This window comes from Achromobacter sp. Root83 (assembly GCF_001428845.1).
Classification (GTDB): domain Bacteria; phylum Pseudomonadota; class Gammaproteobacteria; order Burkholderiales; family Burkholderiaceae_B; genus Achromobacter.
The window spans coordinates 55,341-111,396 of the sequence record NZ_LMIU01000025.1 but is presented as its reverse complement, the minus strand read 5'-3'; the positions used below and the strand labels follow the sequence as shown (position 1 = coordinate 111,396).

General features: G+C 66.3%; 52 protein-coding genes, 1 tRNA gene and 4 pseudogenes (2 of these 57 only partly in view). 34 read left to right on the top strand and 23 right to left on the bottom strand.

Annotated features, from left to right (window positions below):
* On the top strand, window positions 1–129 hold the 3' portion of the coding sequence (locus ASE30_RS23675; protein WP_082601711.1) for a hypothetical protein. 138 nt of this gene lie to the left of the window's left edge; only the last 129 of its 267 coding nucleotides appear in the window; its start codon lies off the left edge, out of view; it ends in the stop codon at window positions 127–129.
* A 13-nt stretch (window positions 130–142) separates the two neighbouring features.
* Here the strand turns inward: ASE30_RS23675 and ASE30_RS23670 are convergent, their stop codons facing one another.
* The 3 genes from ASE30_RS23670 to ASE30_RS23660 are packed head-to-tail and all read right to left on the bottom strand — an operon-like array spanning window position 143 to window position 4,051.
* On the bottom strand, window positions 143–1,654 hold the full coding sequence (locus ASE30_RS23670; protein WP_057286728.1) for a fumarate hydratase: 1,512 nt from the start codon (window positions 1,652–1,654) through the stop codon (window positions 143–145).
* 12 nt (window positions 1,655–1,666) lie between these two features.
* Window positions 1,667–2,647, bottom strand: coding sequence for a tripartite tricarboxylate transporter substrate binding protein (locus tag ASE30_RS23665; protein WP_057286727.1), 981 nt, complete (start codon window positions 2,645–2,647; stop codon window positions 1,667–1,669).
* Window positions 2,648–2,695: 48 nt separating this feature from the next.
* Window positions 2,696–4,051 carry an adenylosuccinate lyase family protein gene (locus tag ASE30_RS23660; protein WP_057286726.1) on the bottom strand — a complete coding sequence of 452 codons (1,356 nt, stop codon included), beginning with the start codon at window positions 4,049–4,051 and terminating at the stop codon, window positions 2,696–2,698.
* Between the two features lie 107 nt (window positions 4,052–4,158).
* Here ASE30_RS23660 and ASE30_RS23655 point away from each other — a divergent pair, with 107 nt between their 5' ends.
* The 3 genes from ASE30_RS23655 to ASE30_RS29300 all read left to right on the top strand — a co-directional run bounded on the left by ASE30_RS23655 (window position 4,159) and on the right by ASE30_RS29300 (window position 7,307).
* Complete coding sequence (locus ASE30_RS23655) at window positions 4,159–4,911, top strand: GntR family transcriptional regulator (RefSeq protein WP_235515334.1); 753 nt, start codon at window positions 4,159–4,161, stop codon at window positions 4,909–4,911.
* A 280-nt stretch (window positions 4,912–5,191) separates the two neighbouring features.
* Window positions 5,192–6,298, top strand: coding sequence for a porin (locus tag ASE30_RS23650; protein WP_057286725.1), 1,107 nt, complete (start codon window positions 5,192–5,194; stop codon window positions 6,296–6,298).
* A 268-nt stretch (window positions 6,299–6,566) separates the two neighbouring features.
* The gene (locus ASE30_RS29300) at window positions 6,567–7,307 is read left to right on the top strand and encodes a hypothetical protein (RefSeq protein WP_057286724.1); all 741 of its coding nucleotides are present in this window, start codon (window positions 6,567–6,569) and stop codon (window positions 7,305–7,307) included.
* Window positions 7,308–7,390: 83 nt separating this feature from the next.
* On the opposite strand, the gene ASE30_RS23640 is transcribed toward ASE30_RS29300, so the two are convergent.
* The 5 genes from ASE30_RS23640 to ASE30_RS23620 all read right to left on the bottom strand — a co-directional run bounded on the left by ASE30_RS23640 (window position 7,391) and on the right by ASE30_RS23620 (window position 13,194).
* Window positions 7,391–7,939 (bottom strand): DUF3455 domain-containing protein, encoded by a 549-nt coding sequence (locus ASE30_RS23640; RefSeq protein WP_057286723.1) that lies wholly within the window; start codon window positions 7,937–7,939, stop codon window positions 7,391–7,393.
* An 11-nt stretch (window positions 7,940–7,950) separates the two neighbouring features.
* Window positions 7,951–8,976 (bottom strand): Ldh family oxidoreductase, encoded by a 1,026-nt coding sequence (locus ASE30_RS23635; RefSeq protein WP_057286722.1) that lies wholly within the window; start codon window positions 8,974–8,976, stop codon window positions 7,951–7,953.
* 56 nt (window positions 8,977–9,032) lie between these two features.
* Window positions 9,033–10,367, bottom strand: a complete 1,335-nt coding sequence (locus ASE30_RS23630) for a trypsin-like peptidase domain-containing protein (protein ID WP_057286721.1) — start codon at window positions 10,365–10,367, stop codon at window positions 9,033–9,035.
* A 232-nt stretch (window positions 10,368–10,599) separates the two neighbouring features.
* Window positions 10,600–12,195 carry a gamma-glutamyltransferase gene (ggt, locus tag ASE30_RS23625; RefSeq protein WP_057286720.1) on the bottom strand — a complete coding sequence of 532 codons (1,596 nt, stop codon included), beginning with the start codon at window positions 12,193–12,195 and terminating at the stop codon, window positions 10,600–10,602.
* Between the two features lie 24 nt (window positions 12,196–12,219).
* Window positions 12,220–13,194, bottom strand: a complete 975-nt coding sequence (locus tag ASE30_RS23620; protein ID WP_057286719.1) for a tripartite tricarboxylate transporter substrate binding protein — start codon at window positions 13,192–13,194, stop codon at window positions 12,220–12,222.
* Between the two features lie 212 nt (window positions 13,195–13,406).
* Here ASE30_RS23620 and ASE30_RS23615 point away from each other — a divergent pair, with 212 nt between their 5' ends.
* Both ASE30_RS23615 and ASE30_RS23610 read left to right on the top strand, forming a co-directional pair.
* Entirely contained in the window at window positions 13,407–14,063 is a 657-nt protein-coding gene (locus ASE30_RS23615) for a GntR family transcriptional regulator (protein ID WP_057286718.1), read from the top strand.
* A gap of 281 nt (window positions 14,064–14,344) precedes the next feature.
* A complete protein-coding gene (locus ASE30_RS23610; RefSeq protein WP_057286717.1) occupies window positions 14,345–15,616 on the top strand; it encodes an MFS transporter in 1,272 nt (423 codons plus the stop codon).
* 66 nt (window positions 15,617–15,682) lie between these two features.
* Here ASE30_RS23610 and ASE30_RS23605 read toward each other — a convergent pair whose 3' ends face one another.
* On the bottom strand, window positions 15,683–16,555 hold the full coding sequence (locus ASE30_RS23605) for an NAD(P)-dependent oxidoreductase (protein WP_057286716.1): 873 nt from the start codon (window positions 16,553–16,555) through the stop codon (window positions 15,683–15,685).
* Between the two features lie 221 nt (window positions 16,556–16,776).
* Here ASE30_RS23605 and ASE30_RS23600 point away from each other — a divergent pair, with 221 nt between their 5' ends.
* The 8 genes and pseudogenes from ASE30_RS23600 to ASE30_RS23570 all read left to right on the top strand — a co-directional run bounded on the left by ASE30_RS23600 (window position 16,777) and on the right by ASE30_RS23570 (window position 24,671).
* On the top strand, window positions 16,777–17,169 hold the full coding sequence (locus ASE30_RS23600) for a Zn-ribbon domain-containing OB-fold protein (RefSeq protein WP_057286715.1): 393 nt from the start codon (window positions 16,777–16,779) through the stop codon (window positions 17,167–17,169).
* On the top strand, window positions 17,166–18,326 hold the full coding sequence (locus ASE30_RS23595) for a thiolase (protein WP_057286714.1): 1,161 nt from the start codon (window positions 17,166–17,168) through the stop codon (window positions 18,324–18,326). Before ASE30_RS23600 ends, ASE30_RS23595 begins: the two co-directional genes overlap by 4 nt.
* Window positions 18,327–18,334: 8 nt before the next feature.
* The gene (locus ASE30_RS23590; RefSeq protein WP_057286713.1) at window positions 18,335–19,024 is read left to right on the top strand and encodes a 3-oxoacid CoA-transferase subunit A; all 690 of its coding nucleotides are present in this window, start codon (window positions 18,335–18,337) and stop codon (window positions 19,022–19,024) included.
* Window positions 19,021–19,683, top strand: coding sequence for a 3-oxoacid CoA-transferase subunit B (locus ASE30_RS23585; RefSeq protein WP_057286712.1), 663 nt, complete (start codon window positions 19,021–19,023; stop codon window positions 19,681–19,683). The genes ASE30_RS23590 and ASE30_RS23585 overlap by 4 nt, the downstream gene beginning before the upstream one ends.
* Window positions 19,673–20,863, top strand: a pseudogene (locus ASE30_RS29675) (acyl-CoA dehydrogenase family protein); the annotation flags it as partial. The gene ASE30_RS23585 and the pseudogene ASE30_RS29675, both read left to right, overlap by 11 nt.
* Window positions 20,861–21,973 (top strand): acyl-CoA dehydrogenase family protein, encoded by a 1,113-nt coding sequence (locus tag ASE30_RS29670; protein WP_235515349.1) that lies wholly within the window; start codon window positions 20,861–20,863, stop codon window positions 21,971–21,973. The pseudogene ASE30_RS29675 and the gene ASE30_RS29670, both read left to right, overlap by 3 nt.
* A 24-nt stretch (window positions 21,974–21,997) precedes the next feature.
* Window positions 21,998–24,100, top strand: coding sequence for a 3-hydroxyacyl-CoA dehydrogenase NAD-binding domain-containing protein (locus ASE30_RS23575; protein WP_057286711.1), 2,103 nt, complete (start codon window positions 21,998–22,000; stop codon window positions 24,098–24,100).
* A 142-nt stretch (window positions 24,101–24,242) separates the two neighbouring features.
* Complete coding sequence (locus tag ASE30_RS23570) at window positions 24,243–24,671, top strand: PaaI family thioesterase (protein ID WP_057287043.1); 429 nt, start codon at window positions 24,243–24,245, stop codon at window positions 24,669–24,671.
* Window positions 24,672–24,685: 14 nt separating this feature from the next.
* Here the strand turns inward: ASE30_RS23570 and ASE30_RS23565 are convergent, their stop codons facing one another.
* Window positions 24,686–25,660, bottom strand: a complete 975-nt coding sequence (locus ASE30_RS23565; RefSeq protein ID WP_057286710.1) for a tripartite tricarboxylate transporter substrate binding protein — start codon at window positions 25,658–25,660, stop codon at window positions 24,686–24,688.
* Between the two features lie 259 nt (window positions 25,661–25,919).
* Here ASE30_RS23565 and ASE30_RS23560 point away from each other — a divergent pair, with 259 nt between their 5' ends.
* Genes ASE30_RS23560 through ASE30_RS23550 form a run of 3 tightly spaced genes read left to right on the top strand, consistent with a single transcriptional unit; the run spans window position 25,920 to window position 28,896 of the window.
* On the top strand, window positions 25,920–27,101 hold the full coding sequence (locus ASE30_RS23560) for a CaiB/BaiF CoA-transferase family protein (RefSeq protein WP_057286709.1): 1,182 nt from the start codon (window positions 25,920–25,922) through the stop codon (window positions 27,099–27,101).
* 20 nt (window positions 27,102–27,121) lie between these two features.
* Complete coding sequence (locus ASE30_RS23555) at window positions 27,122–28,093, top strand: tripartite tricarboxylate transporter substrate binding protein (RefSeq protein ID WP_057286708.1); 972 nt, start codon at window positions 27,122–27,124, stop codon at window positions 28,091–28,093.
* An 11-nt stretch (window positions 28,094–28,104) separates the two neighbouring features.
* Window positions 28,105–28,896, top strand: coding sequence for an enoyl-CoA hydratase (locus ASE30_RS23550; protein WP_057286707.1), 792 nt, complete (start codon window positions 28,105–28,107; stop codon window positions 28,894–28,896).
* 22 nt (window positions 28,897–28,918) lie between these two features.
* On the opposite strand, the gene ASE30_RS23545 is transcribed toward ASE30_RS23550, so the two are convergent.
* Together ASE30_RS23545 and ASE30_RS23540 are read right to left on the bottom strand one after the other, a co-directional pair.
* Entirely contained in the window at window positions 28,919–29,833 is a 915-nt protein-coding gene (locus ASE30_RS23545) for a LysR family transcriptional regulator (protein ID WP_057286706.1), read from the bottom strand.
* A 32-nt stretch (window positions 29,834–29,865) separates the two neighbouring features.
* On the bottom strand, window positions 29,866–31,323 hold the full coding sequence (locus ASE30_RS23540) for a phosphatidylserine/phosphatidylglycerophosphate/cardiolipin synthase family protein (protein WP_057286705.1): 1,458 nt from the start codon (window positions 31,321–31,323) through the stop codon (window positions 29,866–29,868).
* Window positions 31,324–31,519: 196 nt separating this feature from the next.
* Here ASE30_RS23540 and ASE30_RS23535 point away from each other — a divergent pair.
* The 11 genes and pseudogenes from ASE30_RS23535 to ASE30_RS23490 all read left to right on the top strand — a co-directional run.
* Window positions 31,520–31,595 (top strand) — tRNA-His (locus ASE30_RS23535).
* 93 nt (window positions 31,596–31,688) lie between these two features.
* Window positions 31,689–32,183 (top strand): hypothetical protein, encoded by a 495-nt coding sequence (locus ASE30_RS23530; RefSeq protein WP_057286704.1) that lies wholly within the window; start codon window positions 31,689–31,691, stop codon window positions 32,181–32,183.
* A complete protein-coding gene (locus ASE30_RS29975; protein WP_369819357.1) occupies window positions 32,108–32,329 on the top strand; it encodes a CrpP-related protein in 222 nt (73 codons plus the stop codon). Before ASE30_RS23530 ends, ASE30_RS29975 begins: the two co-directional genes overlap by 76 nt.
* Window positions 32,330–32,582: 253 nt before the next feature.
* Window positions 32,583–34,103 (top strand): ATPase domain-containing protein, encoded by a 1,521-nt coding sequence (locus ASE30_RS23525; protein ID WP_057286703.1) that lies wholly within the window; start codon window positions 32,583–32,585, stop codon window positions 34,101–34,103.
* A complete protein-coding gene (locus ASE30_RS23520) occupies window positions 34,090–35,775 on the top strand; it encodes an ATP-binding protein (RefSeq protein WP_156407747.1) in 1,686 nt (561 codons plus the stop codon). Before ASE30_RS23525 ends, ASE30_RS23520 begins: the two co-directional genes overlap by 14 nt.
* 398 nt (window positions 35,776–36,173) lie before the next feature.
* Window positions 36,174–37,346 carry a diguanylate cyclase gene (locus tag ASE30_RS23515; protein WP_200964471.1) on the top strand — a complete coding sequence of 391 codons (1,173 nt, stop codon included), beginning with the start codon at window positions 36,174–36,176 and terminating at the stop codon, window positions 37,344–37,346.
* 67 nt (window positions 37,347–37,413) lie between these two features.
* Window positions 37,414–37,806 carry a phage holin family protein gene (locus ASE30_RS23510; RefSeq protein ID WP_057286700.1) on the top strand — a complete coding sequence of 131 codons (393 nt, stop codon included), beginning with the start codon at window positions 37,414–37,416 and terminating at the stop codon, window positions 37,804–37,806.
* Window positions 37,781–38,251 carry a hypothetical protein gene (locus tag ASE30_RS29070; protein ID WP_057286699.1) on the top strand — a complete coding sequence of 157 codons (471 nt, stop codon included), beginning with the start codon at window positions 37,781–37,783 and terminating at the stop codon, window positions 38,249–38,251. Before ASE30_RS23510 ends, ASE30_RS29070 begins: the two co-directional genes overlap by 26 nt.
* A 305-nt stretch (window positions 38,252–38,556) precedes the next feature.
* Complete coding sequence (locus tag ASE30_RS23500; RefSeq protein WP_057286698.1) at window positions 38,557–38,814, top strand: DUF1488 family protein; 258 nt, start codon at window positions 38,557–38,559, stop codon at window positions 38,812–38,814.
* A 161-nt stretch (window positions 38,815–38,975) separates the two neighbouring features.
* Window positions 38,976–39,491 carry a DUF4142 domain-containing protein gene (locus ASE30_RS23495; protein WP_057287042.1) on the top strand — a complete coding sequence of 172 codons (516 nt, stop codon included), beginning with the start codon at window positions 38,976–38,978 and terminating at the stop codon, window positions 39,489–39,491.
* A 73-nt stretch (window positions 39,492–39,564) separates the two neighbouring features.
* Window positions 39,565–39,792 (top strand): annotated as a pseudogene (locus ASE30_RS23490) (ferritin-like domain-containing protein); the annotation flags it as partial.
* 288 nt (window positions 39,793–40,080) lie between these two features.
* Here the strand turns inward: ASE30_RS23490 and ASE30_RS29785 are convergent.
* The 5 genes and pseudogenes from ASE30_RS29785 to ASE30_RS23470 all read right to left on the bottom strand — a co-directional run.
* A pseudogene (locus ASE30_RS29785) lies at window positions 40,081–40,215 on the bottom strand (NAD-dependent epimerase/dehydratase family protein); the annotation flags it as partial.
* A gap of 94 nt (window positions 40,216–40,309) precedes the next feature.
* Window positions 40,310–41,197 (bottom strand): manganese catalase family protein, encoded by an 888-nt coding sequence (locus tag ASE30_RS23485; protein WP_057286697.1) that lies wholly within the window; start codon window positions 41,195–41,197, stop codon window positions 40,310–40,312.
* A 76-nt stretch (window positions 41,198–41,273) separates the two neighbouring features.
* Entirely contained in the window at window positions 41,274–41,438 is a 165-nt protein-coding gene (locus ASE30_RS29665; protein ID WP_235515348.1) for a DUF892 family protein, read from the bottom strand.
* A gap of 207 nt (window positions 41,439–41,645) precedes the next feature.
* Window positions 41,646–42,110 (bottom strand): DUF2269 domain-containing protein, encoded by a 465-nt coding sequence (locus ASE30_RS23475; RefSeq protein ID WP_057286695.1) that lies wholly within the window; start codon window positions 42,108–42,110, stop codon window positions 41,646–41,648.
* Window positions 42,111–43,424, bottom strand: a complete 1,314-nt coding sequence (locus ASE30_RS23470; protein ID WP_057286694.1) for an SDR family oxidoreductase — start codon at window positions 43,422–43,424, stop codon at window positions 42,111–42,113.
* A gap of 85 nt (window positions 43,425–43,509) precedes the next feature.
* On the opposite strand from ASE30_RS23470, the gene ASE30_RS23465 reads away from it, so the two are divergent.
* Both ASE30_RS23465 and ASE30_RS23460 read left to right on the top strand, forming a co-directional pair.
* Window positions 43,510–44,004: a hypothetical protein gene (locus tag ASE30_RS23465; RefSeq protein WP_235515333.1), complete on the top strand. Its 495-nt coding sequence runs from the start codon at window positions 43,510–43,512 to the stop codon at window positions 44,002–44,004.
* Window positions 44,005–44,097: 93 nt separating this feature from the next.
* Window positions 44,098–45,090, top strand: a pseudogene (locus tag ASE30_RS23460) (SDR family oxidoreductase).
* A 28-nt stretch (window positions 45,091–45,118) separates the two neighbouring features.
* Here the strand turns inward: ASE30_RS23460 and ASE30_RS23455 are convergent.
* From ASE30_RS23455 to ASE30_RS29825, 6 genes are all read right to left on the bottom strand, one after another.
* Entirely contained in the window at window positions 45,119–45,934 is an 816-nt protein-coding gene (locus tag ASE30_RS23455) for a DUF2243 domain-containing protein (protein WP_057286692.1), read from the bottom strand.
* 377 nt (window positions 45,935–46,311) lie between these two features.
* Window positions 46,312–47,394: an aromatic acid exporter family protein gene (locus tag ASE30_RS23450; RefSeq protein ID WP_235515332.1), complete on the bottom strand. Its 1,083-nt coding sequence runs from the start codon at window positions 47,392–47,394 to the stop codon at window positions 46,312–46,314.
* Window positions 47,395–47,618: 224 nt separating this feature from the next.
* Window positions 47,619–48,023, bottom strand: coding sequence for a VOC family protein (locus tag ASE30_RS23445; protein WP_235515331.1), 405 nt, complete (start codon window positions 48,021–48,023; stop codon window positions 47,619–47,621).
* A gap of 57 nt (window positions 48,024–48,080) precedes the next feature.
* Window positions 48,081–48,914, bottom strand: coding sequence for a UTP--glucose-1-phosphate uridylyltransferase GalU (galU, locus tag ASE30_RS23440; protein WP_057286691.1), 834 nt, complete (start codon window positions 48,912–48,914; stop codon window positions 48,081–48,083).
* A gap of 268 nt (window positions 48,915–49,182) precedes the next feature.
* Window positions 49,183–49,374 carry a DUF3606 domain-containing protein gene (locus tag ASE30_RS23430; protein ID WP_057286689.1) on the bottom strand — a complete coding sequence of 64 codons (192 nt, stop codon included), beginning with the start codon at window positions 49,372–49,374 and terminating at the stop codon, window positions 49,183–49,185.
* A gap of 127 nt (window positions 49,375–49,501) precedes the next feature.
* Complete coding sequence (locus ASE30_RS29825) at window positions 49,502–49,744, bottom strand: CrpP-related protein (RefSeq protein WP_082601703.1); 243 nt, start codon at window positions 49,742–49,744, stop codon at window positions 49,502–49,504.
* 181 nt (window positions 49,745–49,925) lie between these two features.
* Between ASE30_RS29825 and ASE30_RS23425 the strand changes: the two genes are divergently transcribed.
* The 4 genes from ASE30_RS23425 to ASE30_RS23410 form a co-directional block, all read left to right on the top strand.
* Entirely contained in the window at window positions 49,926–50,135 is a 210-nt protein-coding gene (locus ASE30_RS23425) for a hypothetical protein (RefSeq protein WP_057286688.1), read from the top strand.
* 178 nt (window positions 50,136–50,313) lie between these two features.
* Entirely contained in the window at window positions 50,314–51,864 is a 1,551-nt protein-coding gene (locus ASE30_RS23420) for a PAS domain-containing sensor histidine kinase (protein ID WP_057286687.1), read from the top strand.
* Between the two features lie 750 nt (window positions 51,865–52,614).
* Entirely contained in the window at window positions 52,615–53,772 is a 1,158-nt protein-coding gene (locus ASE30_RS23415) for an efflux RND transporter periplasmic adaptor subunit (protein ID WP_057286686.1), read from the top strand.
* A gap of 11 nt (window positions 53,773–53,783) precedes the next feature.
* Window positions 53,784–56,056 carry the 5' portion of a multidrug efflux RND transporter permease subunit gene (locus tag ASE30_RS23410; RefSeq protein ID WP_057286685.1) on the top strand. 892 nt of this gene lie beyond the right edge of the window, so the window shows 2,273 of its 3,165 coding nt (coding positions 1–2,273); it begins with the start codon at window positions 53,784–53,786; the stop codon falls past the right edge of the window.

The following is a 56,056-nucleotide window of genomic DNA, read 5'->3' as shown; positions in this document are numbered from 1 at the left end:
AAGGCCAATCGCAGCAAATGCCTGTACAAGGGCGCCTACGAGAGCGGCGAACGGGACTATGCCGAACAGGAAGCGAAACGCCTGAATCTGGCCGAACTCGAACGCTTGCGCCGCGCCTTCGGAAAATGACCCGCCATTGCGTTCAGGCCGGCGGCACCGTCCGGACCGGGAACACGGCATGCACGCTGCGGCCACGCGCGTCGACCGCCACCGTTACCGGCATGTCCTGAACTTCGAATTCATAGATGGCCTCCATGCCCAGATCGGCAAAGGCCACCACGCGCGCCGACCGCACCGTGCGGGCCACCAGATAGGCGGCGCCGCCCACCGCGCTGAGATACGCAGCGCCATGTTGCTTGATGGCGTCAATGGCCTGGGGACCGCGTTCGGCCTTGCCGATGGTTGCCAGCAGCCCGGTTTGCGCCAGCAACTGCGGCAGGAACTTGTCCATGCGGGTGGCGGTGGTGGGGCCTGCCGGACCGACGGCTTCGCCGTCCACGGGGTCCACCGGTCCAACGTAATACAGCGTGCGTCCGCGCAGCGGCACCGGCAAGGGCTGACCCCGGTCCAGGAGGTCGGCCATGCGCTTGTGGGCGGCATCGCGTCCGGTCAGCAGCTTGCCGGACAGGAGCAGCGTGTCGCCGGCGGCCCACGCCGAGACCTCGGCTTGGGTGAGGGCGTCCAGGTTCACCCGGATACCCTCCTGCGCGGGCAGGGCGTCCGGGATGCCGTCCCACGTCGCGGGGTCCGGAGGCGGGAGCGCGGCGGGTCCCGCGGCGGGCATGTCGAAGGTTACGAAGCGGGTGGCGGCGCAGTTGGGCACCAGCGCCACGGGCAGCAATGCCGCGTGCGAGGCCGCGGTGGCGACTTTCACATCGAGCACCGTCGTGTCGCCGCCCAGGCCCTGCGCACCGATGCCTAGCGCGTTGACGCGTTGGTAGACGTCGATCCGCAGCCGTTCTTCCGCCGTGACCGCGCCGCGTTCCAGCAGGGCCGGCATATCGATGGGATGGAATAGCGCGCGCTTGGCCAGGGCGACGGCCTGTTCCGGCGAGCCGCCGACGCCCAGGCCGAGTACGCCGGGCGGGCACCATCCCGCGCCCATGCCGGGCAGTTGCGACAAGACCCAGTCCGCCACGGAGTCGCTGGGATTGAGCATGGCGTAGCGCGTTTTGACATCGCCGCCGCCGCCCTTGGCGACGACGGTCAACGTGAGCCCATCGCCTTCGACCATCTCCACTTGCACGATGGCTGGCGTGTTGTCGCCGGTGTTGCGCCGGGCGTCCAGCGGATCCCGGATCATGGACGCGCGCAAGGGGTTCCCAGGACAGCCGTAGGCGCGCGCCACGGCGCGGTTGGCCAGCGTCTGCAAGCTGGGCGTGGGCCCCGGTCCGTCGTGGCGGATGCGCAGATCCATGCCTATCCTGGCGTAGACGTGCACGACGCCGGTATCTTGGCAGACCGGGCGCCGTGCCTGCGCGCTGAGCCGGCTGTTGACCAGCAATTGCAGCAGCGCATGGCGGGCGGGCCCCTTGCTCTCGCGGGCATGCGCCGCTTTCAAGGCCTGCACGAAGTCCGCCGGATGCGTGTGGCTGATGGACTGCAACGCATCGGCGATGCTGGTTTCGATGTCAGCGGCTAGCACGGCGCGCATGATCGTCTGTCCTTATTGAAGGGTGATGCCCGCGTCCTTGATCACCTTCGCCCAGCGTTGCCCTTCATCGGCGGTGAACTGCTGGAACGCGGCGGGCGCGTATTGCGCGGCTGGCAGCATCTGTATGCCTTGCTCGGCCATCTTGCCGGTGAAGGCCTGGTCGGCCAGCGCCTTTTGCCACGCCTGGTACATGGTCTGCACCACCGCGTCCGGCGTGGCCTTGGGGGCATACAGGCCGTACCAGGTAGAGACCTGGAAGCCGGGAATGGCTTTCTCCGCCATCGTGGGCACGCCGGGGAATTGGTCCATCCGGCCAGACGAGGTCAATCCCAGCGCGCGGACTTTGCCTCCCTTGGTCTGGGGCAGGGCGGTATTGGTCTGGTCAAACATGGCGTCCACCTGATTGCCCATCAGATCGTTCAGCGCGGGGCCGGCGCCCTTGTAGGCGACGGGGGTGATGTTCATGCTGGCCTGGCTGGCGAACATGGCAGCCACCAGGTGCGAGGTCGAGCCCACGCCGGCATTGCTGAAGTTCAGCTTGCCGGGGTTCTGCTTGCCGAAGGCGATCAGGTCGGTCACCGATTTGTAGGGGGATGATTCGCCCACCAGCAGCACCAGCGGCGTGTCGGGAAAGCGGAACACGGCCCGGAAGTCCTTGACCGGATCGTACGGCAGGCGCGCATACAGGGAAGGCGCCGCCGCCATGTAGCCGATGTGGCCGACCAGGAATGTGTAGCCGTCGGGCGCGGACTTCGCGGCCTTGGCCGCGCCGATGGTGCCGCCCGCTCCGCCCACGTTCTCGATCAGGATAGTCTGCTTCAGTTCCTGCGCGACGCGGTTGGCGACGTTGCGCGCCATGGCATCCGTCGGGCCGCCCGCGGCGAAGGGGACGATCCAGGTGATGGCCCGAGTGGGGTAGCTGTCTTGCGCGTAAGCGCCCATCGGCAGGGCGCACGCGCCCGCCACGGCCAGTGCCGGCATCCAGTGCTTCATGATTAGTCTCCGTCCTGTATTTTTTGTGAGTCAAGGGTGGGCTGCCGTTCAGGCCGGCCCGGTAAAGGGGCGGGCCCGCATGCGGTCCACCATTGCGGGGGCGGCCCCGAGGTAATTGCCGGGATCGCACAGGCGCTCGATGGCTTCGCCGTCAAGGCGCTGCATTACCCGCGCATCTTCTTTCAGGACGTCCGCCAGGCCGCGGCGCGAGGTGGCCGCCGCGCGGCAGGCGTCGTACACGACGTCGTGCGCGGTCTGCCGGCCGATATGCGGGGCCAGCCCCATCATGACGGCCTCGGCCACGATCAGTCCGCCGGACAGGTCCAGGTTGCGCGCCATGCGCGCGGTATCCACTTCCAGTCCTCCCAGCATGAAGCGGGCCTGGTGCAAGGCGCCCGCCGTCAGCACGAAGGCTTCCGGCACGGCCGACCATTCCACATGCCACGGGCCCGTGGCGCGTTCGAAGTCTTGCAGCATGGCGTCCAGCGCCAGTCCCGCGTGCTGGCGGACGGTCTTGGACGCGCTCCACATCAGCTCGCAAGAAATCGGATTGCGCTTTTGCGGCATGGTGCTGGAGGCGCCGCGGCCCTTCACGAAGGGCTCGAAGGCTTCGCCCAGTTCGTTGGTCATCATCAGCATGATGTCCACGGCGATCTTGCCCAGCGATCCCGCCACCAGCGCCAGGAATTGCACCGTTTCCGCAAGGCCGTCGCGCGCCACGTGCCAGGTGATGGGCGTGGCGCCCAGGTCCAGCTCCTGCATCAAGGCGGCATGGACCGCCAGCCCCTGGTCTCCCAACGATGCCAGGGTGCCGGCGGCGCCGCCGAACTGTCCGATCAGCACGCGCGGGCGCAACTGCGCCAGGCGCTCGCGATGCCGGCGCACCATCAGCAGCCACACGGCGGCCTTGTAGCCAAACGTGATCGGCAAGGCGTGCTGAAGATGCGTCCGGCCTGCCATCGGCGCGTCGCGGTACCGCAGCGCCAGGTTGTCCAGGATGCCGTCCAGCGCGGCCAGGTCGTCCTCGATGATCCGCAGCGCATCGCGCACCTGCAGCACCGTGGCGGTGTCCATGATGTCTTGCGTGGTGGCGCCCCAGTGCAGGTATTCGCCTTCCGCTCCGCACATCCGTGACAGTTGGTGCACCAGCGGCAGAATGGGGTAGCCGACGATTTCGGTTTCGGCGCGCAATTCGTCCATGTCGATGGCGGCCGCGTCGGCGCGGGCCTCGATCGCGCCGGCCGCCGCGGGCGGGATGACGCCCAGCCGGCCCTGCACGCGGGCCAGCGCCACTTCGGTGTCCACATAGCGCCGCACGGTGGCGGCGTCATCGAACACGGCGCGCATGGCGGCGGTGCCGAACATGTCTTTGAACAGGCTGGATTCGAGCACGGAGACTGGCATAGATGTACGCTCTTAAAAAGTTGTACGTACATTTAAGCAGGCAAGAATGGGGACGTCAACGCCGGGGATTACCCGTAGATGGAGCCATCGGGAAGCCAGCAGATAGAATGGAGGGCGTCGCCAACTGTCCCCATGCCATGTCCATCACGCTGTACACCCGCATCTCGGAAGAACTGGCGCGACGGATCGCGAGCGATGTGTATCCCGTGGGTAGCGTGCTGCCCGCCGAGAACGCGCTGGCAGAGGAATTCGACGCCAGCCGCCATACCGTCCGCGCCGCCCTGCGGCAGTTGCAGGACCTGGGCCTTATCGCCCGTCGCCGCGGCAGCGGCACGGTCGTCATGGCGGCCCGGCCCAAGTCGGGCTTCAGCCAATCCCTGCGTTCACTGGAAGACCTGGTCCAGTTGGCGGCGCGTACCCCGCGCAGCATCCGGCAGATCCAGGAAGTGGTGGTGGATGTCGAGCTCGCGGTCCGCCTGGGCGTTGGACCCGGCACGCGTTGGCTGAAGTTTTCGTCCACACGAGGCGCCGAAGGCCAGCCGCCGGTGGTGTGGACGGAGCTGTATGTCGATGCGCATTACAAAGGCGTGCGCAAACTGGCTCGCGACCATCCGGATCGCCTGGTTTCCGAATTGATCGAAGAACACTACGGGCGGCGCATCGCGTCGGTCGAGCAGACGATATCCGCTTGCGCATTGCCCGCCGCCGCGGCGCGCGAACTTGAAGTGGCGCCCGAGTCGCCAGGCTTGTTCATTTTGCGCCATTACAAGGATCAGGCGGGCCAGATCGTCGAAGTCTCGTGCTCGCACCATCCGGCGGGCCGCTACGAATTTTCCACCACGCTCATCCGGGAGCACTGACGCGCCGGGCGCGATTTGACGCGGCGTATTGCGCGCCGGTCTTTCCCCTCCTTGATAGCACAGCAAAATTACGCGCCTTCGGGCGCGTATTTTTTTCCCCGCTTTGTCGGCCACGCGCCACAAATGGCCCCTTATTTCCAGGCGGCGACACGATTTCGCGCCTGGCCCGAAAACTGACATATTGCGTCCCTAGAATCCGTTCCTGCCATGCGCCGCGTGCGCCGCTTGTGATGCGTGCCAAGCCACATGCGCATGTCTGTTCAATCAATGGGAATCTGTAATGAAAAAGACTCTGTTCGTCACCGCTCTCTTCGCCGCGCTGTCTGGCACCGCGCAGGCGGAAACCTCGGTGACGCTGTACGGCCTGATCGATACCGGCTTGGGCTACCAACGCATCAAGGGCGACAACTACCACGAGTCCAAGGTCGGCATGAGCAACGGCGTGTCCAGCGGTTCGCGCTGGGGCCTGCGCGGTGCGGAAGACCTGGGCGATGGCTTGAGCGCCGTCTTCACGCTTGAAAGCGGCTTCAATTCCGCCAACGGCCAGTCGGGCCAGAGCGGCCGCCTGTTCGGTCGCCAGGCCACCGTCGGCCTGAAGAGCAGTTCGTGGGGCCTGCTGGAATTCGGCCGCCAGACCAACATCGCGTCGAAGTACCTGGGCGCGATCGATCCGTTCGGCGCCAGCTACGGCCAGGCGAACGTCGGCGTGGCCTTCAGCGCCGCGAACACCGTCCGCTACGACAACATGGTCCAGTACTCGACCCCGTCCTTCGGCGGCTTCCAGGCTGGCATCGGTTACTCGTTCAACGTTGCCGACACGACCGCCGCCCAGACCGGTTTCGCCACCGCCGACAACACCCGCGCCATCACGGCCGGCGTGCGTTACGTGAATGGCCCGCTGAATGTGGCCCTGACGTACGACCAGTTGAACCCCGCGAACCAGTTGGGCAACGACGCCACGCCGAAGTCCTGGAGCATCGGCGGCGCGTATGACTTTGAAGTGCTGAAGCTGGCGCTGGCCTACGGCCAGACGCGCGACGGCTGGTTCACCGGCCAGAGCATCAACGCTTTCGGCAGCGGCACCGCTACCGCCAAGAGCTTTGGCTCCAACGCGGCTGTCGACGGCTTCAAGGCTGATTCGTACCTGGTCGGCCTGACGGTGCCGCTGGGCGCCAGCAGCATCATGGCCTCGTGGCAGCGCGCCGATCCGGACAGCAACGCGCTGACCGGCGGTGATTCCGCCATGAACGTGTACAGCGTGGGCTACACGTACAACCTGTCCAAGCGCACCAATCTGTACGCTCTGGGTTCGTACGCAACGGACTTCGCGTTCATCGACGGCGTGAAGAGCACCGTCGGCATGGTGGGCGTGCGTCACCGCTTCTAAGCGCCTGATGTGAACGGGCGGCGCGCAGGGTGCGCGCCGCCCGCTCCCCGCACCGCGGTTGCACTGAGCGGATTGGGCGTCTTACCCGGCCACAGACGCGAAAAAATCGGCCACCTCCCTAGCTCCACTCCCAGTCCGCTCACCCGAACTCCGATCATGGCAAACTGAAGGGCCCGCGCAATGCGTTGCGCGGGCCCTGTCCGTTCTGGAGGGCGGCGCCGTCGTGGCGTTGTAGTATTGAATGATCATGCCTATTCATCGGAACCCTATGTACATGCGCAACCAGTTGCTGGCGGGAATGGTACTGACGATGACGCTGGCCGCGAGCCAGCCCGCCGTGGCGCAGGACGCTCCGGCGCAGGAGGCCCCGAAGCAGAACGCTCCGGCGCAGAACGCTCCTGCGCAGAACGCTCCGGCGCAGACCGCTCCCGCGCAGAATGTTCCTGCGCAGAATGCCCCGGCGCAGAGCGCTCCCGCGCCCACCGCTCCCGCGCAGCGCGCCGTGCCCCCGGCCGGTGCCGCCGCCGCGGAACCGGCGCGGCAGACATTGCAGGTGCTGGACGGCAAGCTGCGGGTCGCCATCCCTGCGGGATTCACCGAAACCGAGTTCCCGCCAGATCCCGCCGCGCCGGACATCACCGGCAAGATCTATCTGAACACCGATACCAAGCAGGCAATCATCGTGGTCATCGTTCCCATGGAATCGACGTTCGGCGACGACGACGCGTTCGTGCTCGGCAGCATGGCCGCGGGGTTTCAAGCGCAGCAGCAGGAATCCGTGTCCACGTTCAAGAAGACCGGGCAAAGCACGTTCAAGGTGGGCAGCATGGGGGTTTTGCAGTTGGACGCCACTAGCAAGCTCTCTGACCGGCCCGCCGTATTGACCGCGCTGTTCGCGGCATCCGGTGCGAAGGTGGTCACGTTCTCGGCCTACACCCTGATCCAGGAACAGGCCCGGCACGCGGGGCTGGTCAAGGAACTGACGCAAGGCATGACGGCGGCGCCCTGACGCTTGCGCAAGTCCGGGCCGCCCGTCTGATGGGCGGCGGGGTCAGTCCGCCAGGCGGTGCTTGCCCGGCATTGCCCGGCCATTCAGTTAGGTTTCCAGAACACGTAGTCGGCTTGGTATTTCACCGGCTCCCGCTCGCCTTTGCTGGCGGCAGTGCAGGGGGCTTGCGGGGCGCCGCCGCCCGCCTTGACGATGCGCTGGATGTAGGTGACGCCGGTCAGCACGCCCACGCCCGAGGACGGATTGGCCAGCACGAGCTGGTCATGCAGGCGGTCCGGCCCTGAGTAGGCGCGCACCATTTCCATCCCGGTCAATGTCGATCCATCGGATGCCCGCCAGGTTTCCGGAGGGCTTTTGTAGGTGCCGGTCTGGCCGGATTGGCCCGCGCCCAGCGTGGCTGTGGCGCCGGCGATGACCCAGGCTGGCCTGGCGCCATCCGTCTGCGTCATCCGGCATTCATAGGTGATAACGCCTTCAGCTGGGGCCTGCCAGGCCACGGCGTTGTCGGCGGGCACCTGCATGATCTGCGGGATTTTGTCCTGGGCCGCGGCGCTTGCCACGGTTGCCGCCAGGCATCCCGCCAGCAGCAGGCCGGGTAGGTGCGAACGCAGGTGCATCGAGGTGATTTTCATGCGAGCTCCTTTCAAGATTGCATGCCCAGGTTCTTCACTTCTTCGTACAGCGCGCGATTGACCCAGACGCCTTCCTGTTCGCTCTGGGCGCGGGCCTTGAAGCGGCGCTCGGACGGCAGGCGCGCGCCCTGGCCGCTGATCGCGTCCAGCATGGCTTCCGCGCCGCCCAGGTTCGCGGCCAGCTGGCCGCGCCCGAGGATGGCGGGGTCCAGCGCGATCACGAGCTCGCCGTGCAGCGGGGTGCCGCCCGCGCCCGCGTCGAAGGCCTGCGACTGCAGGCTGGTCCAGTCGCCGATCAGCGGGCCGGCCAGCAATTCGATCATGGTCGACAGCGCCGAGCCCTTGTACGAGCCAAAGGTAAGCATGGCGCCGTCCATCGCGGCCGCCGCGTCGGTGGTGGGCTGGCCGTCGCGGTCGATGGCCCAGCCTTCCGGGATGGACCTGCCCGTGCGCCGGTGCAGCTCGATTTCTCCGCGCGCCACCATGCTGGTGGCGAAGTCGAAGACATAGGGGTAGGCGCCCGGACGGGGCCACGCAAAGGCAAACGGGTTGGTGCCGAACACGGGCCGGGTGCCGCCGGCGGGGGCAACCCAGCTATGGCTGATCGTCATGGCCATGCCGGCCAGGTCGTGGGCGGCGATGGCCTCGACCTCGGGCCACAGCGCCGAGAAGTGGAAACAGTTATTGATGGCCAGCACGGCCACGCCATTGCGCTTGGCCTTTTCCGCCAGATGGGGCAGGCCTTCTTCGAACGCGAGCAGCGAGTAGGCCCGCCCGGCATCGACCTGCACCACGGCGGGCGCGGGGTGCGTCAGCGCCGGCAGCGCGGCGGGGTCCACCAGGCCGGCCTGCATGGTCTGCACGCATGCGATCAGGCGGTACATGCCGTGCGACTGGCAGTCATCGCGTTGCCCGGCGGTGATCGCCTTCGCGATAACGGCCGCGTGCGGCGCTGAAAAGCCGTTCCTGCTCAACACGTCGACGGACAGGTTGTAGACCTGGTCGATCGAAAGATTGATCCTGTCGTTGCTGTTCACATTGCCTCCGGTACTGCGTTGCAGGGTCCCGCCTCAGTGTAGCTGCACGCGCCGCCTCAGTTGACCTGCAAGGTGTAGGCGGCCCGGCCGCGCAACAGGGTCAGCACCAGCGGCTGCGAGGCCGCGCCGGCCAGAAGGTCGCGCAGGTCGGCCAGCTTGCTGACGGGTCGCCGGTTCACGCCGATGACGATGTCGCCGCGCTGCAGGCGTGCGGCCACGGGCCCGCGATCGGGAAAGGTGGCGCTGACGGCCGCGCCGTCGTTGCCCTGCAGGCGCTGCGCGCGCCCGACCTCCGAGAACTCCACGCCCGCCAGGCGCGCATCCAGGGAGCCCGCATGGAAGCGTTCGTTCTGTTCCGGTTCGATGCGCAGCAGGACTTCCGAGGTGGCGCCGGCCCGGCGCAAGGTCAGGCGCACCTGCTGGCCCACCGGCAGCAGGCCTTCGGCATTGCGCAGCTGCGCGCTGGTGCTCAGCGCCTTGCCGTCCATCGACAGGATCTGGTCGCGGGCCTGCACGCCGGCCTTCTGGGCGGGCGAGCCATCCGCCACGCGCGCCACCACGATGCCCGTCGATCCCGGCGCCAGGCCCAATTGGCGCGCATTGCGCGGCGTGATGTCCAGGGTGTCCAGGCCCAGGCCGCCGCGTTGCACCTGTCCGTGCTGCAGCAATTGCCGCATGACCTCGCCGGCAAGGTTGGAGGGAATGGCGAAGCCGATGCCCACGTTGCCACCGGATGGCGTGTAGATCATGGTGTTGATGCCCACCAGCTCGCCGTTCAGGTTCACCAGCGCGCCGCCCGAGTTGCCGGGGTTGATGGAGGCGTCGGTCTGGATGAAGTTCTGATAACCGGCGGCGCGCAGGCTGGAGCGGTCCAGGGCGGACACGATGCCGGACGAGGCGGATTGGCCCAGTCCGTAGGGGTCGCCGATGGCCACGACGAAGTCGCCCACGCGCAGATCGCTGGAATCCGACAGCGACAGCGCTTGCAGGTTCTGGGCCGGAATGCGCAGCACCGCCAGGTCGGTGTCGGGGTCGCTGCCCACGACGGTGGCATTGAAGGCGCGTCCGTCCTGCAGGGACACGCGTATGGCGGTGGCGCCGCGCACCACATGGTGGTTGGTGAGGATATTGCCCTGGCTGGCGTCCACGATGACACCCGAGCCCACGTTCTGCCGGACGGTTTCCGGCGACTGCATCCGGCTCGTGCCCGGCGCCTGCCGCGGGTCCGCCTGCGACGAGATGTTGACGACGGCCGGCGTAACGCGTTCGAGCATGGGCGCAAGCGATGGCAGGGGCTGGCCGTCGACGGCCAGGGGCAGGGCGGCGTCGGCGGACAGGGGCGCCAGGGCCAGCACCAGGGCGCAGGCGGCGGCGCTCAGGGCGGCGTGCATGCGCCGACGGGTTCGCGGCGGCATGCGTGGGGCGGGGTGGCGCTTTCCGGGGGGTGGCGGGGCCAGGTGGGGCATTTCGGTCCTTCGTGCGGCAACGCGGCAGTATCTGCTGGCGTCGCTGCAGGGATGTGACGGCGCGCATGGCGGCTTGCAGCCGGCGCGCATGCGCGCGCCAGATCATCCCGGATTTTCGCCGAACTTCCGCTGGAAGTCCGGCGTGCCCCGCTTTGCGTCAGAAGCCGACGGCTTGGCCGTCCCGGCGCGAATCGGATGCCGCGATGTAGCCGCCTTGAGGCAGGCGGCAGATCAGTTGTGCCGAACCGAATTCGAGGCTGTCGGCGGGCGCGACCGCCACGTTGTGGCCGCGTGCGCGCAGCGTGTCGACCACATCCGCCGGCAGGTGCGATTCCACATTGACCACCGGACCGTTTTCCACGCGGAAGCGCGGCGCATCGCTCATGGCCTGCGGATTCTGGCCGAACGCGGCCAGGCGCGTGACCATCTGAAGATGGCCTTGGGCCTGCATGGATCCGCCCATCACGCCGAAGGACATGACCGGCTGGCCGCCGCGCGTCACGAACGCGGGGATGATGGTGTGCATGGGCTTCTTGCGCGGCGCGACCTGGTTGGCGTGGCCGGGCTTGAGCACGAAGTTCAGGCCGCGGTTGTGCAGGCTGATGCCGGTGCCGGGCACGACCACGCCGGACCCAAAGCCGTGGTAGTTGGACTGGATGAAGGACACCATCGTGCCGCCGGCGTCGGCCGCGGTCAGGTAGACCGTGCCGCCGGTGGCGGGCGTGCCGGCCGTGGGAACGCTGGCGCGGTCCATGGAGATCAGGCGTGCGCGCTCGGCCAGATAGGCGCGGTCCAGCAGCGCACGCGCGTCGGTGCGCATATGGCGCGGGTCGGCGACGTGATGGTGCAGGTCCGCAAACGCCAGCTTCATGGCTTCGATGCTGACGTGGTAGTAGTCGGCGCTGTCGCGGCCCATGCCTTCCAGGTCGAATTGTTCGAGCATGCCCAGCGCCATCAGCGCCGAGATGCCCTGGCCGTTCGGCGGGATCTCGTGCAGCTCGTAGTCGCGGAACGACTGGGAAATGGGCGTGACCCATTCGGCCTGGTGTTCGGCCAGATCGACGGCGCTGAGCGCGCCGCCCGTCTGGCTGGCGAAGTCGGTGATCTTCCTGGCGAGTTCACCGCGGTAGAAGCTTTCGCCGCCGGTTTCGGCGATCTCGCGCAGCGTCTTGGCCTGGTCCGGAAAGCGCCACCATTCGCCGGCTTGCGGCGCGCGGCCTTGCGGCAGGAAGGCGTCGGCAAAGCCGTGTTCCGCCGCCAGCTTGGGCGCCTGCGTGGCCCATTGGCGGGCAATGGTGGGCGACACCGCGAAGCCGTCTTCGGCGTAGGCAATGGCGGGTTCGAACAGCTTGGCGAAAGGCAGCTTGCCGAAGCGTTCGGACAGGGCCTTCCAGCCGGCGACCTGGCCCGGCACGGTGACCGTACCCCAGCCGGTGCCCGGCATGGCATCGCGCCCATTGAAGTATTCCGGCGTCCATGCGGCCGGGGCGCAGCCGCTGGAGTTCAGGCCATACAGTTGGCCGTCGTGCCAGATCAGCGCGAACATGTCGCCGCCGATCCCGTTCATGACGGGTTCGACGACGGTCAGGGCAATCGCGGTGGCAATGGCGCTGTCAACGGCATTGCCACCGGCCAGCAGCATGCGTAGTCCCGCCTGCGCAGCCAACGGCTGGCTGGTCGCGACCGCGTTGGCGGCCAGGACCGGCATTTTTCGGGAAGCGTACGGAAAAGACCAATCGAAGGGGGAGGACATGGATGCTGGAACTCGTATGGAAAATTACTGCGGGGTGATGCCGGCTTGGTCGATCAGCTGCTTGGTGCGGGGAATCTCGGCCTTGATGAAGGCGGCGAATTCCTCGCGGCTGCCGCCGCGCGGCTCGGCGCCGGCTTCGGCGAGCTTACCGCGCAATGCGGGATCGGCCAGCACTTTGTTGACGGCTTTGTTGAGCTTATCGAGGATCGGAGCGGGCGTGCCTTCCGGGGCGACCAGGCCGTACCACGGGGCAATGTCGTAGCCCGAGTAGCCTTGTTCGGCGATGGTGGGAATGTCCGGGGCCAGCGCAGAACGCTGCGAATTGGACATGCCCAGCGCCAGCAGCGCGCCGCTCTTGGCCTGGGGCAGGCCGGTCATGATGGTGTCGAAGTACATCGACACCTGGCCGCTCAGCAGGGCGGGAATGGCTTCGCCCGCGCCCTTGTACGGCACATGCAGGATGTCGATCTTGGCGATGGACTTGAGCATTTCGCCAGCCATGTGGGACGTCGTGCCCGTGCCGAACGAGGCATAGGTCAGCTTGCCCGGATTGGCGCGGGCGTAGGCCACCATTTCCGGCAGGGTCTTGAACGGCTGCGACGGATTGGCCAGCAGGATGTTGGGCGTGTAGGCCACCATGGACACCAGCGCGAACGCGTCGGGATCATAGGCCAGGCGCTTTTGCAGGAAGCGGTTGGTGACGACGGCGGCCGGGCCGCCCATCAGCAACGTGTAGCCGTCGGGGGCGGACCGGGCAACGGAGGCGCTGCCGATGGCTGCCGCGGCGCCGGGACGGGCCTCGATGACGAAGGGCTGGCCCAGTTCGGTGGACAGCGCGGCGCCGAGCTGGCGCGAGATCAGGTCCGTGGCGGAGCCTGCCTGGAAGGGCACGACGATGCGCACGGGATGCTGCGGCCAGTCGGTGGCCTGGGCGCCGGCCTGGGCGGCAAAGGCCATCGCGGCGGCGCCTGCCAGCGTCCGGATGAGACGAAATTTCATGGGTTCCCCTTGATCGCGTTATGGAAAGCATAGGCACGGGCGGGTCTGTTGCCCGTTCCGGCCAGGCGGGCGCGGCGGCCGCGTCCCGGACTGGATTAGACGCAAGCTTCCGTTCCGGGACTATTGGTGTTTGCATCCATGGATCATTGGATCCAGTTTGTGTTATTTTTGCGGTTATCTATCATGGCGGCTTTCCAAGCCCGGGGACGTCAGTGCTGCAATTTCAGAAGACAGCCATCAGCGCCGAAGACGAGGCGTACCTGCACCTGCAGCGCGAGATCCGGCTGGGCCGCTATGCGCCCGGCCAGCGCCTGGTGCCGGACGTCGTCGCCGCCGAGATCGGCACCAGCCGCATGCCGGTGCGCGGCGCGCTGCGCCGGCTGGCCTCGGAAGGCCTGGTCGAGATCCGCGCCAACCGTGGCGCCGTGGTGCGCGGCCTGAACCAGCAGGAAATGCTGGAAGTGTTTGAAATGCGCTCCGTGCTGGAAGGCCTGGCCACGCGCAACGCGGTGCTCAACATGGGCGCCGAACACATCCGCCGGCTGACCAACATGCTGGAGCAGCTGGACCAGGGCGCCAGCGACGACCTGGACTGGACCACCGCCCACCGCGAATTCCACGAATACCTGTGCAGCTTCTGCCGCCAGCCGCGGCTGCTCAGCCAGATCTCGGAGCTGCATTCCGTCGTGGAGCCCTACATGCGCCTGTGGGCGGCCCAGCCGGGACGCGTCCTGCGGGTGCGCGAATCGCACCAGGAACTGATCGACGCGCTGCACACCCGCGATGCGGCGCGCTGCGAGGCGGCGATGCGCCAGCACGTGCTGAACACCGTGCCCGCCCTGCAGGCGTTTCTGGAGCAGGCGGCGTAGGCCGGCGGCAGCGCCGCGCCCGCCGTTCTCCGCCCCTCGGCCGCCCCGCGCATCACGTGACCGTTCACCGGACACGATTTCCGTTTCCCCGCCGAATTCATATATAGCCGGGAGTAATATGACGCGTCCGGCGGCCTGACCGCGCCGGCGCATACAAGCCGATTCACGCCTGGTTCATCCCACCCCTGTCGATAGCGGAGCGTTTCCTCCGTGCTTCCCCCGCGGTGTCTTCGAGTCCTGGCGCGCAAGCGGCCACAAGAAAAGACCGAGGAGAAGAGGAATTGGACAAGCAAGAGTCGGGCGGCTGGTATTTCGGCTGGAACATCGTCGGCGCCGCCACGGTACTCACCCTGTTGACGGTGGGCCTGCGCATGGGCATCGGACCGTTCTTCCTGCCCATGGCGGAAGGGCTGGGTTTTTCGCGCAGCCTGCTGTCGGGCATCGTGGCGATCGGCATGCTGTGCTACGGGCTGGGCATGCCGCTGGCGGGCTATCTGGTCAGCACGCACGGCACGCGCTTCGTGCTGCTGACCGGCACGGCGATTGTCGTGGCGTCTTCCATCTGGACGGTGTTCGCGCGCGGCCCCTTTGAATTCCTGCTTTCCTTCGGCGTGGCCCTGTCCATCGGCCTGGCCTTCACCAGCCCGGTGGCGCTGACGCCCGTGATCAGCCGCTGGTTCACGCGGCAGCGCGGCATGGCGCTGTTCTTCCTGTCCACGGGTTCGATGGCCGGCATCGCGCTGATGACGCCCACGCTGACCTTCGCGATCTCGGCGGTCGGCTGGCGCGAAACGCTGCTGGGCTTCGCGGCGCTGTTCGCGCTGCTGACCGTGCCGGTGGCGCTGCTGGTCATGCGCGACGAGGCGCCGGAACACACGGACCTGCTGCCCCACCAGATCGTCGAGAAATCGGCGTCAGCCAAGCCCGCGGCCAAGACGGCCGCGCCCAGGCTGGGCGACGCCTTGCGCACCTTGCCGTTCTGGCAGGTCGCGCTGGGCCTGTTCGCCTGTGGCTTCAGCATGAACCTGCTGGGCACCCACGGCATGCCCATGCTGATGGACCATGGCTTTGACGCCACCACCAGTTCGCTGGGCATCGGCCTGATCGGGCTGGTCGCCATCTTCAGCACGCTGGTGCTGGGCCGCATGTCCGATCAGGTCGAGCGGCGCAACATCCTGGCCGCCATCTATCTGGTGCGGGGCCTGGGCTTTTTCGCGCTGGTCATGGTGGGCGCGCACTGGGAACTGTACGCGGCCGCCACCATCGGCGGCATCGTGTGGGCGGGCAGCATCGCCTTGTCGTCGGCGATCCTGGCCGACATCTACGGCATCCGCCTGGTGGGCGTGCTGTACGGCCTGACCTATCTGGGCCACCAGGTGGGCGGCATGATCAGTTCGTGGCTGGGGGGCTGGGCCTTCGAGACCTTCGGCACGCACTGGGTGGCCTTCGGGTCGGCCGGCGTGCTGCTGCTGATGGCCGCGCTGATTTCCCTGCGCCTGCCGCCTCGGGGCGTCCTGCGCGCGCCGCGCGCGGTCGCGGCCGGCGGGCGCTAGAGGGCGCCGTACCCAAGCGGCGAACATCGCGCCCGGCCTGCCGGGCGCGATGTCCATGCGGCCGGGCTAACGGTCTTTCAGCAGCGACACCAGTTCCGGCACATAGCGGTCGCCGCCGCCCTGCGTGACCGCCTGATCGAACGTGTGTTGCACCGCCGCGCCGATCTCGCGCACGGCGCCGGCTTCGGCGGCCATGGTGTTGTAGTACGACAGGTCCTTCTGCGCGTTCGACATGAAGAAGCGCAGCGAGGACGGATCCTGTTCCAGCAGGTAAGGCTTGAGGCGCTCCAGCGCCACGCCGCCGCCGCCGCCCTTGGTCAGCACGTCGGCGAACACGGCCGGATCGATGTCGGAACGCAGCGCGCACGCCGCGGCCTCCGACAGCAGGGCGACCACGCCCAGCGACACATAATTGTGCAGCAGCTTCATGCGGTGGCCGGCGCCGACCGGGCCGGCGTGCGTGATGTTCTCGGCAAAGCAGGCCAGGAGCGGCTTGCATTCCTCGAACAGCGCGGCGTCGCCGCCCACCAGCAGGTTCAGCCGGCCTTCGGCGGCTTCCTTCGGCGTGCGCGTCATGGGTGCGTCCAGGAAACGGCCGCCGCTCTCGGTCACCGCCTCGGCCACCTTCACGGTGGACGAGGGGATCGCGGTCGAGCAGTCGATGATGACGGTGCCGGGCCGCAGGCCTTCCAGCACGCCGCCGGCCGACAACAGCACGGCCTCGACCTGCGGGCTGCCGGTAACGCAGAGGATGATCACGTCCGACTGGGCCGCCAGCTCGGCGCCGCTGGCCACGCTGGCCGCGCCCGCGGCCTTCAGCGCATCCAGGGGCTGATTGCCCGGATGCTCAAGCACGGTCAGCGCATGACCATGCTTGACCAGATTGCTTGCAATGCCGTGGCCCATGAGGCCGATACCAACCATGCCGACTTTCGCCATCTTCCACTGCTCCTGCCATGTAGGGTGATTGTTGTGCCGTAAATCTTACTCCGACTGCCGCCGCGCTTCGGGCGCGCTTCGAATACGCCGAATGAAGCCTTCGAATCTTTCGGATGGTCAGGGGCATGCGCCATTCCTAAAATTGTTTCACGCCGCACGCCAGGACAGGCGGGCAACGACATAACACGGAGACAGCCGCCCACCGGGCGGCCACAATCAGCATGCCGCACACCGCAACCGAGCCGGCCGCCAGCGCCGAGCGCCATTATTTCGAGCAGCTCGCGCAGGGCCGCTTCATGATTCCGCAATGCCAGGCCTGCGCCCGGCACCATTTCTACCCGCGCGTGGTCTGCCCGCATTGCGGCGCCGACACGCTGCGCTGGACGGAGCCCAGCGGCGCGGGCGAGGTCTATTCCACGACCGTCGTGCGCAGCAAGGCGGGCGACTACACCGTCTGCCTGGTCGATCTGGCCGAAGGCCCGCGGCTGATGAGCCGCGTGGTGGACATGCCCCCCGATGCGGTGCGTATCGGCCTGCCGGTGCGGGCGCGTATCGACACCGTGGACGGCGAGCCGCTGCTGGTGTTTGTGGCGCAGCCGGAGGATCGGGCATGAGCCGCGGCTATCGCGGCGCGATCGCCGTCCTGGGCACCGGCATGGCCGGGCTGGGCGATTGCGGGGGGCGCACCGAGCAGGAGATCATCGCGCAGGCGGCGCATCGCGCCGTGGCCGCCAGCGGCTTGAAGATGCAGGATATCGACGGCATCATCACGTCCAGCCTGACGTCGCCCTGGTGGGTGATGCGGATGTCGGAATACCTGGGAATCCGGCCGCGTTTTTCGGACAGCACGATGTTCGGCGGCTCTTCGTTCATTGCCGACCTGAAGATCGCGGCGATGGCCATCGAGGCCGGGCAGTGCGACCACGTGCTGGTGTGCTACGGCGCCAACCCGCGCAGCGCGCCCAGCAGCACGCAGATCAATCAGATGCGCGCGGCGCTGGATCCGCAGCCTTACGAACACCCGTACAAGCCGTTCAATCCGGTGACCAGCTATGCGCTGGCGGCGGCGCGCCACATGCATCAGTACGGCACCACGCGGCGTCAGTTGGCCGAGGTCGCGGTGGCGGCGCGCAAATGGGCGCAGCTCAACCCCGACGCCTTTCTGCGCGCGCCGCTCTCGATCGATGACGTGCTGGGCGCGAAGATGATCTCCGATCCCTTGACCGTGCGCGACTGCTGCCTGGTGACGGACGGCGCGGGCGCCTTCGTGGTGACGCGCGCCGACCGCGCGCGCGACCTGCATCCACGCCCCATCTACGTGCTGGGCACCGGCCACGCGCACTGGCACCGCCAGATCTCCTGCATGCCGGACGTCACCGTCACGCCCGCCGTGGATTCCGGCAGGGCCGCGTTCGACGAGGCCGGCCTGACGCCCGCCGATATCGATCTGGTCGAACTCTACGACGCCTTCACCATCAACCCCATCCTGTTTCTTGAAGACCTGGGCTTCTGCGCCAAGGGCGAAGGCGGCGCGTTCATCGGCGGCGGACGCATCGAGCCCGGCGGCGATCTGCCGATGAACACCAACGGTGGGGGCCTGTCCTTCACGCATCCCGGCATGTACAGCATTTTCCTGGTGATCGAAGCCGTGGCGCAGCTACGCCGGGAGGCAGGCGAACGCCAGATCCCGCGCGCCGACGTGGCGCTGGTGCACGGCAACGGCGGGGTGCTGTCCAGCCAGGCCACGGCCATTCTTTCCCATAGCCTGTGAAGGAGACATTGATGAACAAGACTGTCGATTCCGCCGCGCGGGCCGTGGCGGACATCCCCGACGGCGCCACCGTGCTGGTCAGCGGCTTCGGCCTGTCCGGCCAGCCCGTCGACCTGCTTGACGCGCTGGTGGAGCAGGGCGCGCGCGGCTTGACCGTGGTGTGCAACAACAGCGGCAGCCACGACAGCGGCCTGGCCCGCCTGATCCGGCTGGGGCGCGTGCGCAAGCTGATCGCCTCGTATCCGCGCGGCGCGGAGTCCCAGGCGTTTGAAACGGCTTACGCTGAAGGCCGGATCGACTACGAATGCGTGCCACAGGGCACGCTCGCCGAACGGCTGCGCGCGGCCGGCTCCGGCCTGGGCGGTTTCTTCACGCCCACTGGCTACGGCACGCTGCTGGCCGAAGGCAAGGAGACGCGCGTGATCAAGGGCGTGGGCTACGTGTTCGAGGAACCGCTGGCGGCGGACTACGCGCTGGTGAAGGCCCATTGCGCGGATCCGCTGGGCAATCTCGTCTACCGCAAGGCGGGGCGCAATTTCGGGCCGCTGATGTGCATGGCGGCGGCGACGGCTATCGTCCAGGTGCATGCGCTGGCGGAGGTGGGCGGCCTGGATCCGGAACATGTCGTCACGCCCGGCATATTCGTGCAGCGCGTGCTGCGCATACCCGATCCCAAACTGGCCGGAGTCCTGCAATGACACAACGATACTCGCGCGCGGACATTGCCCGCCGCGCCGCTGCCGATATCCCCGCCGGCGCCTACGTCAATCTGGGCATTGGCCTGCCTGTGATGGCGCTGGATTACTGGACCCCGGCGCATGGCGTCACGGTCCACAGCGAGAACGGCATCCTGGGGATGCGGGCCCGTGCGGACGGCGACCCGGTCGATCCCGACCTGACCAACGCGGCCAAGCAGAACGTCGCGATGGCGGCGGGCGGCAGCTTTTTCAACCATGCCGATTCCTTCGCGATGATGCGTGGCGGCCATCTGGACTACTGCATCCTGGGGGCCTACCAGGTTTCCGAAACCGGCGACCTGGCCAATTGGTCGCTCGGCCAGCCTGGCGTGGCCGCGGCGGTGGGCGGAGCCATGGATCTGGCGGTGGGCGCCAAGCGTGTCCATGTGCTGATGGAGCATACGACCCGCGACGGCCGTTCGCGCCTGCGCCGCCTCTGCGATCTGCCGCTGACGGGCGCGGCCTGCGTCGACCGGGTCTATACCGATCTGGCCACGCTGGACATCACGCCGCAGGGTTTCCTGGTGCGCGGCATGGCGCCCGGACTGACGCGGGACGCCCTGCAAGCGGCTACCGACGCGCCGCTGCGCTTTGCCCTGGACCCAGACCATGCCGCATGATCCGGAACTGAAGGACTTCCGCGACGAGGTCCGCGCGTTCCTGCGCGGCCAGCTTCCCGCCGATCTGCGGCGCAAGGTGCTGGACCACCAGCGCCTGGACAAGCAGGACTTCCAGCGCTGGCATCGCATCCTGCATGAACGCGGCTGGGTCGCGCCGAACTGGCCCGCCGAATTCGGCGGGGCCAACTGGAGCATCGAACGGCGCAACGTGTTCGACGAGGAATGCGCGCTGGCCGGCGCGCCCGAAACCGTGCCTTTCGGCTTGCGCATGGTTGCGCCGGTCATCATGGCCTACGGTTCGGACTGGCAGAAAAGCCATTTCCTGCCGCGCATCCTGAACGGCCAGGACTGGTGGTGCCAGGGTTACTCCGAACCGGGCGCCGGCTCGGACCTGGCGTCGCTCTCGACCCGCGCGCGGCGCGTGGGCGACACCTATGTGGTCACCGGCCAGAAAACCTGGACCACCTATGCGCAGTACGCCGACATGATGTTCTGCCTGGCGCGCACCGATCCCGACGCCCGCGCGCAGCAGGGCATTTCGTTCCTGCTCATCGACATGCGCAGCCCGGGCGTATCGCTGCGGCCGATCCGCACGCTGGACGGCGGCGAGGAAATCAACGAAGTCTTCCTGGACGATGTCGTGGTGCCGGTCTCGCATCTGGTGGGCGAGGCGAATCGCGGCTGGACCTATGCCAAGTACCTGCTGTCGCACGAACGCTTCGGCGCGGCCCGGATCGGACGCGCCAAGCGCGAACTGGGCCATCTGCAGCGGCTGGCGGCGCGGCGCATGGTCGATGGCAGGCCCTTGGCCGACGATCCCGTGTTCGCGCATCGGCTGACGCAACTCGAGATCGACACGCTGGCGCTGGAACAGACCAATCTGCGGCTGATCGCGCGCGACCAGCGCGGGGCCGGCCACGGCGCCGAGGCGTCGATCCTGAAGTACCTGGGATCCACGCTGGCCCAGCGCATCAGCGAGGCGCTGGTCGATACCGCCGGCGCGCACGCGCTGGCCTATCAGCCTGCTGCCCTGGAACGCGACTACGCGCAGGGCGGGCCGACCGTCGAGCAAGAGCTGGAAGCCATGCCGGGTTTCTATCTGAACCTGCGCAAGATATCGATCTACGGCGGAACGGACGAAGTCCAGAAGAACCTCATCGCCAAGCTGGCGCTGGGTGTGGCGGACGATTACACGGAAGACGAACGCGCGCTGGACGATGCCGTCGCGCGCTATCTGCAGGACCAGTACCCGGCGCCCGCCGCCCGCGTCCGGCAGCCGGCGGATGCCGACCCTGCCGCCACGCCGCATTGGCGCGCCTTCGCCGACATGGGCCTGCTGGGGCTGGGCCTGCCCGCTGACGCCGGCGGCATGGACGCCGGCTTGCCCGAGCTCTGCGTGCTGATGCAGCAGTTCGGCCGCCATCTGGTGGACGAGCCCTACGACGCCAGCACGCTGCTTTGCGGCCAACTGTTGCGCCGCATGCCCGACGGCGGGGCGGTGCGCGCCTTGCTGGCCGGCCTGGCGGACGGCACGGCCGCGCCCGTGCTGGCGCATGCGGGGCCCGATGCGGAATGGGCCCTGGACGGCGGCGGCGTCACGGCGGAGCGCCGGGGTGAAGGCTGGGTCCTGAATGGCGTGAAGCGGCGTGTGCCGCATGGAATGGGGGCAAGGCAGTTGCTGGTCACGGCGCGCGATGCGGCTGGCGTCGGGCTGTTCCTGGTCCAGGCAGGCGAAGCGGGTCTGACCCGGGCGGGCGGAGCCGGCCTGGACGGACGCAGCTACGCGGACATTGCACTGACGGCATGCCAGGTGGCGGCCGCGGCGCGGTTGGGCGAGGCCGGGGCCGCGCTTGCGCAGGCGGCGGACATGACGCGCGTCGGGCTGTGCGCGGAGGCGCTGGGCATCATGCAGGCGCTGCTGGACGCGACCCGCGACCACGTCGCCGCGCGCCGCCAGTTCGGCCAGGCGCTCAGCGGCTTTCAGGCGGTGCAGCACCGGCTGGCGGACATGTTGCTGTCCCTGGAGCAGGCGCGGTCGCTGACCTGGATGGCAGCGCGGTCCGACCCGGACGACGCGCCCTTGCGCGGCCGCCTCGCCTCGGCCGCCAAGGCCAGCTGCGGGCAGGCCGCGCGCTATATCGGCCAGCAGAGCATCCAGCTGCACGGCGGCATGGGCATGACCGACGAGCTTGCCGTCGGCCACCATGTCAAGCGGCTCCTGGCCATCGAATACACGCTTGGCGACACCCGCCATCACATCAACCGCTACCGGCAACTGGCGCGGGCGTAAGCCCTGCCGCCGCGAGGGACCACCATGACCGTCAACGACACCCAACCATCCGACGACGTTTCCAGCACCGTACGCTACGCCCTGCATGAACGCGTGGCGGTAATGTTTCTTGATAATCCGCCGGTCAACGGCCTGGGCGATACGGTGCGCGCCGGCCTGCATGCCGGCATGGCGCGCGCGCGCGCCGACGCGGGCGTCGACGCCATCGTGATCGCGGGCGCGGGCAAGGCGTTCTGCGGCGGCGCCGATATCCGCCAGTTCAACACGCCGGCGGCGACGGCCCGGCCCATGCTGCGCGAGGTGATCGCGGCCATCGAAGCCTCGCACAAGCCGGTCGTTGCCGCCATCCACGGCTTTGCCCTGGGCGGCGGACTGGAGCTGGCCCTGGGCTGCCACTACCGCGTGGCCCAGGCCGGCGCCCGGCTGGGCTTGCCGGAAGTGAACCTGGGCCTGGTGCCCGGCGGGGGCGGCACCCAGCGCCTGCCCAGGCTGGTGGGCGTGGCGCGGGCGCTTGGCATGATCCAGGCCGGCACGCCGGTGGACGCGGCCGCGGCGCTGGCCGCGGGGCTGGTGGATGCCGTCACGGATGGCGATGTGCTGGACCTGGCGCTGTCCTATGCGCGGGACCGCGCCGGGCAAACGGACCATCCCGTCGCCTCGCGGCGCGCCGTGCAAGCCAGTGGCGTCGACTTCGCCGCGGTGCGCGCCGGGCTCAATCCCAAGGCCCGCAATGCCCAGGCCCAGCAGGCGGCGGTCGACTGCGTCGAGGCCGCGACGCGCCTGCCCATCGAGGCGGGGCTGGACGAAGAGCGCAGGCTGTTCGATGCCTTGGTCGCGGGCGACGCGTCCAAGGCGCTGCGGCATCTGTTCTTCGCTGAAAAAGAAGCGCCGCGCGTCGTGGGCGGCGGCAGCGCGGGCAGGGTGGAACGCGTGGCCATTCTGGGCGCGGGCACCATGGGCGGCGGCATCGCCATGGCGTTCTCCAATGCGGGTTACGCGGTAACGCTGTACGAGCGCGACCAGGCGGCGCTGGATCGAGGCCTGGCGCTCATCCGCAAGAACTACGGCATCACCGCCGCCAAGGGCAAGCTCGACGCCGCGGACGTCGAAGCGCGCATCGCTCGCATCGCGCCCAGCCTGGACATCGGCGACCTGGCGGCGGCCGATCTGGTGATCGAAGCCGTCTTCGAGGACATGGCGGTCAAGCAAACCGTGTTCCGCGAGCTGGATGCCGTGTGCAAGCCCGGCGCCATCCTGGCCACCAATACCTCGCGCCTGAACATCGACGACATCGCCGCCAGCACGGCTCGGCCCGAGTCGGTGATCGGACTGCATTTCTTCAGCCCCGCCAATGTGATGAAGCTGCTGGAAGTGGTGCGCGGTGCGCGCACCGGTGCCGACGTCATCGCCACCTGCATGGCCGTGGCGCAGAAGATCGGCAAGATTCCGGTGCTGGTCGGCGTATGCGAGGGCTTCGTCGGCAACCGCATGCTGACCGGCTACTGGCGCGAGGCGGGCTTTTTGCTGGAAGAGGGCGCCAGCCCGCAGCAGATCGACGGCGCGTTGACGCGCTTCGGCATGGCGATGGGGCCGCTGGCCATGGCGGACCTGGCCGGCATGGATATCAACTGGGCGACACGCAAACGCCTGGCGCCCACGCGGCCCGCGCATCTGCGTTATTCCAAGGTCGCGGACCGCATCTGCGAACTGGGCCGCTACGGGCAGAAGACACAAGCGGGCTACTACCGCTACGAGCCGGGCAGCCGCCAGCCGCTGCCGGATCCGGTGGTCGACGGCATCATCGAGGCCTGCGCGCGCGAGGCAGGCATCGCGCGCCGCGCGGTGAGCGACGAGGAAATCGTGGAACGCTGCATGCTCGCGCTGGTCAACGAGGGGGCGCGCATCATCGATGAGGGCATCGCGCAGCGCGCCTCGGACGTGGATGTGGTGTACGTGCATGGCTACGGCTTTCCGGGCGCGCGCGGCGGGCCGATGTTCCATGCGCAGACGCTGGGCCTGGCCGTCACGCTGGACAAGATCCGCAACCTGCGGCAGGTCCATGGCGACCACTGGAAGCCGGCCGAACTCCTGGAGCGCAGGGTGGCGGAAGGCGCCGCGACCTTCTGACGCGTACGCAACGGCGTCCGCGCAGCGGTCAGGGCCGCATCAGGCATCATGCCGGGTGCGGCCATCTTTGCGATACTGCATGGCACATCCGCAAGAATCCGAACCTACCCGGGTCCTCTTAGGGTCCTTACGCGTGGACAACATGACAGACACCATTCCCGCCGGCTTCGAGCCCTGGCAGCCCAGCAGTCCCTTCATGACGCACCTGGCGGAGCTGGGCGCGCTGTACCGGCGCGACGCGGATTCCGTCCTGGCGATGCGCGTGGCACACGCCCACACCAACATGCACGCCATCGCCCATGGCGGGCTGCTGGCCACGCTGGCCGACAGCGCGCTGGGCTATACGATCGCGCAACGGGCGCACCTGTCGGTGGTGACGGTGCAGATGTCGGTGGAATACCTGAATCCGGTCAAGCCCGGCGACTGGCTGGAAGCCCATGTGCGGATCGACAAACAGGGCAGGCGGCTGATCTACGCCAATTGCCTGCTGCAGGTCGAAGACCGCGTCATGCTCAAGGCCAACGCGGTCTTCGCGGTGCGCGCCGCGCTAGCCCCCGCCTCCGACGGCTGAAGGCGGGGCGGCGCTTATTCCACCTTGACGCCGGTGGCCTGCACCACGTCGCGCCACTTGGCTGTTTCACCGGCGACGAAAGCGCTTGCCTGATCCGGCGTCATCGGGCCCAGCGGCTCGCTGTTCTGCCCCGCCAGCCGCTGCACCATCTCGGGCGAGTTCATGATGTCGTTGGTGGCCTGATTCAGCTTGGCCACGATGGCCGGATCCGTACCCGCTGGCGCGTAGAACCCCAGCCAGGTGTAGACGTCCAGGCCCGGCGCGCCCGATTCCGCGAAAGTGGGCAGGCCGGGAAACAGCTTGCTGCGCTGCGCGCTGGCCACGCCGATCGGACGCAATTGGCCCGACTTGATGAAAGGCGCCACGCTCATCGCGTCCTGCACGGCTACCTTCAGCTCGCCGGACACCACCGCGTTGGTGGCGGGGGACGCGCCCTTGTAGGGCACGTGTTCCATTGGCACGCCGGTGATCTTCTTCAGCCATTCGCCGCCCAGGTGGGTGGACCCGCCAAAGCCGGCCGAGCCATAGGGCACGCCGGGCTGCGCCTTGCCCCAGGTCAGGAATTCGGCGACGGTCTTGACCGGCAGGCCGGCATTGACCACGACCAGGTTCGGCGCGCGCGCCAGGATGCCGATCGGCGCAAAGTCCTTCACCGGGTTGTAGCGGACCTTGTCGTTGACGGCGGGGCCGATCACATGGCCCGTGGCGCTGACCAGCAGCGTGTAGCCGTCGTTCTTCTGGCGCGCCACCAGTTCGGTGCCGACCTGGCCGGCGGCGCCCGGCTTGTTCTCGACCACGAAGGTCTGGTTGAAGCGCTTGCCCAGTTCCGCCGACAGCAGGCGCGCGACGATGTCGGTCATGCCTCCGGGCGCGAAGGCCACCACGACGGTGACGGGATGGTCGGGATATTCGGCGCGAGCGGCGCCCGCGGCCAGGCTGCATAGCAGCAGCGCGCTCGTCGCGCCGCGCCGCAGGATAGTGCGATTCATGGTTGTCTCCAAAGGTTCTTATCGTCCGGGCGGCGCGGCTGCCAGTGCGCCTCCGCGAAGCCAGTATGGCGGCGCGTTGCGCTTTACTCCATCCGAAAAATTCGAACTCAACATTCGAGCCTGTCTAAGGCGCGGCCCCCGCGGCGGGGCGGGGAACACGCTTTGAATTCGGGCGAACGCAGCGTTCGAAACATTCGACTCCTCGCGGCGCGTAGCGGCTGACATAATTTTCGAAGAGCTGCTGAATCACGGAGACCATATGCTTCACAACGCCTTGCGCGGTATCAAAGTCGTGGACTTGTCGCGCATCCTCGCGGGCCCCTGGTGCACGCAGAACCTGTCGGACCTCGGGGCGCAGGTCATCAAGGTTGAACATCCCGAACGCGGCGACGATACCCGCGGCTGGGGGCCGCCGGACCTGCGTTCGGAGGATGGCGGGGAATCGATGTCCGCCTACTTCATGGCCTGCAACCGGGGCAAGCAATCGGTCGCCATCGATTTCTCCACCGAAGACGGCGCCGCTCGCGTGCGCGAACTGGTGGCCGATGCGGACATTCTGGTCGAAAACTACAAGGCCGGCGGCCTGCGCAAATATGGGCTGGACTACGACTCGCTTGCCCGCGTCAATCCCCGCCTGATCTACCTGTCCATCACCGGCTACGGCCAATCCGGCCCCATGGCCGGCAAGCCCGGATACGACTACGTGTTCCAGGGCATGGGCGGACTCATGAGCTACACCGGCCAGCCGGACGGCACGCCGGGCGCGGGCCCCTTGCGCACCGGGGTCGCGGTGGTGGACCTGATGACCGGCATGTACGCCACGTCCGCCGTGCTGGCCGCCCTGCGCCAGCGCGACCAGACCGGACAGGGACTGCCCCTGGACATCTGCCTGCTGGACGTCGCCGTGGCGTTGAACGCCAACCAGGGCGCCAATTACCTCGTGTCGGGCGTGGCGCCGCGGCGCAGCGGCAACGCGCATCCGAACTGCGCGCCCTACGAGGTCTTTGCCTGCCAGGACGGCCATTTGATCCTGGCGATCGGCAACGACGGCCAGTTCGCGCGCTTCAGCGGCGTGGCCGGGCATCCGGAATGGGCGGCCGACCCGCGCTACGTCACGAATAGCGCGCGCCTGACGCACATGGACAGCCTGAGGCCGATGGTCGCCGATGCGCTGGCGTCGGCGCCGCGCAAGCGCTGGACGGACGCCTTCGACGCGGCGGGCGTGCCGTGGGGGCCCATCCACACGCTGGACGAGGTGTTCGCGCATCCACAGGTGCAGCACCGTGGAATGCTCCAGACGACGACCCACCCGGTGCTGGGCGAAGTGCGGCTGGTGCGCAACCCGCTGCTGGCCGGCACGCCGCCCGGCGAATTGGGGGCGGCGCCGCCGTTGCTGGGCGAGCACACCGAAGCCGTCCTGGCGAATCCGGCAACCATCTGAACCACATCGAGGAGACAATAATGAAACCCGTCCAAATCCATCTGGCCGCCGTGCTGGCGTGCGTGGCCCTTCCCGGCCTGGCGGCGGCGCAATACCCCGACCGGCCGATCCGCCTGGTCGTGCCCTACGCGGTCGGCGGCACCACCGACATCATCGCGCGCGTCGTCGGCAACAAGCTGGGCGCGCAACTGGGCCAGTCCGTCATCATCGAGAACCGGCCCGGCGCGGGCGGCAGCATCGGCTCGGCCTACGCCGCCAAGCAGCCCGCCGACGGCTACACCCTGGTGATGGCGGTGGAAAGCTCGCACGCGGTCAATCCGAATGTCTACGCCAGGAGCGCCTACGACCCGGTCAAGGATTTCGCGCCCATCAGCAACCTGGCGGACGTGCCCAATGTGCTGGTGGTGAATCCGGCATTGCCCGCAAAGGACCTTCCCGCGTTCCTGAAGCTGCTCAAGGCCGATCCTGGCAAATATGCGTTCGGATCGTCCGGCAACGGCGGCCTGAGCCACATGAACGGCGAACTCTTCATGCAGACCACCGGCACGCGGATGCTGCACGTGCCGTACAAAGGACTGGGGCCGGCGCTGAACGATCTGGTGGCCGGACAGGTCCAGATCGTGTTCGACAATATTCCGTCCTCATATCCCTTGATCCAGGGGCAGCGCATCCGCCCGCTGGCGGTGGCGGCGCGGCAACGGCTCAAGCTGCTGCCGGACGTGCCCACCTACGCCGAAGCCGGCTTGCCCGCGATGAACAATCCGTCCTGGTTCGGCCTGGCCGCGCCCGCGGGCACGCCGGCGCCCGTGCTGGACACGCTGAATGCGGCGGTGCGCCAGGCGCTGGCGGACCCCGCCACCATCGAGGCCATCGAGAAGCAGGGCGCGGTGCCCAGCCCGATGTCGCGCGACGAGTTCGGCGCGCTGATCGCGCAATCCCATGCCCACTGGAAGACGGTGGTCGAGGACATCAAGTTCGAAAAGATGCAGTAATAGGAGCCATCGTGAACACCAGAAATCTATCCTTCCCCCATGCCCACGCCGAGATCGACGCCGCCGGGATCGCCACCCTGACCATGCGGGACGCGGGGGTGCTGAACATCCTGAGCACGCCGGTGATCAATGGCCTGCGCGAGGCGCTGGCCGCGTTGCGCGACGACGAAGCGGTGCGGGTGCTGGTGCTGCGCGGGGCGGGCGACCGCGCCTTCGTGGCGGGCGCCGATATCGCGGAAATGGCCGCGCTGGACGAACAACGGGCGCGGCGCTTCATCTCGAACCTGCGGGATCTGTGCAATGCCGTGCGCCATTTTCCGGTGCCGGTCATCGCTCGCATTCCGGGCTGGTGCCTGGGCGGCGGCCTGGAATTCGCCCTGGCCTGCGATCTGCGGGTCAGCGCCGACCACGCGCAGTTCGGCATGCCCGAAGTGAAGGTGGGGATCCCTTCCGTGATCCATGCGGCGCTCATGCCTCGATTGATCGGCGCGGCCAACAGCGCGTGGATGCTGCTGACCGGCGAACTGATCGACGCCCGGCGCGCGCTGGCCTGGGGCCTGGTCAATGAAGCGGTGCCCGAAGCCGAGCTGGATCAGGCCGTGCGCAAGCTGGCCGAGGCCTTTGCCGCGCTTGGGCCGGCGGCGTTGCGTCAGCAGAAGAAGCTGCTGCGCCGCTGGGAGACGATGTCGGTGGACGAGGCGATCGAGGACAGCGTCGGGGAATTCGGCGCGGCCTTCAATACCGGCGAACCGCAGAAGTTCATGAACGAGTTTCTGGCGAACAAGCGCCAGGGCAAGCGCTGATCCGGGCCTCTGGCGGCAGGCGCTAATCCGGGCCGCGCGTCGCGGCCACGATGGGATCGTCGAGCAGGTATCCCGCCACCTGTTCGACGAACGGCGACGGCGGCACGCCGGCCTGCGTGACCAGCGTCAGTTCGCGCAGCGCCCAGGGTTCGCTCAGGTCCACCGCCGCGATGCGCCCCTCGCGCAGCGCGGCGGATGCGATGCTGCGCGGCACCAGCGACACGCCCACGCCGGCTTCGACCATCGACAGCACCGCGTCGAAGGTGTGCACATGGATGCGCACCTTGGGTGTCTTGCCGGCCAGCTTGGCCATGTCGCGCAGGAAGACGTAGTTGCTGCTGGTGCGGCTCATGCAGACGAAGTCCAGGTCCAGCACGGCCGGGAACCGCACCGGAGAGCTCTCCACGATGGGGTGGTTCAGCGGCGCGGCAATGATGAGCTGGTCGATGGCGTAGCGGACGGCATTGACGCCGGCGGACGTGGCGTTGCCCGCGAAAATGCCGATGTCGGCCTCGTGGCCCGCGATGGCGGCCTCGATCGTGGTGCTGGAGCGCTCTTCGAGCAGAATGTTCACATTGGGATTGGCGGATAGAAAACGGCTCAGGCTGGGCACGATGAAGCCGTTCAGCGAGCTGCTGTTGGCGAACAGCTTGACGCTGCCCTTGAGCCCGCTGGCAAAGCCGCTGACCTCGCCGTGCATGCGCTCGACGCCGGCCAGCAGCGAGCGCACGTGCTTCAGCACGAAATCGCCTTCCGGCGTGAGCTCCATGCCGCGCGCCTCGCGCTTGAACAGCGGCACGCCCATCGCAAATTCCAGGTTCTTCAGGCGATAGCTGGCCGACGACGCGGTCAGGTGCACCGTGTTGGCGCCGCCCGACAGGCTTTTTGCTTCGGCGATGGCGAGAAACAGGCGTAGGTCAGTGAGTTCGTAGCGCATCGCGCAAGATTACCGTAGATGCACCGGCGGGGTCACAGATAAGGCGTGGCCAGCCAGATCACCTTGTTGCGCAGGCGCTTGGCGAACGGCGCATGCAGCAGGTTTTCGAGCGTCTCGCGGCGGGCGCCGCCGATCAAACCATCAATGCGCGCGCCGATCCAGCGCGCCACGGCCGGATCGTAGATCTCCGTGTCCAGCTCGAAATTGAGCCGCAGGCTGCGCGGATCCAGGTTGGAAGAACCGGCATAGGCCCAGCCGTCGTCGACCGTCATGAGCTTGGAGTGGTCGAACGCGCCCTGCGAGCGCCAGACGCGGCAGCCGGTGCGCACCACCTGATCGAGTTGCGCGGTCATCGCGTAGTCCACCAGCCGCAGGTTGTTCTTGCCCGGGATGACGATGTCCACGATGATGCCCCGGCGCGCGGCGGTCGCCAGCGCGCCGATCAGCGTCTGGTCGGGCAGGAAGTAGGGCGACTGGATGCGCACGTGATGCCGCGCCACCGCCAGCGCGCCCAGCAGGATATTGTGGGTGCTGCCCAGGGCCCGGTCAGGGCCCGAAGGCACGCAGCGCATCGGCACCTTGCCCGTGGGGGGCAGGGCGTCCGGATCGAACCAGGGCTTGGCGGGCAACGATTCGTGCGTGGTGAAGTTCCAGTCATGCGCGAACACCGACATCAGTTGCGTCACGATCGGGCCTTCCACGCGGAAATGCGTGTCGTGGTTGGTGGCCTCGCCCGCCAGCGCGCTCACAAAGGCCGCCCGCACGTTCATCCCGCCGGTGAACCCCACGCGCCCGTCGACGACCAGCACCTTGCGGTGGCTGCGCAGATTGGCGTAGGGCATGCGCAGGACGCCCAGCGGATTCGTCATGAACCGCGCCACCGGCACGCCGGCGCGCGCCAGCATGCGCACGATGGGAGGACGCGAATACTTGGAGCCGACGGCGTCGATCAGGACGCGCACCTCGACGCCCCGCGCCCGCGCCTCGATCAGGGCCTGCGCCATCTCGCGGCCGATGGGATCGTTGTCGAAGATATAGCTTTGCATCGCCACGGTGTGGCGCGCCTCGCGGATGGCCTGCAGCATGGCCGGATAGGTCTCGTCGCCGCCGGCCAGGGGCCGCACCTCGTTGCCGCCCAATAGCTGGAAACGGCTGACGCGGTCGCCCAGCACCTTGAGCGACGCGAACTGCTCGCCGGAGATCGGCGCGACGTCCACGGGCGCCGTCTCGACCTGCTCCGCGTCCACCAGCATTGCCTCGTCGCGCTGCTGCGACACGCGCGTCTTGCGGATCCGGTTGATCCCGGCCACGAAATAGAACAGCGGTCCGAGCAGCGGCGAGAACATCGCCATCCCGACCCAGCCTATGGCCGCCCGCACGTCCTGTTTGGTCATCGCGGCATGCACCGCCGCGCCGGTGCCCGCCACGATGCTGGTGGCAAAGGCAATATGGGGCCAATAATCGGTCAAAATAGCGTGTATGCGATCCATAGCGACGGCGTAAGCGACGGCCTCCAAAGGTGAACCATGCGCAAGGATATCAAGGCTGCCGGCGCTGGCAAGGGCCGCCGCCCAGAGGCGCTTTCGCATCCTTAAAAAAACGTGCTAGAATTCGGCCTCTTCGTTGTTGAGCTTCTTCGGAAACTTTGGCAGCGGCGAAAAACCGAAAGGTTCAGCAGTACCAGAGGTGGCTGTAGCTCAGTTGGTAGAGTCCTGGATTGTGATTCCAGTTGTCGTGGGTTCGAGCCCCATCAGCCACCCCAAAATTTATTTGAAAACAGCCGCTTGCAGCGGCTGTTTTCATTTGCGCCGTCATAAAAATTCTAATTATTTTGGCGCTTTCCCGTTGTCTATTCATGCACACGCTGGCCCTCGACGTGGCGACGCCCGCAAGCCAGCTTCGGTTATTGCTTGAACGCTTGCAGGTCATGGTGGCCTCCGACGAAATGGTCGAGAAATCCGACGGTTGGCCTCGCGTGCGATGCGTCGGCGTCCAGATAGGACGCATTGAAGTGGAATTGCGAGCCTACGTATTGACCACGAGCCTGACAAAATTCCTTGCGACTCAGGAGTCATTGCTGTTGGCGGTACTCGAATTGGTCGAGGAACTGGGTGTCAAGCTTGCGCGTCCGGTTTCCCCCTTCCGGAAAAGGCGTGAACATCCGGCGCTGAAAAACAGTGCACGGGTCCTTATTTCGTCCGGTAACGGAAGTGGACAGGAGTGGGCGACTCGATCATCGTTTTGGGAAGACGGTGACGGTGCGAGGTGGCTCAAATGTACGACTCAATCCACACAGCCGGGCAGGACGCAGCGCGCCACGGCGTGCCCTTGTCAGCTTGCCCCCTTCTGAAACCGGACAACCTGCCCAAACGCACGGGTGAGCCTCGCCGAAAGTGGCGCGCCAAACTGGCTTCCTGGGAAGCCGGGTGGCGTGAGGAAACCGCCGCGCGGCTGGCCGACCTGGAACGGCGCAGGCAATTGTTACATTCAGACTGAAGCAAATCGCCAGCTTTTTCCGCGGGCCGCATAGCTGCGACAGCACTGGTGTTCGCGGCCAATTCCTGCCGGAATACGCACCCCCAGGCATGAAACTTGCGCCCGGGCTCCTTCGGGCGCCCCATTTCGTCCCTGCTCATCCAAGGCATTGCCTTCCCCGCCCTGGAAACGAGTGTAAAAATCTCTCAAACCTTGTGATTCTCTGGAATATCAGAGGGCGATATGCTGGTCGGCTAAGTATGGGAGAACAAATATGAACAATACAGATCACAAGGCGGCCCTAGAGGTCGAGTTACCCCGGCTTTCGACTGGAAATATCGGCTTGGACGACATCCTGGGGGGCGGCTTGGACGCCAACCGGTTGTACCTGTGCGAAGGTCGCCCCGGCACCGGCAAAACTACGCTGGGCATGCAGTTCCTTCTAGAAGGCGGGCGCCAGGGCGAACGGACGCTCTACGTCGCGCTGTCGGAGAGCCCGGCGGAACTACGGCTGGTGGCCCAGCGGCACGGATGGTCCCTGGACACTGTTGAGATCCTGGAGCTCGTTTCCGAGGACGTGCTTGATCCTGAGCGTGAACTGACCGTTTTGCATCCCGCTGAAATGGAGCTAAGCGAGACCACCCGTTTGGTGCTCGACAAGGTCGCCGCGCTTGACCCCGCCCGGGTGGTGATAGACAGCCTGTCCGAACTGCGTCTGCTGGCGCAGGGATCCCTGCGCTATCGGCGGCAAATTCTTGCACTGAAACATTTTTTCTCGAACCGCCAATGCACTGTCATTCTGTTGGACGACCATTCATCCAAAGAGGATGACCTTCAGTTGCATTCGATTGCCCACGGCGTTATTGCCCTGGAGCAACTGGCGGTTGATTACGGCGCGCAACGCCGCCGCTTGAGGGTGCTGAAAATGCGGGGAGTCGATTTTCGCGGTGGATACCACGACTTTTCGATCAAGAAAGGTGGGCTTGACGTGTATCCCCGCCTGATCGCGGCCGAGCACCACACGCATTTCCTCGCCACCCCGACGCCCAGCGGAAACATGGAATTGGACAAGCTGTTGGGCGGGGGACTGGAACGTGGGACCAATGCACTATTGATTGGCGCCGCAGGGGTCGGAAAATCTTCGCTCGCCATTACTTACGCTTTGGCGGCCACGAACCGCGGCGAAAAGGCGGCTGTATTCGCGTTCGATGAGTCACAGGCCACGCTCCAGACACGTACCCAGGCGCTGGGGATGGAACTGGCGCCCGCCTTGGACGCGGGTCTCTTGACCATCCGGCAGGTCGATCCCGCCGAGTTGTCGCCAGGCGAATTCACTTCGCTGGTTCGCCGTAGTGTGGAAGTCGATGGCGCTCGCGTGATTGTGATCGACAGCCTTAACGGGTATCTGAACGCGATGCCGGACGGGCGTTTTCTTGTTCTGCAGATGCACGAACTGTTGAGCTACCTTGGCCAGCAGGGCGTGACCACGATCATGGTCCTGGCGCAACACGGCCTGGTCGGTCCGATAGAGACGCCGCTCGATATCAGTTATCTCAGCGACGCGGTCATCATGTTGCGGTATTTCGAGCATGCTGGACGCGTACGGCGCGCGCTGTCGGTAGTCAAAAAGCGCAGTGGCGCCCATGAGCACGCCATCCGCGAGTTCAAATTGTCCGGGCAAGGGCTGACGGTGGGCCCACCGCTTACGGCCTTTAGCGGCATCTTCTCGGGAACGCCGCATTACACGGGCGACGACATGCGCCTATTGCAAAGCGATGGCGATGCCTCATTCTGAAAACACCGAAGGCCGGGTCCTGGTTTACGCGCCCATTGGGCGTGATGGACCGGCCTGCGCAAAGCTTCTTGAGCGCGATGGATTTTCCACATTGGTGTGTGGCGGTATCGGTGATCTTGTCGACGGGGCGACGGCCGGGGCGCTGGCTGTCTGCGTCACGGAAGAAGGTCTTTTTGGCGAGAATCTGGAAAAGATTGGGCAATGGGTGGGCACGCAACCCGCGTGGTCCGGTCTGCATTTCGTGGTGCTGACGGGCAAGTCGCAAAGCGGCCTGGTGGTGCGCTGGCGGGAAAAGATGATTGATGTCCTGCAAAACGTCTCTGTCCTTGAACGGCCCGTCCATAGCCTTGCATTGACGACAATGGTGCGAACGGCAGCCCGATCCCGGATGCGCCAATATGAAATCAGGGAGCTGCTTCTGGCCGAGAAATCGGCCGCCCAAACGCTTGAATCCGTTGTGGCAAGGCGCACCCAGGAACTCGAAAATGCGAACGCCGAGCTTCAGCAGCAAATGAAGGAAAGAAGCAGGATCGAGGAATCACTGCGCCAGGCGCAGAAGCTTGAGGCCCTGGGCCAGCTGACGGGCGGCGTGGCTCATGATTTCAATAACCTGCTGATGGTGATTTCCGGGGGGTTGCAGATGTTGGGCCGCCCGGTCGATGAATCCCGGCGAAATCGCCTGCACGTATCAATGCGCCAGGCCGTTGAGCGGGGTGCGTCGCTGACGCGCCAACTATTGACCTTCGCCCGCCGGCAGGCCCTGTCACCGCGTGCCCTGGACCTGAGCCCGCTGGTTCGCAACATGCTGGAGATGCTGGAACGCAGCCTGCGTGGAGACATCAAGATCGTCCTTAAACTGTCCGACAGCCTTTGGACGGTCGAGGTCGATGCCGATGAACTGGAACTCGTGATCCTGAATCTGGCCGTCAACGCTCGCGACGCGATGCCGCGCGGCGGCGTGATCGAGATCGGCACCCAGAACGTGCCGCCGTCGCCAGACGGAGACTTCTCCGAGGACCATGTTCTGCTCTATGTGACGGACACCGGCACGGGCATGGCGCCGGATGTTGCGGCGCGCATGTTCGAGCCCTTCTTCACCACCAAGGATGTCGGCAAGGGGTCAGGGTTGGGGCTGGCCCAGGCATACGGCTTTGCCACCCAGTCCGGCGGCACGATTCAAGTGACGACCAAGGTCGGCGCCGGAACGACCGTAAACATCTTCCTGCCGCGCTCGATGAAGCACGTGGAAGACGCTGGGCAGGAACCGGCATCAGCGCCTGTTGAAGGCCGGCTAAGCTCGCTGAACGTTCTGCTGGTCGAAGACGACGACGAGGTTGCCGCGTTGACCACCAGCATGCTGCTGGAACTGGGCTACGAAGTGACATCCGCGGCAAGCGCCGCGGAAGCCCTGGACGTCTTGAACGACGATGTCCCCATCGACATCCTGCTGTCGGACGTCATGATGCCCGGCGGGAAAAGTGGCGTGCAGCTGGCGCGCGAGGTCCGGACGCAGAGGCCGCGGCTCCCCGTGGTCCTGGTGACCGGTTTTCCGGGCGAAGAGGCCAAGCGTGCGGAGCAGGAAGGCATTCCGCTGCTCACCAAGCCCTACCAGCTTGAGGAGCTGGCGCATCTGCTGCAACGCATCGCCAAAAGCGGCGCGCGGTTGCCCTGATGCATTGAGCGCCAGCCCCCGGCGGCTTACGCTCAATTCGCCGTGATCTAGGGTTGGCGCAACGTGAGGCTGGCCACTGGCGATGACCAGCGTGCGGCCGTGCGCCGCAGCCGAACTGCTGGACAAAGCCCCCGATCTGCGCGCGGTGTTCCGTAGCGCGGACGCGCTTGCCGAAGGCGTGCTGACAGAGGCAGGCGTGCGGGGGCTCCGGGTGCCCCGTTGCGGGGGCCAGAGGCAGCCGCTCGGCGCGTCCAGGCGTCCCGGACCGCGATATGCACGGGTGCGACCCGGACAGGGGGCGGCTGCGGCCGTGATATCTTCGCAGAATTCCCATGAAGGTCGCGCCGGTCACCCGCAGCGCCGACCGTCCTTGGGCATTGTGAAACCGATGATCCGGCATGCCCGTCATCGCGCTGCATAGGAATCTCTCCATGGACGGTGCGCTCGTCCGCGTGACCCTGTCATTGATCGCGCCCGCGCTGCTTCTGGTCTTCGGCGCCGCCTTTTTCGCTATCTGGTTTTTCTTTCGCCGCCGCGCATTCTTGCTGCACCTGGCTGCCGGCTGCGCGCTGTTCGCGGTGGGAGCGGTTTCGCAGGTGCTCTATTGGCCGCGGGACACGGGGCTGAATGCGCTGTGCTCAGGCGTCCTGTACACATCGGCGGCCTGTCTGGTGGTGCAGGGCATCCTTGCGCGCGCCGGCGTGCGGCTGCCCTGGCTTGCCTTCGGCGTCTTCACCGCCGCAATGATGGGCGTGCTCTGGTACTTCTACTATATCGACCGCAACCTGCTGGTTCGTGTCTACGCGCTGAATGTAGGCATGGGGCTGCTGTTTTGCGGGGCGGCGCTGCGCATGCGGCGCGCACCCAGGCGGCGGCGCGTCGATACCGCATTGTTCGTGGTGGTGCTGCTGTTCGGCCTGCATTTCCTGCCGCGCACCTTGCTCAGCCTGGGCGCGCGTGCGCCACAGGGCGCGCTCGCTTTCGCCGATTCGCGGTTCTGGCAGCTCCTGCAGCTGTCGCTTGCGGTGTTCAGCGTCACCCTGGCCATCGCGCTGCTGGTGGCGATCGCCGCGGACGCCATTGATGAGGTGCGAAGCGAGGGCGACAGGGACTGGCTCACCGGCGTCTATAACCGGCGCGGCTTTGAGGCGCGTGCGCGGCCGCAGCACGCGCACGCGCGCGCCGGGGCTGCGCTGATCATCTGTGATGTTGATCACTTCAAGCGCGTCAACGACCTGCACGGCCACCAGAGCGGCGACATGGTGCTGCAGCACGTGGCCAGGGCATTGAGCGGCGCGGTGCGCGAAGGCGACGTGCTGGGACGCATCGGCGGCGAGGAGTTCGCGATCTACCTGCCTGACGCAGCGGGGACAGAAGCGCGCGCTTATGCAGAGCGCCTGCGCCGCGCTGTACAGGACGCCCCGCGCATTCTCGGCGCGGAGATTTCCGTCACGATCAGCGTAGGCGTGGCGCAGGCCGGCCAGGCCGAGACTTGGGAATCCCTGTTCCGGCGCGCCGATGGCAAGCTCTATCAGGCCAAGCACGCCGGCCGCAACCAGGTTGTGGCCTGACACGCCTTACCCCTGTGCGCGGGTATGCAATTTGCTGACCTGGCGTGTCATCGCCAAAGGAGTCGCCATGATTTCGGAACGATTGCGCAGACTGCGCCGCATTGCGGAATTCGCCGCGGAACGCTCGGGCGATTACGTCGAGCTTATCGGCATCGAGCTGTCGCTGTACCGGACGGCCCTGGTCGCCACCCTGATCAGTGGTGTGGCGCTTGTGTTCTGTGCGCTTGGCACCTTGGGATTCGTGTCCGTGGCGGCCATCGTCAGCTTCTGGGACACCGATTACCGCAAGCTCGCCGCATGGCTGGTGGCGGGGGCGTGGCTGCTGATCACGCTGGTTTCGCTGGCTATCTCCAGCCGCAGCGCGCCCAAGGGATCTCCCTTTAATGAACTGAGCCGCCAGGTTCGCCTGGATACGGACGCTGCCCGGAGCCATTATGCACAAGGCCACCACACTCGCTGACAAGGATGCCTTGCTGGCCAAGATGGATCGCGACAGGCAGGCGCTGGCCCGGCCCTCATTGCGGCGTGTCCCGCCGGTAAGCTCGGGCCTCGCCGGGGCCTGGGCCAGGACAACGGCGCTGACCGCCGGGGCGGCACTGGGTTGGCCGCCGTTCCTGAAACAGCCATTGCGCGCGATGGCCGCCGTTGCGCTGCGTGCGCGCTTTGCCGAGCTGCTCGAGCGCAGCCAGGTGAGGCGGGTTAGCGGCGCTTTGACAGATCCGGACATGATTCAGTTAGCCACAATGATCTCGGACGTGCGCGCCGCTGCCTTGCGCGCCACCGATGAGCAAGAGGTCGAAATGCTGCGCGCAAAGCTGGATGCCGAAGTGCGCCGGCTGCGCGCGGTGCGGGCGGCCCGCAACGCCATGGCGCCGGTAGCGCCGCGTGTCGATCCGCCTGCCTGAAGGCTGAAGATTCCCCAAACGATCACGGCGATCAGCGCGATGCCGAACGCCACGGGCGATCCTGCCCATTTCGTCACCTGCGCGGCAAAGTGGTCATACCTTCGGCCACGCGGGTGTGGCCATTCAGGCGGAGGGCACGTGGCCGCCGGACCGCGCATCTGCCGGACCTCTGGGTAGTTCACGGACCTGGTTCCCGGGGATCCGGGCGTGCACACAGACCACCCGCCGGAACACTACTTGCTGCCCTGTGCTGCTTGATGCAACCCGCGCTATGCGCACTCACGACCACGAGCCAGGAGCTACGCATGAAATTCACCAAATCCACAAACGCGAAGGCGCAAGGCGACGCCATTGTCTTCGAAATGGAAACGTCGGGCGTGACACGGCAGTTCGAGATTTCGGGCGATGTGCTGCGCCAGCGGTTTGGCGCCGCGGATGACACCGCTCCCGAGCTGCTGCGGGCGTTCGAAGGCGGCGCAGACGCGCTGCGCGAGCTTGCCCACCGCACGCAATGGGTGCCCACCGACGGCCCGATACAGGTGGGCGAGGGCGACTTTGAATGACCCGCGCGCGACCCGCGTCAGCGCTCCGGGCATGGCGTCTGCTGAGAGGGCGGCACACGTCGGGCGGCTTTAGCCCGTCAATCGGCGATGAATCACAACTGGAGGTCCGCATGAAAATAGGTCTTTTGAAGGTAGGGATTGGCGCTGCGCTTGTCTTCGGCATGGGGACGGCTGCTTTGGCCCAGACGCCTGCCGCTTCTGGCGGCCAGGTGCCCGCCTCGACCAACAAGCTCGATAGTGAAACCCGCGGCTTTTTGACTGACGCCGCGGAATCCGGCCACCTCGAGATGGCCGGCAGCAAGATGGCCCTGGAAAAGTCGAAAAACGCTGACGTGAAGCAATTCGCGCAGAAGATGATCGACGATCACGCCAAAGTGGGGCAGCAGCTGGAAGCCTTGGCCAAGTCCAAGGGCTTCGAGCCGCCGAAGGAACCTTCGATGATGCAGTCCGCCAAGCTCAAGGCGCTGGGGCTGCGCGACGAAGGCTTCGACAAGGCCTATGCGGATGAGATCGGCGTGGACGCGCATGAGGACGCCGTAAAGCTGTTCGAGAAGGCTTCCAAGGAGGTCAAGGATCCCGAGGTGAAGCAGTTCGCCATCGAAACGCTTCCGAGCCTGCAGCAGCATCTGCAGGCCGCGAAGACCTTGCAGCAAAGCGTCACCGCGAAATCCAGGTAAAGGTATCCGGGCACCCCCCTTGCGATGTCCGGGGCGGGCACGGCCCAAGACCAATCTAACTACAGGAGCGATCATGGCTCAAAAGACACTGAAGGACTTGTTCGTGCACGAGCTGTCGGATATCTACAGCGCCGAAAAACAACTGACGCGCGCACTGCCAAAGATGGCGCGCGCCGCCACGGATCCGGCGCTGGCGGAGGCGTTTACGCTGCTCCTGGAGGAAACCAGGGGCCAGGTCGAGCGCATCGATAAGATTGTCGGAGGCTCGGACTTCCGTCTGAAGCGCATCAAATGCGCGTCGGGTATGCAGCAAAAAGCACCTGTGGTGTCCCCGCCCGGCGGTCCCGAGGGACTGTATTTGTCTATGCGGTAGGTTGTGCCGTCGCCGGCGACCGCAACGATCTCCATGACACGCTTGAAAGCTGGGTTAGACATTGCCGACTCCTTGCACACCCACGGCTTCATTGAGGCACGCTGACCCAGCGGGGTCAATACGCGCCGCAACAATCACATGTTCCGCAAAGAGGTTCCCGCGTCGTCATCAAGATTGCGCGGATCTTCAATACCTATGGACCGCACATGTCACCCGGAGACCGTCGTTCAGGTCGTCCACATCACAAAAGGACCGCGTCTGCATGCCGTCTCCGTAGACGGTCAACGGTTGGCCCGCCAGCGCCTGCACGATGAAATTGGACACGACCAGGCTTGACCGGTGACGACGCGGCCGGCGCCGCGCGGACCACGATAGGCAAAAGAAAGCCCCGCCCCGGGATATCCCGGGGCGGGGCGTGCGCCGCTGGCCAGCTTTAACCCGGACGTCAGGGTTTCAGGTCTTCGGCATTGGCGGCGCCCAGCTCGGTTCCGGTGACCGGGTCGCTGGACGGGTCGGACGCCGTGCGGGCAGCCATCGCCTGCAGGGCAAGCACCTCGTCCTCGGTGAGGTTCACATTGGGCATGCCATCGCCGTCGATGGAACCCTGCTCCTCGCGGTCAGACACATAGGTGAAATTCGTGTCGCTGTTCCACGGCCCGCGCGTGTCGCCTTCGCCTTGCGACATATTGAAGTAGACGGACGCAAACCGGGGATCCCCGGGCAGCTTTCCGGGCGGGAAGTTGGGCTCGATCGAATACAGGGCTTTTTCAAAAGACCTCTGATGCGACACCTCGCGCGTCATCAGGAACCCAAGCGCGTCCTTCACGCCGGGATCGTCGGTGGCGTTGATGAGGCGCTCGTAGATGATCTTGGCGCGCGCTTCCGCGGCGATATTGGACCGCAAGTCCGCGGATGGGTCGCCGATGGTGTCGATGTAGCCGGCGTTCCAGAGCTGCCCGCCTGAATTCACCAGGGCGGGGCCGCCCCCGTATAGCACCTGCGTGACGTGGGAGTCATTGCCGGGACCGTTCAGGCGGCGGTAGATCTCGGCCTCGGACTCGGTGGCTTCCGACAATACGCCCTTGGCGCCTTTGTTCAGCATGGCGACCATGGTGCCGATCACCTCCAGATGGCTCAGCTCTTCCGTAGCGATATCGAGCAGCATGTCCTTGCGGCCGGGATCGTCCTCGGCCAGCGCCTGCGTGAAGTACCGACAGGCTGCGGCCAGTTCGCCTTGCGGGCCGCCAAACTGTTCGAGCAGCAGGTTGGCCAAGCCGGGGTTGGACTCGGCGACACGAACCGTGTACTGCAGTCGCTTGTTGTGTGCAAACATAATGTTCTCCTGGTCCCCGGCGCACTGCCGGGAAGCTTTGATGCGCGGCGGCATGGCCGGCGCGAAGGGTGGGATTTCAGCGTTTTGCCTGGATATTGGGGTCGTCCACGCGGGCCAGGAACTGACGCACCAGGCCGGGGTTGTTGTGCTCAAGCCATTGGGCCATCGCAAGTTCTTCCTGCAGGATCCGATCGCACACGGCGGCCGTTTCCAGGTCCCCCAGGAACTTCGCGGCCTCGATCAGCTGGCTGTAGGCCGCAATTTCCAGGTTCTCGAACGCGTAACCTGCTCCTCCATCGCGTGTGCGTCGCGCAGCCAGTCCATCAGGTGCTCGGCGGCTTTACTGTCGTCTCGTCCCATTGTGATCTCCTGAGTATTTCGCCCCGTTGCCCTGGACGCCCACCCCCCCGTCGCAACATTCGTTCCCGCAAGGCGAGCCTGCCTGCCCTCAGGCCCCTTTAAAGATCATCAGGTAGAAAATCAGCAGGAAGGCTGCCAGCGCGACCGTGCCCAGCGCCACCCACCACGCGAAATACCGCCAGAACTGCGGGGGCAGCGGTGCGCCGGCGCGGTCGGCTGCGATGGCATGGTCACGCATCCGCATCTGCAGGCGCACCACGGGCAGCCAGCAGGCGATCGCAAGCACATACAGCCCGAGCGACCACGCGAGCCACGGCGTGGACAGCGGCATCTGCATGATGTGGACCAGATAAAGCCCCGTCAGCGGCTGCAGCACCGCCGTCGTCGCGGTGAACAGCCAATCGGCCAGGACGACCAGCCGCGACACGACCGCAATCACGTGAACATCACGCCGCAGCACCACGCATAGCAGGTAGAACGCGGAGCCGACCCCTGTCCCGAACAGCACGGTGGATGAAATGACGTGGACAAGCTTGAATGTCAGGTATTCCATTCACATCCCCTTGGACTTCCGCGGTTCCATCACATACAGGAGCAGCAGCGCCGCCAGCATCGGTAAATTTTTTGACAACGGGCCGAACGGGTGCAGCCAGAACTCGGGAAGACGGACGGTGATGATCGCGGTGTAACCCGCAATCAGCGCGGCCTGCGCCAGCCAGAGCCATTGCCGGTGTCGTCCCCGCAACGACAACGTGAGCACGCCGAAGGCCAGGTCCAGTGCCGCGGCGCCATAAAGCGCATACGGCGCAAGGGCCGGCGGCACACCCGTCCGGTGCAGCAGATCCAGGCTATCCTGCACCGGATACAGTCCCAACGACACTGCCGCCGTCCAAAGCCATACCAGGGCAATGCTCAAACGAAGCAGTGGCAACGTGACATCGAGCATGGCGGCCGCCCGCTGCCCGCTGCGTGCCTCTGGTGCGATGAAGTGCTCCGGCGCGCGAGGCTGGCGGCCCAGCAGCGCGGCAAACGGCGCCACGTTCGCAGTGTTGCCTCGCTCCAGCATTGACAGGGCCGCGGGGTCGATAAGGCTGCCCGGCGCCATTGAGGCGACGGTGGCCGCCGCGGTGGCAAGGCGCAGGGGGACAGGGACAACACGCTGGGATCCCGGCACGCCCAGCGCGCGGCGCAGGGCGGCCAGATAGGCCCGCAGGGTCAACGGGGCCGGACCGCAAAACGCCAGCGTGACGGGCCGCTGCGGCGGATCATGCAACAGGGCCAGCACGCCGGCGGCCACGTCGTCCAGGTGCACGGGTTGTACGGCTTGCCGTCCGCCGCTGACCAGCGGCAGCACGGGCAGCACCGCCAGTCGATTGAACAGCCCGGCGCTCACGCCGCCCGGTCCGTACACGAGCGACGGCTGGACGACCGCAGCCGGCATGCCGGACGCCCTTAAGGCGTCGTCGGCAGCGCGCTTGCTGACATGGAAACCGCTCGCGGCGCCTTCATCGGCGCCCAGCGCCGAGAACTGGATGATGCAGCGAACGCGCGCCTGCTCGGCGGCGCGAAACAAGGCCAGTGGCGCGCGGACGTGAATCGTCATGAAGTCGCCGGCGTGTTGCTCGCGGAATATGCCGACCGTATTGATGACGGCATCCACGCCGTGCAGCAAAGGCGCCCAGTCTCCTTCGGCGCGGGCCTGCGAAAAATCCATGGGTACGAAAGTTGCTCTTGCCGTTGCGCCGTTCGCGGCGCCGTCAGTAGGCAGGGTTCGCACCGGGCAGACCAGTTCGTGGCCCTCGCGCAGCAGAACGGGAACCAGGCTGCCGCCAATGAAGCCGTTCGCGCCGGTCAACAGGATCTTCACTGAACTCTCCGCAAGGCGGCGCAAGCGCCCGCCGACCCCGCATGGCGCCGCAAGCGTCGTGCCCGCACTTTGACGAGGAATGCCTATGAACCCGTGGCTCAACGCCCTGCGAGAGGGCGCCATCAGTGGGTCAGCCGCCAGCGTGCTTTCCACCCTTGCGCTGGGCATTGCAGGCCGCGTGCAGGCGGGAAGCTGGACGGCGCCCACCAACTCGACCAGCCAGTGGGTGTGGGGCCGGCCCGCCTTGCACGTCGACGCCGCGACCTGGCGTCACACCGCCACGGGCTACGCAATCCATCACACCGCTTCGGTTTTCTGGGCAGTGCTGCACGCACGCAGCACGCGGGCACTGCTTTTGCCGAACCGCCCGGGCCCGGCCGTCGCGGCAGGCCTGGCCGTTGCGGCCGTGGCCTGCCTGGCGGATTACCGCGCCACGCCGCGCCGATTCACCCCGGGTTTCGAACACCGGCTGAGCCGGCCGGCCATGGCCCTGGTGTATGGCGCGTTCGGCCTGGGCATTGCCTTGGCGTCGTTGGCCTGGCGATCACGCGAAGCGCGCCTGGGCCGCGGCCGCAGGTAACGCCCGCCCGTGGGGGCGTTTGGCGGCGCCGGGCATGCATATTGCTGGATGCGCCGTCACGCGATGTTCGCGTTTCCACCCAGGAGTCCCCCCATGAAAATGAACCTGAAACCGCTGCGCGACCAAGTCATCGTCGTTACGGGCGCGGGCAGCGGCATCGGCGCCGCGACAGCAAAAATGGCTGCGGATCGCGGCGCCAAAGTTGTCCTGGTGGGACGCCAGGAAGATACCCTGATGCGTCTTGTCGAAGAGATCGTGCACGCTGGCGGGTCCGCGATCAGCGTGCCTGCGGATGTCGGTGTGCAGGACGATCACGCGCGCATCCTGGAACGCGCAATCTAGAGCTACGGCCGCGTCGATACGTGGGTGAATAATGCGGGGGTTTCGATTTTCGGGCGGCTTGAAGACGTGCCCATCGAAGACCAGCGCAAGCTGTTCGAGACCGATTACTGGGGCGTGGTGTACGGATCCATGGCCGCGGTGCGGCATATGAAGGAATCCGGCGGCGCGTTGATCAACGTGGGCAGCGAAGTATCGGATCGCGCGGTGCCGCTCCAGGGCGCCTATTCGGCGGCCAAGCATGCGGTAAAGGGCTTTACGGACGCGCTGCGCATGGAATTGCGCGAGGAGGGCGCGCCGGTGTCGGTCACGCTGATCAAGCCCGCGTCGATTGCGACTGGCTTTACGGCGCACGCCCGCAACTACATGGATGTGCAGCCCACCTTGCCGCCGCCCATCTATGCGCCCGAAACGGTCGCGGACGCCATCCTGCACGCCGCGGAGCATCCCACCCGCGACTTGTACGTGGGCGGGGCAGCCCGCGCCATTGCGACGCTGGGGCAGAACATGCCGTCGCTGGCGGACCGCATGGCCGGCTGGCTATTTCGCCACCAACGCAGCGACGCTGCCGCCGGCGGAGGATCGGATTCGCTGTACGAGGGTGGCGGGTCGCACCCGGCCCAGCAGCCGGCCGGCCGCCGCCACAGCATGTATACGCACATGGCCATGCACCAGCGGACCTCGCTACTGGCCACCATGTTGCTGCTGGGCGGCGCTGCCTGCCTGATCATGCGGTCCCGGCGTTGATGGACGGCGCCCCCGGATCCGGGGGGCGTCAGCCCGGGCCCCCGGTTTTCAGCCAGGCCGAACATCCCGAGGGCGCGACCGATCCGCTGACGTACATGGCGCCGGAGGCGAACAATCCAAGCTTCTTCGCGGCCGGAACAGCGGACATCACCCAGACCGAGCCCCGCGGATCCGACCAGACGATACGGGCGTCGGTGCCGTCCAGCGCCTCGAACATCGCGCCGGGCGTGGCGCCTGGGCGCAGCGCGATGACGGTCGTGTCTGCGTCCGCACGAAAGGGAAAGAGGTTTGCCAAGGCGCCGGCGGCGACCGCCAATGCGAGCAATCCGAAAAGCGCATTGGCCCGGCCGCGACCGTCCGAACGGGGCGGCCGGCCGTTGCGGGTGCGCCATCCATACAGCAGCGGGACCAGGCCAAACACAAGCACCCAGCCGATGTCCCACGCCAACGGGATATCGCTGTCCATCTTGACCCGGTGTATGCCCGTGATCCAGTGCGACAGCAGGGCGTCGACGATATGCCAGACACCGAAGCCGATCCAGAAAAGACCCCAGCGCGGTCTTGCTGCGGGGGCGGCCATGGCCGGCCGGGCGCGGAACAGTTCGATCAGGCCCACGGCGGCGATGACGTACATGATGGCGTGGAAGACACCATCGGCGGCGACCTGCGCGGCCAGGGACCCAAGCACCGCGGTCTGCACGCCGGACAACAGATGGTGCCATTGCAGGATCTGATGCAGCAGAATGCCGTCAAAAAAGCCGCCCATGGCAAATCCCAAGAGCAAGCTGGCCCGGCGCAGGCGCCGCGGGGCTGCGGGGTCATCGGGAGTACGGACGATTTCCATGCTGATTCCTTGGTGGGCGTGGGCGCGTTAATGCAGCGCGCTCCGCACATTGCATGCCTGTGAACCCGCCTTTTCACGGGGGCCACGGCGTTGCTCAGGCTGGCGCCGGGATGTGCGGGATGCCGTCCTCTGCGGCCCGCACGCCGCGCTCCACTTGCAAGTCCCACAGCGCGCGCAAAGGCCCTTGGGCCATAAGTAAATCGTCCAGGGAGCCATCTTCCACGATCCGCCCGCCGTCCACCACCACGATCCGGTCGTAGCGGGTCCCGGCTTGCCGCCCGCACCCCGTCGGGCCTGGAATTTTTTCGACCGGCGTTGACGTTCTTTATGCGCTGCCTCAAGGTCGTTCGGACGCGTTGACCGCTGGGCGGCGCGCGTCACTGGTCCCGGGCGGGCCTATCCACACACTCGCACAGCGCGTCCAGTTCCCGGCTGACTTCCTGCCACGCCCAGCGAATGAGGTCCACGGAATTCCGCTCGGCGGGGGTGAAGCCGCCGCCATGCCCGACCTCCTGAATCACGGCGTCCAGGCGGGCGAAGGGGTTTCCGGTACGGCACAGGGGCGCTTCGGCGGCGCTGTCGCGTATGGCGCGTGCAAGCTCGTCGATCTGCGCCTGGGCGGCAGCCGCGACGTCGTCCAGGGCCGGACCCAGCCTGTGGCAGACATTGTCTGTCAGGACGACGGCACCCACCCGTTCCATCAGAGGCACGGTGAGCCATAGCTCTTCGAGGCGGTCTTGCAGTCGATGGGCCTGCTTGTCCCATCCCAGGAACTGCAGAGGCACGGAGCGGGACTGGATAGCCATGTCCCGCGCGCGCCAGCGAGTGCGCTCCATCGCCGGGATGTCGCGCGGCCGCGGGCGCTGGCGGCCTTCATGCAGCGCCGCGGCCCAGTCGACCAGCAGCTCGCCGTAGATCTCCAGCGACGCGGCCAGGTTGAATCGCATGCTGCGCCGGGCCGACAACGGCAGCACCGCAAACGCCGCCAGGATACCGGAGGCCGAGCCGACGACGATGGCGAGCGTCTTGTTCACGGCGCCGGCCACGATGTTGACGTCGGGCGTGACGGTCAGGATGGTCGCGGTGACCAAGCTGTAATTCAGGGTGGGCCAGCGCATCGACAAACAGGCGGCCGCCCCGACCCCGGCGACGATGCTCCACGCTGCCGGAAGGTTGGCGGCGCCGGCCAGCGGCGTCAGCGTGACGCCCAGCGCCACACCGATCATCGCGCCCAGGATCCGGGCCGCGGCTTCGCCCACGGTGCCCTCGACCGTGGCGCGAACGACAAACAACGCCGAGAACGCGCCCCAGGCGATATCCGGCATCTGCCGCCATGTCATCCATCCGTATGCCAGCAGCACCGCCGCAACGGTCTGCAGCGGCAGCCGAAAGCTATCCTGCCCGATTGCGGCGCGGCAGTCCGCGGCGCGCTTCAAAAAATTGGAATAGGTGAAGAACATCTACTTCTCGTGTTGCCGTCTTGTTTTTGGGGTGTCGCGGCTCAGCAATCGGTTTTCTCAGGCGCGTGCTGGACGGCTTGGGCGAGCCGGCAACGCCAAGTCTTCAAGCATGCGGTCCGCAAGACCGCAAATGGCGTTCCCGATGCGGGGGCAAGCCAGGAGTTGACACTCTTCGCACGTGCGCCCCGGCACCGCTCATGTCTGGCGTGCCGTTGCCTGTCGCGTTAATCCGGGGCGACGGCGCACACGAACGCCAGCTTGTTTCCTTCGGGGTCGCGGCAATAGGCGGCGTAGAAGTCCGAGGCGTATTGCGGCCGCAATGCCGGTGCGCCTTCATCCAGCCCGCCTTGCCTCAAGGCTGCCTCCCAGCATTGCCGGACTGCCATCGGGGAAGGGGCCTCGAAGCTAATCTGGCAACCATTGCCCCAGGTCGCGGGCAGGCCGTTAAAGGGTGGCGCCACCACGAACGATGGCCAGCGCTGCGATCCGGCTCGCCAGATTACCCCGGCCGGCCCCGCCTCTTCTATTGTGTTCTCGCGCTGCAGGCCCAGCGGCAGCAGCACGGCATCATAAAAGCTGACCAGTGTGCGCCAATCCCGGGCGCCTAGTTGGATGTGCGTGTACATCATGCTTGATCGCGCGGTGGACGCCTGCGCCGCCCAGCGGACGACGCAGGCGGTATATCGTTAAGCCAGGTTGTGATATTTGCGGCCGATTTCCATGGTGGCACGGTAGAAGCCTTCCTTGCTGCCGCAGTCGTAGCGCAGGCCCTCGTACTCATAGCCAAAAACGTTGCGCGACTTGAGCAATGCGGCGATGCCGTCGGTCAACTGAATCTCGCCGCCCACGCCGGCTTGCGTGTTTTCCAGCAATTTGAAGATTGCAGGCTCCAGAATGTAACGACCGACCACCGCCAAGTCGGTCGGCGCGTCCTCGGGCTTGGGCTTTTCCACGATGCCGGTCACGCGCAGCACGGCGTGCGCCGTGCGGCTGCCGGACACAATGCCATACTGGGCCGTGTTGGCTTTGGGAACTTGCTGTATCGCCAGCACGCTGCCGTCGAACTCCCTGGCCACTTTCATCATTTCGCCGATGACTGGCGCATCCGCATCGATCAGGTCGTCCGCCAGCAATACCGCGAAGGGTTCATTACCAACGATGGACGCCGCGCAGAGCACCGCGTGGCCCAGTCCCAAGGCGGACGGCTGCCGTGTGTACACGCACTTGACGCTATCGGGGATCACGTTGCGAACGGCCTCCAAAAGCGTAGTCTTGTTTTTCAGTTCCAGATCTCGCTCAAGCTCCGGCATGCGGTCGAAATGGTCTTCAATGGCGCGTTTGTTGCGGCCCGTCACGAAGATCAGTTCGGTTATTCCAGCGGCAACCGCTTCCTCGACGGCATACTGGATCAGCGGACGATCGACGATGGGCAACATCTCTTTGGGCATGGCCTTGGTGGCGGGAAGGAAGCGGGTGCCCAGTCCCGCGACGGGAAATACGGCTTTTCGGATCGGGTGCATGTCAAGGCCTCTTATGCCGGCGCGGCCGCAGGCGGGCCGCCCACAAGCTTGTGTCCAGCAATTCGCGTGCCCGACCGCAGTGTCCTCGTGACGGCGCTGCCAAGCCACGTGCTGAGGCGTTCACCCCACATGATCATGGCTCCCGCCCCGTACTCGCCCTCCAGAATCTGGTCTTCGGACGGGTTGTAGGCAATGGGGCGGGCTGCGATTCGCATGGCCATAGGCTGGACGGTCGGGTCGAGGCGGGCACGATGGCGCCAGCCCCCTGTCATTTCCTGCCTGCGTTGCCTTGAAGGGCTGCACGAACGGCGGTGGCCGATACACCGACTGCCTTGACGGCATCGCGCAGCTGATCCTCGGTGACTCCCAACTCCTTGGTCCAGTAGCGCAATTCGTGGGGTTCATTCACGTTGATCCGCGAACGGTCTTGCGGCCCGCGATTATTCAGGTCGTCTGACATGGAGGTCTCCCTTCGGATTGATGAGAGTCCAGTCACAGCAATCCGCGTGCCCGATCGCAGCCAAGCCCAGATATGTTTGAGGTAAGAAGCAGAAGCGCCCCAAGAGGGGGCGCTTCGGTCAGGCTCATCAGGTTTGGAACCCCGCTGGCGCGCGCGCCATCCGGCGGCTATAGCTGCCGGGAGGGGGTTGGGCAGGAGTCCTTGCATTCATCCATCCGGCTTCCCAGGCTTCGATCTTGCTCCGCCATTCTGAAATCGACTCTCCGGTGTGGCCGGGCATGGCCGCGGCTCGGAAGTAGGGGCAATCCCATAGGGTCAGTCCGTCGCGAGCGGCTTGAGCGCCCAGCTTTTGGATGTCGTCGCGTTGCATTGCAATACCCTCCAAAAGAGATGTGGAAAGGATAGTTTTGCTCAAATTGGCGATTTCCCGCAATAGTGCGGCCGTACCAACAAGGGCGGTGCCTGCGCTCCTGGCGGGCAAGCTGGCGGCACAACACTTGCTGGCCCTGGGGCGCTGGGCACCGGTGGTGCCTGCCTCACCAGGAGACGCCATGAGTACCAAGCCCCATTCTCACCAGGACGACGCCGCCGACGCCGAGCGCAAGCCCGTGCCGCCTGGCGAGCGCACGCTATCGGACCGGCCGGCCGATCCCAACCGCACCGGTGCTGGCCGTCAGTTTCCACCCGGCATGGATCCGAAGGATGTGTGGGACCCGGGACGGGCCACGCCCGATGCCCCGCCGGTCGACAACCGGTCCTGAACGTGGGCGGCGCGGCAGCGCCGCACACCCCGTCTTGCCCACCTCAAGCCTTTCTCCGATGACTGGCCGGCGTACCCCCTGAGCAATTGATGGTCCGGCTGACGTAGCGCTTGCGGGCGGTGGCACGCAGTTTGCTGGGGGCCGGCCGGGCAAGCTAAATCCGCAGTCGGAGAATTACATGAATTCAGCACCGGACTTTCCATCGGGGGATCGTTACCGGCTTTTGGTTGGCGCCGTGCGGGATTACGCCATTTATCTCCTGGATGCGAATGGCTGTGTCAGCAGTTGGAACCCGGGCGCGGAGCGCTTCAAGGGCTACTCCGCGGACGAAATCATCGGCCAGCATTTTTCCGTTTTCTATATGGACGAAGAAAGGGACGCGGGGGTGCCGGAGCGGGCTTTGGAGACGGCCCGGCGGGAAGGGCGCTTCGAGGCGGAGGGTTGGCGGGTTCGCAAGGACCGCAGCACTTTCTGGTGCAGCGTGGTGATCGACCCGGTCCATGACGATCGCGGACAACTGGTGGGATACGCCAAGATCACGCGGGATATCACGGAGCAGAAGGAGCACCGGGAGAAAATGCAGGAGGCGCGGGACGCCATGCATCACGCCCAGCGTATGGAGGCCATAGGCCGGCTGACTGGCGGGGTGGCCCACGACTTCAATAATTTCCTGACCGCCATCCGGTTTTCGGCCGAGTTCGTGAAGCGCAACCCCAACCTGCCGGCGTCATTGATGCGCTACGTAGGCATCATCATCGATACGACGGACCGGGCTGCCCAACTGACCCGGCAGTTGCTTGCTTACGCCAAGAAGCAACCGTTGCAACCCCATGTGTTCGATGTGCGTGACAGCCTGTCGTCGATGCGCCAGTTGTTCGAGACCTCGGTGGGGTCCTCCGTGGCGATCAGCTACGAGTTCGGACCAGGCAACTGCACCATTTTCGCCGACCCCGGCCAGTTGGAGTCGTCCTTGCTCAATCTGGTCATCAACGCGCGCGATGCGATGCCGCGTGGCGGGCAGATCAAGATATCCGCGCGTGTGGTGGCCGCTGTCACGGCCAACAAGGAAAAGCTGGGCCTCAAGGGACCGCATGTCGCGCTGTCGGTGCAGGACTCAGGCGTGGGCATCGAGCAGGACGTATTGGGGCATGTCTTCGAACCCTTCTTCACGACCAAAGGCCAACACGAGAACTCCGGGCTGGGGTTGAGCCAGGTTCAGGGATTCGTGCGGCAGTCAGGCGGCGATGTCGCGGTCGACAGTGTGTTGGGCAAGGGTACGGTCTTCACGCTGTTCCTGCCCGCGGCGAATCCCCCTGCCGCATCCGAAGCGCCCGCCGCGGCCGATCCCGTGCAGCGCGTCCCCGCGCGCAAGAACGTCCTGCTGGTGGAAGACAACCGCATAGTGGGCGAAGTGGTCGCCGCCCTGCTCAGCGAATTGGGACAGCGCCTCACGTGGGCCGTCGATGCCGAAGGCGCCCTGCGTGAATTGGACGAAAGAAGCGGCGGCTTCGATCTTGCCATCCTGGATGTCGTGCTGCCGGGCATGAACGGCATGGACCTCGCCTGTCAGGTACGCAATCGCTGGCCAGGCATTCGCATCGTTCTGGCCAGCGGCTACAGCGAGGCAATCGCCGGCCCGCGGGCGATGGGGTTTGAAGTCATGCAGAAGCCATACTCCATCGAGGCGTTGACCCGGTTTCTCATGGATGATGCGGCGTCGCCTTCCTGACCTTCGGGCCTTGCCAGCCGCGGCATAGCCGTCTCCAGGCTAGGCGCCGAGTAGCGGCATCGTGCCTATCCATGAAGGGAGGTGGGCGCTGAATTCTGTTGTGTGGTTTTGTCACGCCTGGAAATACTGAGTGCGTCAGTATCCCACCCGCGTAGGCTGCCGAATATCTTCCATGCCGAAGGACCTCGACGGCAACACGGGGTATCGCTCGCGCCTATCGAATTGAGAAAAGCTTGCACTAACGGCAATCGCTACTTAAGCTGTTTGGGTGCTTGCGCGCATTACGCCGAGCGCGGTACATGCCGCGCTGAACAAGGCGGCGGCCCTTCGCCGTTTCCAGCGCCCGATCATGAAGTCATTTTTTCTGCCGGTTTTCCTTGTCAATCATGAAAAGGATGCTTGTGCGAAAGTCGATGAACTTGATGAACCCCCGCAGCGCCCCATGGATTCCGGGCATCCGCTTAGCCTGCGGCAATGGGCTACCCCCCCGCGGATTTGCCTATCTCAGCGCCTGCATCGCGGCGCACCTTAGCGGGCGCAACAGCGTCCTGAACCCTATCCCTGTCACGGTCCCCCGGCGTCGTTGCCGGTGGGCGCCCGCGCCGCGTTTTCCTGGCGGACCCGCGGTTCAGTTCGAGGATGGATGGGCGCGCGCCGGGCGCCTTCGATAAGCCCAGGTTTGGCCCGTCCGCACGCAAGCGGCGACGGGCAGCGCGAGACCTTCGTGTTCGAACGCTTAGGAGCTGTAGGATGACGCAAGTAAGCAACAATGTCTGCCGTGTCCTGATGTTTGCCATGGGCGCCTGGACGTTAGCGTTGGCCGGCTGCGGGGACCGGAATGACGCAGCGGCGGTCGTAGTGCCTCCCATGAAGGTCGTGGTCGTCACCATTGGACGCGAGCCCGTTGATCTCAACGTGGACCTGCCCGGCCGGATCGAGCCCATCCGCACCGCCGAGGTCCGGGCGCGTGTCGACGGCATCGTTGAAAAGCTGCTGTACAACGAAGGCACCGATGTCCAGGCCGGCGACCCGCTGTTCCAGATAGACCCGAGCGACTACAAGGCCCAGCTGGCGCAGGCCAACGCGATGCTGCAGCGGGCGCAGGCGGTCCAGAAGAACGCCCGCTCGGTCACCGAAAGATTCCGCCCGCTGGTGCAACGCCAGGCGGTCAGCGCCCAGGAATACGAAGCCGCGCTTGCCGCGCTGGGCCAGGCGCAGGCCAACGTGGCGGACGCGCAGGCGGCGGTCACGCTGGCGCAGTTGCGCTTGGACCGCTGCACGGTAAGGGCGCCCATCGCCGGCAGGGTGGGGCGGGCCCTGGTGACCGAGGGCGCGCTGGTGAGCGCGTCGGCAGCCACGCTGCTGGCCCAGGTGAATCAGCTCTCGCCTATCAGCGCCACGTTCACCAAATCCAATACCGCCATCATGGACCTGACCGACTACGCCCGATCAGGCGGGTTGGCGACCTCGGCATCGAACACCTTTCAGGTGCGCCTGACGCTGGCCAACGGCCGGGAATTCGGCGAAACCGGGGTGGTGGACTTCGCCGATCTGAGCGTGGACCGGACCACCGGCGCGCAGACCATACGCGCCCGTTTCGATAATGCGGGCAGGGAGCTGCTGCCGGGCCAGTTCGTCACCGGCCAGATCCACGTCGGCGTCCGCCAGGAGGGAATTCTGATCCCGGCGCGTGCGGCGCGGCTCAACGGCGATACGGCCACCGTGTTCGTCATCGGGCCGGACGACACGGCAGTGGCCAAGCAGATCGAGGTTGGCGACCAGATCGCGGGAAGCTGGGTGGTGCGGCGCGGGCTGGAGCCCGGAGAGAGGATCGTGGTCGATGGCTGGCACAAGATCCGGCCCGGCCAGCGCGTCGCACCCGTCGAACAACAGAACGCGAAACCCTAGCGGAGTCGGCCATGGGCTCATTTTTCGTGTTGCGACCAGTGTTTGCGTGGGTGGTCGCGCTGTTCATCCTGCTGTTCGGCGGCATTGCGCTGCTGCTGCTTCCGGTCGAGCAATATCCCAACATCGCGCCGCCTTCCATCACGATCCAGTCGACCTTCCGGGGCGCGGATACGACGACCATCGACCGCACCGTGACCTCCATCATCGAGGAGGAAATGAATGGCGTGGACAATTTCCTTTACATGGCGTCGGTCAGCCGCGCCAATGGCACGTCCCAGATCACGGTAACGCTCAAGCCGGGCACGGATCTGGACGTCGCGCGCAGTCAGGTGCAGGACCGCCTGAGCCGTGTCGAACCGCGCTTGCCGCAGGAAGTCCGCCAGCTTGGCGTGTCGGTCACCAAGGCGTCGTCCGGCTTTCTGATGCTGCTGGCGCTGCAATCCGAAAGCGGCAATGTCAGCGCGGTGGAGATGGGGAACTTCGCCTCCAACAACATTCTGAATGAGCTGCGCCGAATACCCGGCGTGGGCGACGTGCAACTGTTCGGCTCGTCCTACGCCATGCGGATCTGGCTGGATGAGCGCAAGCTGGCAAGCTTCCAGATGTCCGCCGGCGACGCGCTGCGCGCGGTGCAGGAACAGAATGCGCAGACCATCGGCGGTTCGCTGGGCGACCTGCCGCTGGCGCCGGGCGCCGACTTCAACGCGCAGATCGTCGCCCAAAGCCGGTTCTCGACGCCAGAGCAGTTCAGGCAGGTCATCCTGCGTGTCAATAACGACGGGTCGCTGGTGCGCCTGGGCGACGTCGCCCGCGTGGAACTGGGCAACGAAAGCTACAACTTCCGGCTCAGCGTCAACGGCAAGGACGCGGCGGGCATCGCCATACAACTGGCCAACGACGCCAATGCGCTGGACGTCGCGCAGCAGGTCAGGCAGCGGATGAGCGAACTGGAATCCGTGTTTCCCGCCGGGGTGGGCTGGACGGTGCCGTTCGACACCACGCCGTTCATCACCACGTCGATCAGCTCCGTGCTGGTCACGATGGGGGAGGCGCTGCTGCTGGTCACCGCCATGGTGTTTCTGTTCCTGCAGAGCTGGAGAAGCACGCTGATCCCGACGCTGATCGTGCCGATCGCGCTGGTCGGCACCTGCGCCGGCCTCTTCATGTTCGGCGCGTCCATCAATCTGTTATCACTGTTCGGCATGGTGGTCGCGATCGGCGTGCTGAACGACGACGCCATTGTCGTGGCGGAAAACGTCGCGCGCATCATGAAGGATGAAAGGCTTTCCGCCTCCGAGGCCACGCGCAAGGCGATCGGCCAGGTCTGGGGGCCGATCATCGCCAGCACGCTCGTCCTGGTCGCGGTGTTCGTGCCGATGGCGATGTTCCCCGGCTCCAGCGGCGCCATCTATCGCCAGTTCTCCATCACGTTGTCGGTGGCCATCGTCGTGTCCACGGTGCTGGCGCTTTCGCTGGGCGCCGCGCTGTGCGCCACCTTGCTCAAGCTCTCCGACGGCCGGCCGCCCAGGGGGCCGGTCTCGCGGGCCAAGATGTGGGTGTTCGACAAATTCAACGCGGGCTTTGACGCCGTGACGCGCCAGTATGTGCGCGCGGTCGAGCACATGGTGGTGCGCCCCTTGCGCTGGATGCTGATTTTTCTTGGCGTCTGCGGGCTGACGGTCTTCCTGTTCTCGCGGCTGCCGGGGGGGTATCTGCCGCTAGAAGACCAGGGCTATTTCTTCGTGTCGTACACCGGCGCGCCGGGCACCACGGCCGACCAGACGCAGATCGCGGTGGAGCAGGCCGAAAGCATGCTGCGCGAGCAGCCGGCCGTGCGCAACGTCGCATCCGTGGTGGGCTTCAACTTCTTCGGCCAGGGGCAGACGGCGGCGCTGTCGTTCGTGGATCTTCATCCCTGGGGCGAGCGCACCGCGCGCAGCGACGCGGTCGACGCGCTGGTCGGGCGCAGCAACCTGAACTTCCGCGCCATTCCGCAGGCAATGATCTTTGCCTTGAATCCCCCGCCCATTCCTTCGATGGGCAATGCGTCGGGTTTCTCCATGAAGGTCCAGGACCGCACCGCGCAGGGCGGCGCGGGGTTGACCGAGACGGGGGCGGCAATGATCGCGGCGGCGGCGAGCAGCCCCTTGCTGGCGGGCGTGCGCCTGGACGGCATGCCGCCCGGACCCCGGCTGTATGTGGAGATCGACCGCGTGCATGCCCGGGCGTTGGGCCTGCAGGTGGCGCAGGTGAACCAGGCATTGACCTTCGCGTTCGGTTCGAA

Excerpts from the sequence above, each read along its gene's own strand:
- ASE30_RS23445 (WP_235515331.1), bottom strand. The coding sequence starts at position 48,023 with ATGATGTACACGCACATCCAACTAGGCGCCCGGGATTGGCGCACACTG.
- ASE30_RS23630 (WP_057286721.1), bottom strand. The coding sequence starts at position 10,367 with ATGCACGCCGCCCTGAGCGCCGCCGCCTGCGCCCTGGTGCTGGCCCTG.
- ASE30_RS23670 (WP_057286728.1), bottom strand. The coding sequence starts at position 1,654 with ATGCGCGCCGTGCTAGCCGCTGACATCGAAACCAGCATCGCCGATGCG.
- ASE30_RS23525 (WP_057286703.1), top strand. The coding sequence starts at position 32,583 with ATGAACAATACAGATCACAAGGCGGCCCTAGAGGTCGAGTTACCCCGG.
- ASE30_RS23520 (WP_156407747.1), top strand. The coding sequence starts at position 34,090 with ATGCCTCATTCTGAAAACACCGAAGGCCGGGTCCTGGTTTACGCGCCC.
- ASE30_RS23620 (WP_057286719.1), bottom strand. The coding sequence starts at position 13,194 with ATGAAATTTCGTCTCATCCGGACGCTGGCAGGCGCCGCCGCGATGGCC.
- ASE30_RS29825 (WP_082601703.1), bottom strand. The coding sequence starts at position 49,744 with ATGCAACGCGACGACATCCAAAAGCTGGGCGCTCAAGCCGCTCGCGAC.
- ASE30_RS23560 (WP_057286709.1), top strand. The coding sequence starts at position 25,920 with ATGCTTCACAACGCCTTGCGCGGTATCAAAGTCGTGGACTTGTCGCGC.
- ASE30_RS23570 (WP_057287043.1), top strand. The coding sequence starts at position 24,243 with ATGACAGACACCATTCCCGCCGGCTTCGAGCCCTGGCAGCCCAGCAGT.
- ASE30_RS23465 (WP_235515333.1), top strand. The coding sequence starts at position 43,510 with ATGAACCCGTGGCTCAACGCCCTGCGAGAGGGCGCCATCAGTGGGTCA.
- ASE30_RS23420 (WP_057286687.1), top strand. The coding sequence starts at position 50,314 with ATGAATTCAGCACCGGACTTTCCATCGGGGGATCGTTACCGGCTTTTG.
- ASE30_RS23650 (WP_057286725.1), top strand. The coding sequence starts at position 5,192 with ATGAAAAAGACTCTGTTCGTCACCGCTCTCTTCGCCGCGCTGTCTGGC.
- ASE30_RS29300 (WP_057286724.1), top strand. The coding sequence starts at position 6,567 with ATGTACATGCGCAACCAGTTGCTGGCGGGAATGGTACTGACGATGACG.
- ASE30_RS23455 (WP_057286692.1), bottom strand. The coding sequence starts at position 45,934 with ATGGAAATCGTCCGTACTCCCGATGACCCCGCAGCCCCGCGGCGCCTG.
- galU (WP_057286691.1), bottom strand. The coding sequence starts at position 48,914 with ATGCACCCGATCCGAAAAGCCGTATTTCCCGTCGCGGGACTGGGCACC.
- ASE30_RS23510 (WP_057286700.1), top strand. The coding sequence starts at position 37,414 with ATGATTTCGGAACGATTGCGCAGACTGCGCCGCATTGCGGAATTCGCC.
- ASE30_RS23640 (WP_057286723.1), bottom strand. The coding sequence starts at position 7,939 with ATGAAAATCACCTCGATGCACCTGCGTTCGCACCTACCCGGCCTGCTG.
- ASE30_RS23415 (WP_057286686.1), top strand. The coding sequence starts at position 52,615 with ATGACGCAAGTAAGCAACAATGTCTGCCGTGTCCTGATGTTTGCCATG.
- ASE30_RS23485 (WP_057286697.1), bottom strand. The coding sequence starts at position 41,197 with ATGTTTGCACACAACAAGCGACTGCAGTACACGGTTCGTGTCGCCGAG.
- ASE30_RS23585 (WP_057286712.1), top strand. The coding sequence starts at position 19,021 with ATGACACAACGATACTCGCGCGCGGACATTGCCCGCCGCGCCGCTGCC.
- ASE30_RS23475 (WP_057286695.1), bottom strand. The coding sequence starts at position 42,110 with ATGGAATACCTGACATTCAAGCTTGTCCACGTCATTTCATCCACCGTG.
- ASE30_RS23660 (WP_057286726.1), bottom strand. The coding sequence starts at position 4,051 with ATGCCAGTCTCCGTGCTCGAATCCAGCCTGTTCAAAGACATGTTCGGC.
- ASE30_RS23495 (WP_057287042.1), top strand. The coding sequence starts at position 38,976 with ATGGGGACGGCTGCTTTGGCCCAGACGCCTGCCGCTTCTGGCGGCCAG.
- ASE30_RS29070 (WP_057286699.1), top strand. The coding sequence starts at position 37,781 with ATGCACAAGGCCACCACACTCGCTGACAAGGATGCCTTGCTGGCCAAG.
- ASE30_RS23665 (WP_057286727.1), bottom strand. The coding sequence starts at position 2,647 with ATGAAGCACTGGATGCCGGCACTGGCCGTGGCGGGCGCGTGCGCCCTG.
- ASE30_RS23530 (WP_057286704.1), top strand. The coding sequence starts at position 31,689 with ATGCACACGCTGGCCCTCGACGTGGCGACGCCCGCAAGCCAGCTTCGG.
- ASE30_RS23655 (WP_235515334.1), top strand. The coding sequence starts at position 4,159 with ATGGAGGGCGTCGCCAACTGTCCCCATGCCATGTCCATCACGCTGTAC.
- ASE30_RS23425 (WP_057286688.1), top strand. The coding sequence starts at position 49,926 with ATGAGTACCAAGCCCCATTCTCACCAGGACGACGCCGCCGACGCCGAG.
- ASE30_RS23595 (WP_057286714.1), top strand. The coding sequence starts at position 17,166 with ATGAGCCGCGGCTATCGCGGCGCGATCGCCGTCCTGGGCACCGGCATG.
- ggt (WP_057286720.1), bottom strand. The coding sequence starts at position 12,195 with ATGTCCTCCCCCTTCGATTGGTCTTTTCCGTACGCTTCCCGAAAAATG.
- ASE30_RS23450 (WP_235515332.1), bottom strand. The coding sequence starts at position 47,394 with ATGTTCTTCACCTATTCCAATTTTTTGAAGCGCGCCGCGGACTGCCGC.
- ASE30_RS23500 (WP_057286698.1), top strand. The coding sequence starts at position 38,557 with ATGAAATTCACCAAATCCACAAACGCGAAGGCGCAAGGCGACGCCATT.
- ASE30_RS23545 (WP_057286706.1), bottom strand. The coding sequence starts at position 29,833 with ATGCGCTACGAACTCACTGACCTACGCCTGTTTCTCGCCATCGCCGAA.
- ASE30_RS23555 (WP_057286708.1), top strand. The coding sequence starts at position 27,122 with ATGAAACCCGTCCAAATCCATCTGGCCGCCGTGCTGGCGTGCGTGGCC.
- ASE30_RS23565 (WP_057286710.1), bottom strand. The coding sequence starts at position 25,660 with ATGAATCGCACTATCCTGCGGCGCGGCGCGACGAGCGCGCTGCTGCTA.
- ASE30_RS23600 (WP_057286715.1), top strand. The coding sequence starts at position 16,777 with ATGCCGCACACCGCAACCGAGCCGGCCGCCAGCGCCGAGCGCCATTAT.
- ASE30_RS23515 (WP_200964471.1), top strand. The coding sequence starts at position 36,174 with ATGCCCGTCATCGCGCTGCATAGGAATCTCTCCATGGACGGTGCGCTC.
- ASE30_RS23605 (WP_057286716.1), bottom strand. The coding sequence starts at position 16,555 with ATGGCGAAAGTCGGCATGGTTGGTATCGGCCTCATGGGCCACGGCATT.
- ASE30_RS29975 (WP_369819357.1), top strand. The coding sequence starts at position 32,108 with ATGTACGACTCAATCCACACAGCCGGGCAGGACGCAGCGCGCCACGGC.
- ASE30_RS23575 (WP_057286711.1), top strand. The coding sequence starts at position 21,998 with ATGACCGTCAACGACACCCAACCATCCGACGACGTTTCCAGCACCGTA.
- ASE30_RS23540 (WP_057286705.1), bottom strand. The coding sequence starts at position 31,323 with ATGGATCGCATACACGCTATTTTGACCGATTATTGGCCCCATATTGCC.
- ASE30_RS23430 (WP_057286689.1), bottom strand. The coding sequence starts at position 49,374 with ATGTCAGACGACCTGAATAATCGCGGGCCGCAAGACCGTTCGCGGATC.